Source organism: Leisingera sp. ANG59 (assembly GCF_013317235.1).
Lineage (GTDB): Bacteria > Pseudomonadota > Alphaproteobacteria > Rhodobacterales > Rhodobacteraceae > Leisingera.
The window spans coordinates 1-56,933 of sequence record NZ_WLCM01000025.1; the positions used below are offsets into that span (position 1 = coordinate 1).

At 62.0% G+C, this 56,933-nt stretch carries 49 protein-coding genes, 8 pseudogenes and 1 riboswitch (1 of these 58 running past the window's edge); of the genes and pseudogenes, 27 read left to right on the forward strand and 30 right to left on the reverse strand.

What is annotated here, in order from left to right:
* Positions 1-397: ATP-binding protein (locus tag GKC28_RS18210; protein ID WP_174148478.1), on the forward strand; the 397-nt coding region annotated here is incomplete at its 5' end.
* A 77-nt stretch (positions 398-474) separates the two neighbouring features.
* Positions 475-621: pseudogene (locus GKC28_RS18215) on the forward strand (integrase core domain-containing protein); the annotation flags it as partial.
* Positions 622-917: 296 nt separating this feature from the next.
* Here the strand turns inward: GKC28_RS18215 and GKC28_RS18220 are convergent.
* Positions 918-1,730 carry a helix-turn-helix transcriptional regulator gene (locus GKC28_RS18220; RefSeq protein ID WP_065269478.1) on the reverse strand — a complete coding sequence of 271 codons (813 nt, stop codon included), beginning with the start codon at positions 1,728-1,730 and terminating at the stop codon, positions 918-920.
* A 401-nt stretch (positions 1,731-2,131) separates the two neighbouring features.
* On the opposite strand from GKC28_RS18220, the gene GKC28_RS18225 reads away from it, so the two are divergent.
* The 5 genes from GKC28_RS18225 to GKC28_RS18245 all read left to right on the forward strand — a co-directional run bounded on the left by GKC28_RS18225 (position 2,132) and on the right by GKC28_RS18245 (position 9,145).
* Positions 2,132-3,679, forward strand: coding sequence for an ABC transporter substrate-binding protein (locus GKC28_RS18225; RefSeq protein ID WP_174148435.1), 1,548 nt, complete (start codon positions 2,132-2,134; stop codon positions 3,677-3,679).
* Between the two features lie 75 nt (positions 3,680-3,754).
* Positions 3,755-4,699 (forward strand): ABC transporter permease, encoded by a 945-nt coding sequence (locus GKC28_RS18230; RefSeq protein WP_065269476.1) that lies wholly within the window; start codon positions 3,755-3,757, stop codon positions 4,697-4,699.
* Positions 4,680-5,624 (forward strand): ABC transporter permease, encoded by a 945-nt coding sequence (locus tag GKC28_RS18235; RefSeq protein ID WP_254656760.1) that lies wholly within the window; start codon positions 4,680-4,682, stop codon positions 5,622-5,624. Before GKC28_RS18230 ends, GKC28_RS18235 begins: the two co-directional genes overlap by 20 nt.
* 1 nt (position 5,625) lies before the next feature.
* Positions 5,626-7,686 (forward strand): ABC transporter ATP-binding protein, encoded by a 2,061-nt coding sequence (locus GKC28_RS18240; RefSeq protein WP_174148436.1) that lies wholly within the window; start codon positions 5,626-5,628, stop codon positions 7,684-7,686.
* A gap of 31 nt (positions 7,687-7,717) precedes the next feature.
* On the forward strand, positions 7,718-9,145 hold the full coding sequence (locus GKC28_RS18245) for a C69 family dipeptidase (protein WP_065269474.1): 1,428 nt from the start codon (positions 7,718-7,720) through the stop codon (positions 9,143-9,145).
* 393 nt (positions 9,146-9,538) lie between these two features.
* Here GKC28_RS18245 and GKC28_RS18250 read toward each other — a convergent pair whose 3' ends face one another.
* From GKC28_RS18250 to chvE, 11 genes and pseudogenes are all read right to left on the reverse strand, one after another.
* Positions 9,539-10,393: an SMP-30/gluconolactonase/LRE family protein gene (locus GKC28_RS18250; RefSeq protein ID WP_174148437.1), complete on the reverse strand. Its 855-nt coding sequence runs from the start codon at positions 10,391-10,393 to the stop codon at positions 9,539-9,541.
* The gene (locus GKC28_RS18255) at positions 10,390-10,995 is read right to left on the reverse strand and encodes a 2-dehydro-3-deoxy-6-phosphogalactonate aldolase (protein WP_174148438.1); all 606 of its coding nucleotides are present in this window, start codon (positions 10,993-10,995) and stop codon (positions 10,390-10,392) included. The genes GKC28_RS18250 and GKC28_RS18255 overlap by 4 nt, the downstream gene beginning before the upstream one ends.
* Positions 10,992-11,891 carry a 2-dehydro-3-deoxygalactonokinase gene (locus GKC28_RS18260; RefSeq protein WP_174148439.1) on the reverse strand — a complete coding sequence of 300 codons (900 nt, stop codon included), beginning with the start codon at positions 11,889-11,891 and terminating at the stop codon, positions 10,992-10,994. The genes GKC28_RS18255 and GKC28_RS18260 overlap by 4 nt, the downstream gene beginning before the upstream one ends.
* A complete protein-coding gene (locus tag GKC28_RS18265) occupies positions 11,888-13,408 on the reverse strand; it encodes an aldehyde dehydrogenase (NADP(+)) (RefSeq protein ID WP_174148440.1) in 1,521 nt (506 codons plus the stop codon). The genes GKC28_RS18260 and GKC28_RS18265 overlap by 4 nt, the downstream gene beginning before the upstream one ends.
* Positions 13,409-13,419: 11 nt before the next feature.
* Complete coding sequence (locus GKC28_RS18270; RefSeq protein ID WP_174148441.1) at positions 13,420-14,337, reverse strand: dihydrodipicolinate synthase family protein; 918 nt, start codon at positions 14,335-14,337, stop codon at positions 13,420-13,422.
* A 9-nt stretch (positions 14,338-14,346) separates the two neighbouring features.
* Positions 14,347-15,339: an aldose epimerase family protein gene (locus GKC28_RS18275; RefSeq protein ID WP_174148442.1), complete on the reverse strand. Its 993-nt coding sequence runs from the start codon at positions 15,337-15,339 to the stop codon at positions 14,347-14,349.
* 5 nt (positions 15,340-15,344) lie between these two features.
* On the reverse strand, positions 15,345-16,268 hold the full coding sequence (locus tag GKC28_RS18280; RefSeq protein WP_174148443.1) for a Gfo/Idh/MocA family protein: 924 nt from the start codon (positions 16,266-16,268) through the stop codon (positions 15,345-15,347).
* On the reverse strand, positions 16,268-18,010 hold the full coding sequence (araD, locus tag GKC28_RS18285) for an L-arabinonate dehydratase (RefSeq protein WP_174148444.1): 1,743 nt from the start codon (positions 18,008-18,010) through the stop codon (positions 16,268-16,270). The genes GKC28_RS18280 and araD overlap by 1 nt, the downstream gene beginning before the upstream one ends.
* Positions 18,011-18,013: 3 nt before the next feature.
* On the reverse strand, positions 18,014-19,249 hold the full coding sequence (gene mmsB / locus GKC28_RS18290; protein WP_174148445.1) for a multiple monosaccharide ABC transporter permease: 1,236 nt from the start codon (positions 19,247-19,249) through the stop codon (positions 18,014-18,016).
* A gap of 17 nt (positions 19,250-19,266) precedes the next feature.
* Positions 19,267-20,784, reverse strand: a pseudogene (gene mmsA / locus GKC28_RS18295) (multiple monosaccharide ABC transporter ATP-binding protein); the annotation flags it as partial.
* Positions 20,785-20,856: 72 nt separating this feature from the next.
* Positions 20,857-21,912, reverse strand: a complete 1,056-nt coding sequence (gene chvE / locus GKC28_RS18300) for a multiple monosaccharide ABC transporter substrate-binding protein (protein WP_174148447.1) — start codon at positions 21,910-21,912, stop codon at positions 20,857-20,859.
* Between the two features lie 151 nt (positions 21,913-22,063).
* On the opposite strand from chvE, the gene GKC28_RS18305 reads away from it, so the two are divergent.
* Both GKC28_RS18305 and GKC28_RS26475 read left to right on the forward strand, forming a co-directional pair.
* Positions 22,064-22,981 carry a LysR family transcriptional regulator gene (locus GKC28_RS18305; RefSeq protein ID WP_174148448.1) on the forward strand — a complete coding sequence of 306 codons (918 nt, stop codon included), beginning with the start codon at positions 22,064-22,066 and terminating at the stop codon, positions 22,979-22,981.
* 64 nt (positions 22,982-23,045) lie between these two features.
* Positions 23,046-23,243, forward strand: a pseudogene (locus GKC28_RS26475) (IS6 family transposase); the annotation flags it as partial.
* A 139-nt stretch (positions 23,244-23,382) separates the two neighbouring features.
* Here the strand turns inward: GKC28_RS26475 and GKC28_RS26480 are convergent.
* The 13 genes and pseudogenes from GKC28_RS26480 to GKC28_RS18370 form a co-directional block, all read right to left on the reverse strand.
* A pseudogene (locus GKC28_RS26480) lies at positions 23,383-23,751 on the reverse strand (response regulator); the annotation flags it as partial.
* 479 nt (positions 23,752-24,230) lie between these two features.
* Positions 24,231-25,034, reverse strand: coding sequence for an IclR family transcriptional regulator (locus GKC28_RS18315; protein WP_174148449.1), 804 nt, complete (start codon positions 25,032-25,034; stop codon positions 24,231-24,233).
* Positions 25,035-25,101: 67 nt separating this feature from the next.
* Positions 25,102-26,441 (reverse strand): annotated as a pseudogene (locus GKC28_RS18320) (TRAP transporter large permease).
* A 41-nt stretch (positions 26,442-26,482) separates the two neighbouring features.
* The gene (locus GKC28_RS18325) at positions 26,483-26,980 is read right to left on the reverse strand and encodes a TRAP transporter small permease (RefSeq protein WP_174148450.1); all 498 of its coding nucleotides are present in this window, start codon (positions 26,978-26,980) and stop codon (positions 26,483-26,485) included.
* A 61-nt stretch (positions 26,981-27,041) separates the two neighbouring features.
* Positions 27,042-28,112 carry a C4-dicarboxylate TRAP transporter substrate-binding protein gene (locus GKC28_RS18330; protein WP_174148451.1) on the reverse strand — a complete coding sequence of 357 codons (1,071 nt, stop codon included), beginning with the start codon at positions 28,110-28,112 and terminating at the stop codon, positions 27,042-27,044.
* Between the two features lie 175 nt (positions 28,113-28,287).
* The gene (locus GKC28_RS18335; RefSeq protein WP_174148452.1) at positions 28,288-29,808 is read right to left on the reverse strand and encodes a class I adenylate-forming enzyme family protein; all 1,521 of its coding nucleotides are present in this window, start codon (positions 29,806-29,808) and stop codon (positions 28,288-28,290) included.
* A 23-nt stretch (positions 29,809-29,831) separates the two neighbouring features.
* On the reverse strand, positions 29,832-30,836 hold the full coding sequence (locus tag GKC28_RS18340; protein ID WP_174148453.1) for a nitronate monooxygenase family protein: 1,005 nt from the start codon (positions 30,834-30,836) through the stop codon (positions 29,832-29,834).
* Between the two features lie 10 nt (positions 30,837-30,846).
* The gene (locus GKC28_RS18345) at positions 30,847-31,626 is read right to left on the reverse strand and encodes an oxepin-CoA hydrolase, alternative type (RefSeq protein ID WP_174148454.1); all 780 of its coding nucleotides are present in this window, start codon (positions 31,624-31,626) and stop codon (positions 30,847-30,849) included.
* On the reverse strand, positions 31,623-32,048 hold the full coding sequence (locus tag GKC28_RS18350) for a PaaI family thioesterase (protein ID WP_174148455.1): 426 nt from the start codon (positions 32,046-32,048) through the stop codon (positions 31,623-31,625). The genes GKC28_RS18345 and GKC28_RS18350 overlap by 4 nt, the downstream gene beginning before the upstream one ends.
* Before the next feature lie 3 nt (positions 32,049-32,051).
* Positions 32,052-33,182, reverse strand: coding sequence for an acyl-CoA dehydrogenase family protein (locus GKC28_RS18355; protein WP_174148456.1), 1,131 nt, complete (start codon positions 33,180-33,182; stop codon positions 32,052-32,054).
* Positions 33,183-33,196: 14 nt separating this feature from the next.
* The gene (locus GKC28_RS18360; protein ID WP_174148457.1) at positions 33,197-34,393 is read right to left on the reverse strand and encodes an acyl-CoA dehydrogenase family protein; all 1,197 of its coding nucleotides are present in this window, start codon (positions 34,391-34,393) and stop codon (positions 33,197-33,199) included.
* A 13-nt stretch (positions 34,394-34,406) separates the two neighbouring features.
* Complete coding sequence (locus GKC28_RS18365) at positions 34,407-35,585, reverse strand: acetyl-CoA C-acyltransferase (RefSeq protein ID WP_174148458.1); 1,179 nt, start codon at positions 35,583-35,585, stop codon at positions 34,407-34,409.
* An 11-nt stretch (positions 35,586-35,596) separates the two neighbouring features.
* On the reverse strand, positions 35,597-37,690 hold the full coding sequence (locus GKC28_RS18370) for an FAD-dependent oxidoreductase (RefSeq protein WP_174148479.1): 2,094 nt from the start codon (positions 37,688-37,690) through the stop codon (positions 35,597-35,599).
* A gap of 394 nt (positions 37,691-38,084) precedes the next feature.
* Between GKC28_RS18370 and GKC28_RS26900 the strand changes: the two genes are divergently transcribed.
* The 6 genes and pseudogenes from GKC28_RS26900 to GKC28_RS18395 all read left to right on the forward strand — a co-directional run bounded on the left by GKC28_RS26900 (position 38,085) and on the right by GKC28_RS18395 (position 41,133).
* Positions 38,085-38,288, forward strand: coding sequence for a hypothetical protein (locus GKC28_RS26900; RefSeq protein ID WP_368041146.1), 204 nt, complete (start codon positions 38,085-38,087; stop codon positions 38,286-38,288).
* Positions 38,269-38,638, forward strand: a pseudogene (locus tag GKC28_RS26485) (IS21 family transposase); the annotation flags it as partial. The gene GKC28_RS26900 and the pseudogene GKC28_RS26485, both read left to right, overlap by 20 nt.
* A 252-nt stretch (positions 38,639-38,890) precedes the next feature.
* On the forward strand, positions 38,891-39,271 hold the full coding sequence (locus GKC28_RS18380; RefSeq protein WP_174148459.1) for a DUF1636 family protein: 381 nt from the start codon (positions 38,891-38,893) through the stop codon (positions 39,269-39,271).
* Between the two features lie 164 nt (positions 39,272-39,435).
* A riboswitch (cobalamin riboswitch) is annotated at positions 39,436-39,653 on the forward strand.
* 34 nt (positions 39,654-39,687) lie between these two features.
* Positions 39,688-39,858 (forward strand): CbtB domain-containing protein, encoded by a 171-nt coding sequence (locus GKC28_RS18385; RefSeq protein WP_174148460.1) that lies wholly within the window; start codon positions 39,688-39,690, stop codon positions 39,856-39,858.
* Between the two features lie 4 nt (positions 39,859-39,862).
* On the forward strand, positions 39,863-40,561 hold the full coding sequence (locus GKC28_RS18390; RefSeq protein ID WP_174148461.1) for a CbtA family protein: 699 nt from the start codon (positions 39,863-39,865) through the stop codon (positions 40,559-40,561).
* 65 nt (positions 40,562-40,626) lie between these two features.
* Positions 40,627-41,133: a hypothetical protein gene (locus GKC28_RS18395; RefSeq protein ID WP_174148462.1), complete on the forward strand. Its 507-nt coding sequence runs from the start codon at positions 40,627-40,629 to the stop codon at positions 41,131-41,133.
* Positions 41,134-41,378: 245 nt separating this feature from the next.
* Here the strand turns inward: GKC28_RS18395 and GKC28_RS18400 are convergent, their stop codons facing one another.
* Together GKC28_RS18400 and GKC28_RS18405 are read right to left on the reverse strand one after the other, a co-directional pair.
* Positions 41,379-41,525 carry a hypothetical protein gene (locus tag GKC28_RS18400; RefSeq protein WP_368041147.1) on the reverse strand — a complete coding sequence of 49 codons (147 nt, stop codon included), beginning with the start codon at positions 41,523-41,525 and terminating at the stop codon, positions 41,379-41,381.
* Between the two features lie 212 nt (positions 41,526-41,737).
* Complete coding sequence (locus GKC28_RS18405; RefSeq protein WP_174148463.1) at positions 41,738-43,135, reverse strand: short-chain fatty acyl-CoA regulator family protein; 1,398 nt, start codon at positions 43,133-43,135, stop codon at positions 41,738-41,740.
* A 153-nt stretch (positions 43,136-43,288) separates the two neighbouring features.
* On the opposite strand from GKC28_RS18405, the gene GKC28_RS18410 reads away from it, so the two are divergent.
* From GKC28_RS18410 to GKC28_RS18455, 10 genes and pseudogenes are all read left to right on the forward strand, one after another.
* Complete coding sequence (locus tag GKC28_RS18410) at positions 43,289-43,642, forward strand: acyl-CoA thioesterase (RefSeq protein WP_254604302.1); 354 nt, start codon at positions 43,289-43,291, stop codon at positions 43,640-43,642.
* On the forward strand, positions 43,639-45,153 hold the full coding sequence (locus GKC28_RS18415) for an MmgE/PrpD family protein (RefSeq protein WP_174148465.1): 1,515 nt from the start codon (positions 43,639-43,641) through the stop codon (positions 45,151-45,153). The genes GKC28_RS18410 and GKC28_RS18415 overlap by 4 nt, the downstream gene beginning before the upstream one ends.
* 11 nt (positions 45,154-45,164) lie before the next feature.
* On the forward strand, positions 45,165-46,322 hold the full coding sequence (gene prpC / locus GKC28_RS18420; RefSeq protein ID WP_174148466.1) for a 2-methylcitrate synthase: 1,158 nt from the start codon (positions 45,165-45,167) through the stop codon (positions 46,320-46,322).
* A gap of 10 nt (positions 46,323-46,332) precedes the next feature.
* The gene (gene prpB / locus GKC28_RS18425; protein WP_174148467.1) at positions 46,333-47,247 is read left to right on the forward strand and encodes a methylisocitrate lyase; all 915 of its coding nucleotides are present in this window, start codon (positions 46,333-46,335) and stop codon (positions 47,245-47,247) included.
* Between the two features lie 69 nt (positions 47,248-47,316).
* Entirely contained in the window at positions 47,317-48,189 is an 873-nt protein-coding gene (locus GKC28_RS18430) for a LysR family transcriptional regulator (RefSeq protein WP_174148468.1), read from the forward strand.
* 300 nt (positions 48,190-48,489) lie between these two features.
* Entirely contained in the window at positions 48,490-49,470 is a 981-nt protein-coding gene (locus GKC28_RS18435) for a DUF1852 domain-containing protein (RefSeq protein ID WP_174148469.1), read from the forward strand.
* Between the two features lie 41 nt (positions 49,471-49,511).
* Entirely contained in the window at positions 49,512-50,540 is a 1,029-nt protein-coding gene (locus GKC28_RS18440; RefSeq protein ID WP_174148470.1) for a methionine synthase, read from the forward strand.
* A 136-nt stretch (positions 50,541-50,676) separates the two neighbouring features.
* A complete protein-coding gene (locus tag GKC28_RS18445) occupies positions 50,677-51,180 on the forward strand; it encodes a flavin reductase family protein (RefSeq protein WP_174148471.1) in 504 nt (167 codons plus the stop codon).
* Positions 51,181-51,510: 330 nt separating this feature from the next.
* Positions 51,511-52,266 (forward strand): annotated as a pseudogene (locus tag GKC28_RS18450) (IS256 family transposase); the annotation flags it as partial.
* Positions 52,267-52,292: 26 nt separating this feature from the next.
* A pseudogene (locus GKC28_RS18455) lies at positions 52,293-52,589 on the forward strand (transposase); the annotation flags it as partial.
* A 9-nt stretch (positions 52,590-52,598) separates the two neighbouring features.
* Here the strand turns inward: GKC28_RS18455 and GKC28_RS18460 are convergent.
* The 3 genes from GKC28_RS18460 to GKC28_RS18470 are packed head-to-tail and all read right to left on the reverse strand — an operon-like array spanning position 52,599 to position 54,924.
* Entirely contained in the window at positions 52,599-53,489 is an 891-nt protein-coding gene (locus GKC28_RS18460; RefSeq protein WP_174148472.1) for an adenylate/guanylate cyclase domain-containing protein, read from the reverse strand.
* Positions 53,486-54,403 carry a CHASE2 domain-containing protein gene (locus GKC28_RS18465; RefSeq protein ID WP_174148473.1) on the reverse strand — a complete coding sequence of 306 codons (918 nt, stop codon included), beginning with the start codon at positions 54,401-54,403 and terminating at the stop codon, positions 53,486-53,488. The genes GKC28_RS18460 and GKC28_RS18465 overlap by 4 nt, the downstream gene beginning before the upstream one ends.
* Positions 54,400-54,924: a FecR domain-containing protein gene (locus GKC28_RS18470; RefSeq protein ID WP_174148474.1), complete on the reverse strand. Its 525-nt coding sequence runs from the start codon at positions 54,922-54,924 to the stop codon at positions 54,400-54,402. Before GKC28_RS18470 ends, GKC28_RS18465 begins: the two co-directional genes overlap by 4 nt.
* A gap of 132 nt (positions 54,925-55,056) precedes the next feature.
* Here GKC28_RS18470 and GKC28_RS18475 point away from each other — a divergent pair, with 132 nt between their 5' ends.
* Both GKC28_RS18475 and GKC28_RS18480 read left to right on the forward strand, forming a co-directional pair.
* Positions 55,057-55,749, forward strand: a complete 693-nt coding sequence (locus tag GKC28_RS18475) for a Crp/Fnr family transcriptional regulator (RefSeq protein ID WP_174148475.1) — start codon at positions 55,057-55,059, stop codon at positions 55,747-55,749.
* A 128-nt stretch (positions 55,750-55,877) separates the two neighbouring features.
* Positions 55,878-56,933, forward strand: the 5' portion of a protein-coding gene (locus GKC28_RS18480; protein WP_174148476.1) for a LysM domain-containing protein. It continues 291 nt past the right edge of the window; 1,056 of the gene's 1,347 nt are visible here — the first part of the coding sequence; it begins with the start codon at positions 55,878-55,880; the stop codon falls past the right edge of the window.

Below are 56,933 nucleotides of genomic sequence, written 5' to 3' on the forward strand. Positions count from 1 at the left end.
GGAGGGCCGGCTGGCCGACAAGATCCGCTTCTATGCCCGGGCGTCTCTGCTGATCGTCGACGAGATCGGTTACCTGCCGATCACCACCGGTGGCGCCAACTTGTTCTTTCAACTCGTCAACGCCCGCTATGAAAAGGGCGCCATGATCCTCACCTCAAACCGCGGCTTCGCCGAATGGGGCGAGGTCTTCGGCGACCCCGTTGTTGCCACCGCGCTTCTTGACAGGCTCCTGCACCACGCTGTGGTCATMCAGATCGAAGGTGCCAGCTACCGCCTGCGCAGCCATGCCGACCTCATACCCGAGCATGTCCGCGCCAACGCCCCGATCGCTCCCCCGCCKCCGCCSAAGCGCCGCGGRCGRCCGCCAAAGACAAGGAATGGAGCCGCTGATCACTRACGCCGGCTGATCACCGGGACCGAGCAAGTGGGGAATTTTACTTCGGCACTTTTGGGGAAAATTGAAACGGCGTTGACAACGCGCACTGGTTCATGAGCCTTGAAGATGCAGCCGAAAAGTTGGAGGCTTGGCGTAGAGACTACAATGAAGAACGCCCGCACGGGGCTATCGGGAACAAGGTCCCGGCAGACCTGATGAAATCAGTTCACGACACCAGCCCGTGAACCTGATGGAACCGCGGAAATTCTAACAACGGCCGAGGGCACGTTGGGTAGCACATCAACCCTGAACAGAGCTAACTGAAAAACGCGGACTCTAAAGGGAGCACGTCAATGCTGTAACCGCCCCCGGCTCGAAACTATGATATCCGAAAGGAGACCCGAACATTTAAGCGCGTTCTAATTTCTCAGGGCAACGGGGCGAACTACTGAACTGAGGTTGATGACTACCGGGCGGCACCCTGGCATCTCGCCGCAATATCAGTACGCCATCCAGTTTAATTCGCGTTCTCGCCCATGCATTAAGGCTCTTCCACATCCAAGACAAATGACGAAGGCCCAATATTATTCTCAATCAATGATAAAATATCAGGTCGAAACAAGCCCTCTCTGGGGTCGAACAGCCCGGTCCGTTTCAAAGCTTGACGAACATTGATTTCACGGCCCAAGTATTCCAGTGCGACCTTCGAGGCGCCGGGTTTGCGTCCGCGCCGTGTCGGGCCGCCGGTCTGGATGCCGACCAGCGTATCCAGCCTGCTGCGGTGGCTGGGATAAAGCGTCGCCTGAGTGATCGAGCCCAGCTCGATCGTCTCGTATTCCACGATGTAGATCCGGTCGGCAAGGTAGAACACCGCGCCTTTATACTTGTTCATGCCTTGCGACTGGCCGGTTTCCGGATCGCGAAGCAATTCGATGTTGCTCCAGTAGAAGCGCTCGCTTTCCTTGTGAATAGACGCCAGAGATCGAATGATTTTCCCGGGATTGCTGAACGAATAGAAGTAGCGAAAATAGTAGCCGATGTATTTTTCGAGTGCCTGGCTGCGCTTGTAAATCAGCTCGAGATGACGCAGCGGCTCGCTGAGTTTCTCCTGACCCATCGGCTTGCGCTTGAGCGATACGATGTTCTCGAACAGCTGAGGCTCCATGAGCAATTCGGATTCCGACACGCCAAAGAAGTCACAGATCCGCCGCATATTGCGGCGCGACGGGTGCGAGGTGCCCGCGAGATACTTGTTGAACTGCTGGCGGTTGAGGTCGAGCTTGCGGCAGACCTCGGCAATGGAGGGGTGATAGCTGCACAGCAGAGCGAGATTTTGGCGAAGTTCGTCAGGCATGAGGTCTTATTAGAGTGAAGCTCTTGTCGCGTCAATTCGCGAAGGGCACGAAATTGCCGCCCCGTCGCAGGCGCGAAGTCATTCCCGCATCAAACGTACCCTAGTGGTCCATGGAGTTCAGACAGGCGTAAGACGGCGCAATTTGACCGGCATCCCCACGGCGTGAGGGAAACTCACAACTCGGACATTCCGACCTCGGCGACTTCATCATCACCGCAGAGCTGCGCGCTTGGGAGGGCGCTGCGCTGGTTGTGGAAAGACAGTGGCAAGAGCGCCTGCCGCGCGATCATATATAAGCGAAATGATGCGAAAGTTGCGTCAGTAAGCGAAACCGTGCGAAATTGATCAGTTTCAAAACCATGTCATGCTCCGGTCAGAAATTGTTCAGGGAGGACACGACAATGATACAAACAACAACCCGCCGAGGTTTCCTCGGCACCACGGCGGCCTTGGGCGCATTGGGTCTGGCCCCGGGATGGACAACTGCGGCCTTCGCTCAACCCGGCAACACGCTGCGCCTGCGCATCGACCGGGACAACAACGTGCTCGACCCGGGCTTCATGACGGGTGGTACGGAAATCGAGGCGCAGAAACAATGCCTGCCCTTCCTCGCCCAATACGCCCGCGATGGCGAAACCTTCACTTGGGAACCAACCTATTTCGTCACCAAGCTGGAACAGCGCGACGCCACTCATATCGACTTTGAGCTGGCCGAGGGGCTGGTCTGGTCCGGTGGCTACGGGGCCGTCACGGCTTCGGATGTCAAGTATTCCTACGAGCGCATGAAGGACAGCGACTGGTCGGGCTATTTCGAAGCGCTGGACCATGTCGAGGTGACCGGCGAGCGCACCGGCACCATCGTGCTCAGCAAGCCCTTTGCGCCGTTCATCATGATCACCCTCTGCCACGGGCCGGGCGCGGTGCTGAGCGAAAAGGCCATGGCCGACGTGGGCGGAAAGTTCACCACGAAGTTCCCCGCTGTCTGCGGCCCCTATACCTACGACGCGACGCCGGGCCAGCGCGCTGTCTTTTCCGCAAACCCCGAATGGACCGGGCCGAAACCGGCCTTTGACCGGGTGGAATGCAATGTCATCACCGAGGTCAAGGCGGCTGAGCTGGCCTTTGAAGCGGGCGAGCTGGATTGCACCAGCGTCGGCGCCGATACGCTGGCACGCTATACCAAGGACATGCCCGAGGGCACCGGCATCGCAGTTGCGGGCGAGCTGCAATACATGTGGATGGGGATGAATACCGAACATCCCAAGTTGCAAGACATCCGCGTGCGGCAGGCGATTCAGCATGCGGTGGATGTGGATACGATCCTGCAAGGCGCCTATTCCGGCACCACGGCCAAGTCGCACGGCATCATCTGCCCCGGCCTGACCGGCCAACGCGACAGCGCGGGCTACAGCTATGACCCGGCCAAGGCGCGGGCGCTGCTGGAGGAGGCCGGCGTGTCCGGTCTTGAGCTGACCCTGCGCACGCTCAACAATCAGGAACGGATGCTGACGGCGCAGATCATCCAGGCCAACCTCGCTGCGGTCGGGATTACCCTCAATGTCCTGCCGCTCGACGGAGGCCCGTTCTGGGAGATGGGCCAGGAAAGCAAAGGCGACACCTGGAAGGAGCTGGAGCTGTGGCTGATGCGGTTCGGCACCACACCGGACCCCTATGAGGCGACACAGTGGTTCACCTCAAACCAGGTCGGTGTCTGGAATTGGGAGCGCTGGACCGATGAGGAGTTCGACCGCCTCTATGATGAGGGCGTCAATGAGACTGACCAGCAAAAACGCCACGATATTTACGTGCGGATGCAGGAGATCATGGAGAATACGGGTGCCTATGTCTGGATCAATCATGAGCCCGAAGCATTCGGGCACAGCACCGATGTAACGGTCAATGCCGCGCCGTCGGGCGAGCTGAACTACCGCAGGTTCGGCATGGGCTGATCGCGCACCTCGGTATCGGCCCGCGCCCTGCCGCGCGGGCCGGCAAAATGAACTCCGGTCGAGGGGAAATCGTCCGTGCTATATTATCTTACCAAACGCCTGGGGCTGTCGGCGGTGGTGATCGGGCTTGTTGTACTGGTGCTCTTTTCGCTGCTGCATTTCATTCCCGGCGACCCGGCGACCATCGCCCTCGGGCCGCGTGCGACCGAAGAGGCCATCGCGCGCTATGCCGAAAAGATGCATCTCAACGAACCTGTCTGGCGCCAGTTCCTGATCTATATCGGCAATGCCCTGACCGGCGATCTTGGGTTGGATGTGTTCTCCGACCGCCCAGTGACCGCCATCATCATGGAGCGGATCTGCTTTACCCTCGCGCTGGTCGGCGCGGGCATGGGCTGGGCCATGTTGCTCGGCATCCCGCTGGGCTGCCTGGCGGCGGTCAAGCCCAACAGCTGGCTTGACCGTGTGACGGGCGTGCTGTCGGTGGGCACCATCGCCGTGCCGTCGTTCCTGGTGTCGATCTGGGCGCTGCTGATCTTTGCCGTGCAGCTGCGCTGGCTTCCGGCCATCGGCGCGGGCGAGCCGGGGCAGATCGGCGACCAGTTGATGCATCTGATCCTTCCGGCCTTTGCCATCGGGCTGAGCTGGGTGGGCTATCTGGCGCGCATGGTGCGCGCCTCGATGCTGGAGGTCATGGGCGAGAACTATATCCGCTCCGCCCGCGCTTTCGGCCTGCAACCCCGGCGGGTGATCTTTGGCTATGCGCTGCGGGTCGCCATCTTGCCGACGATCACGCTGATCGGCATGGGCTTTGGTGGCATGATCTCCTCGACCGTCTTTGCCGAGATCATCTTTGCCCGCCCCGGCCTTGGCAAACTGATCTTCGATGCCGTCATGGCGCGCAACTTCCCCATCGTGCAGGGCGCGGTTCTGGTGGCCACCGGCCTCTATATCCTCGTCGTCCTGTTTTCTGACATCCTCATAGCTTGGTTTGATCCCCGTGTCCGAGAATCGCTCTGAACCCGTAACCGGCATCCCGGCCGTCGACGCATCGGGCCTTCCCGATCACGTGACCGAAACCGAGATCCGTGAATCCGCCGCCCGCGAGCGCCGCGAAAAGCTGCGCAGCTTCCTGACCAACTGGCAGGGCCTGACCGGGTTGATCCTTGTCACCGCATTTTTCGCAAGCGCGATCTTCGCGTCCTGGCTTGCACCGTATGACCCCAACGCGCTGGACGTACCGGCGCGGCTGTCGGGCCCGACGCTCGACCACCTGGCCGGCACCGACCAACTTGGTCGCGATACGCTCTCGCGCATCCTCTACGGCGGGCGCGTGGCGCTGAAGATCGCCGCCATCGGCGTATCGGTCGCGCTGACCATCGGCCTGACGCTCGGCATGATCGCCGGGTTCGGACCGCGCTGGCTGGACAGCCTGCTGCTGCTGATCTTTGACACCGTGCGTTCGTTCCCGACGATCGTGCTGGCGCTGGCCACCGTGGCGCTGACCGGGCCGAGCCTCACTGTGGTGCTGGCGATCGTGATCATCACCTCGATTCCGCAATATGCGCGGGTGGCGCGGACGGCGACGCTGACACTGAGGAACACCGATTTCATCCTGGCCGAGCGCTCGCTCGGAGCCAGCATGACGAGAACGCTGCTGCATCACGTCATGCCGAATGTGGTCGGTCCCTTGCTGATCCTGGCCGCGATGGATGTGCCGGTGGTGGTCACAGTCGAGGCCGGGCTCAGCTTTCTGGGTCTCGGCGTGACGCCGCCGACCGCCAGCTGGGGCACGATCCTGAACGAGGGCTATCTGGTGATCCGCGACGCGCCCTGGATGGTAATCGCCGGGGGCATCCCGCTGATCCTGACCACGCTTGGATTTACCTTCCTCGGCGAAGCGCTGCGCGACATTTTCGATCCACGAATGGGAAAAGGACGCTGATATGCCCAAGGACGCATTACACTCCCCCGAGACGCTCTTGGATGTGCGCAACCTGTCGGTCGATTTCCGCACCCCTCAGGGGCGGGTCAAGGCGCTGCGCGACATCTCGTTCCCGATCCGCAAGAACCGGATCGTGGGCATTGTCGGCGAAAGCGGGTCGGGCAAATCCACGGTGCTCTGGGCGCTTCTGGGGCTTCTGGCCAAGAACGCCGATGTCATGGGCGGCGAGGTCCGCTTCGGGGACCGTGACCTACTGCAAGCCAGCGAGGCGCAACTGCGCGCCACGCGAGGCGAGGAAATCTCGGTGGTCTTCCAGGACCCGATGACCAGCCAGATCCCGGTGCTGACCTACGGTCGGCAGATGCTCGACATCCTCTACCGGAGGCCCAATGTCTCTGCCGCGGAGAAACGGCGCCTGGCGGTCGAGATGCTGGGCAAGGTGGGCATTCCCGACCCGGACAAGCGGATCGACCAGTATCCCCACCACTTCTCGGGCGGGATGCGCCAGCGTGCGGGTATCGCGATGGCGCTGCTCACCGGGCCGCAGCTGCTGCTGGCCGATGAGCCGACCACGGCGCTGGATGTCACCATGGAGGCACAGATCATCCATCTGCTCCAGGACTTGCAAAAAGAGCTGGACGCAACCGTGGTCGTGGTTTCGCACAATCTGGGTCTGATTGCCGAGCTCTGCGACGATGTGGTCGTCATGTATGCCGGCGAGGTGATCGAGGCGGGCGAGGTGCGCGAGATCTTTCACAACGCGCAGCATCCCTATACCCGCGCGCTGCTGGAATGCGACCCGGCGCGGATCGACGATGTGTCGCGCAAGCTGCCGGTCATTCCCGGCGATATTCCCGATCTGACCAAACCCCGGTCGGGCTGTATCTATGCACCGCGTTGCCAGCGGGCGCTGCCGGTCTGCCACGAGACCTTGCCGCCGGATGTGGCGCGCGGTGAGACGAGCCTGGCGCGCTGTCACCTTCTGGACGGGCTGCACCATGATCCCAGCTGGCCGCCGCCGCTGGACGTGATGACCGTGGGCCAGGAGTGCAGTGCTGGGACCAAGCCCGCTCGCGCCAAACACGACGCCGCCCTCCTTGAGGTCTCGGAGCTGAACGTGCAGTTCGAGACCGTCGGTCCTCTGCGGGCACGGCTGAAAGGGCTGAGTCAACGCCATGTGGACGCGGTGCTGGATGTCGGCCTGTCGGTCGCCCCCGGCGAAACTGTCGGGCTGGTGGGCGAAAGCGGTTCTGGCAAAACGACGCTGGGGCGCTGCGTGCTCAACCTCGTGCCGTCGCAGGCGGGCAGTGTGCGCTTTGAAGGCAAGGAAATCCGTAACATGCCCGAAGCCCGGTTCAAGCCTCTGCGCCGGGACATGGCGATGATGTTCCAGGACCCGGTCGGCTCGCTTTCCCCGCGCAAATCCGTTCGGGCCCTGATTACCGAGCCGTTCCAGATCCACGGCATCACCGGCGTCGATCTGGACGCCGAGGCCGAGCGGCTGGCCGAGATGGTGCGGCTGCCCAAACATTTCCTGTCGCGCTATCCGCATGAGCTTTCGGGCGGGCAGGCACGGCGCGTCGGCGTCGCCCGTGCGCTGGCTCTGAACCCCAAGCTGATCATCGCCGACGAGCCCACCGCCGGGCTGGACGTGTCGGTGCAGGGCGAGATCCTCAACCTGATGGCGGATCTTCAGGCCGAGCACGGGCTGGGCTATCTGATCATCACCCACAACCTGCCCGTGGTGCGCCATATCGCCGATCGGCTGGCGATCATGTATCTGGGTCGCATCGTTGAGGAGGGCCGCACCGACGAAGTTTTTGCCCGTCCGGTGCATCCCTACACGCGGGCTCTTGTCGAGGGCGTACCGCAGCCCGACCCGGACCGGCGCCGCGTGCATGTGTCGATCTCGGGCGAGGTTCCAAGCCTGCTCAACCGGCCGAAGGGCTGCGATTTCGCGGGGCGCTGTCCCTTTGCTCAGGATCGTTGCAGGGCCGAGAAACCGCCACATGTCACCATGGCGGACGGGCGTCGGCACGCCTGCCATTTCCCGCTAGGCTAAATACAAAACATAACAATCAACGGAAAAAACAATGAGTTACGGTATCTATATCGGGCGAAACCTCACCGCTGACGGGGTCGCCTATCTGGCCGGCTATGGCGATGAGCCGAGCAGCCACTGGCTGGAGATCTGTCCCCGCGCGAAATATCCCAAGGGGGCAACCCTGCCGGTTGGCGTGACCCCGGAGGCCGATATGCCCGGGCATATGAGCGAGATCCCTCAAGCCCCCGAGACGCTGCGCAACATGCGGGTGAGCTACAGCTACTATCTCGGCGTGCCGGCGCCGCTGACCAATGGCGGGGTGAACGAATGCGGGGTCGCGGTGCGCGACATCTGGTCCACCTCGAGGGCCGAGCTGATCGCCATGACCCCCAAGGATCAGACCGGACCGAACTACTCGGATCTGGCCCGGATCGTCGTGGAACGCGCCCGCAGTGCCCGTGAGGGTGTGGAGCTGATCGCGGATCTCATCGCAAAACATGGGTATTCCTCCTATGGCGGCAATTCCCACATCATCGCCGACCCCGAGGAAGCCTGGGTGGTGATCGAATTCGCCGGCGGGCGCGGTCTGTGGTGCGCCGAGCGGCTTGGCCCGGACGACATCCGCGCCTCGCGCCCCGGCTATATCGGCGAAATCCCGGCGGCCCCGACCAAAGATTTCCTGTTCCCGGCACATTTCTTTGAAACCGCCCGGGACATGGGCTGGTGGTCGGAGGGCGAAGGCCCGTTTCATGTCAACCATATCTATGGTGACGGCAAGCACCGCTGGGACGGCGTCGCCTGGATCGAGGACGAGATGCGCACCCGCGCGGCCCAGCCCGGGAAGATCACGCTTGATGATGTATTCTGGTCGATCAGCAGCGAGCGCCTGACCGGCGATACCGCCGGCTATGGCCAGGTCGTGCCGCTCACTCATCCGAAGCACGACGCGCTGCGCATGATGTGGCATGCGCCCGTCGGGCCGGTCACCGCGCCTCTGCTGCCGGTCTTTCTGGGCCAGGCCTCGGTGCCTCCCGCATGGCAACAGCACCGCTATCTGACGACCGGCGAAAGTCACCGTTTTCTGGATTGCCGCAAGGCAGACAAAAACCCGGATTCGGTTTCGCACATTCCACAGGGGATCGAGACTGGACCTTCGGCCTTCAGCATCTTCAAGCGGTTGATGCATCTCGCCTTCCAAAAGCAGGACCCGATCCTGCGCGAAATCTGGACCCATTGGCGGGCGATCGAAGCGCACACGAATGAGGAACTACCCGAGTTGTTGCGGGCGGCTTCGCTGCTGATGGATGCGGGCGAAGAGACTCTGGCATCACGGGTTTTGACAGAGTTTAGCCATGCGCGTTTCGACCGCGCCTTGGCCGATTGCGGTGCGCTCGCGGATGCGGCCTATGCCAGATTGCGCGCGCTGGGGGCGTTGAACATAACCGGGACGCCGCTGTCACCGGATCAGATCTGGTAGCTCCAAACCTCTATCGATCTGAAGCGTCCGGAATCCGAAGGAAGGTTCGGCTATTGGTTGTGTCTCTCTGAATAGCCGAAACCTTCCGACTTGCTTCAATTCTACTTAACCCTCGCTGCACACCAAGCCATATGTGACCTAGTCTTTGAAGGCTGGTCATCGCATTCCGCCGGAAGTCGGGCCGACACCGGCTTCTGGACGTCTGCTTTCGATCCAACACGGACATGAGCGAACGACGCACCCGATTTCTACGACCGGGAGCGAACGCCAAAATGTCTGGCAAGCATGGTGGATTCGAACGTCCAACCAGAGATGCAGGGGTCGATTGAGGTCCGGATTTCAAAAGGATTAAACAGGCCGCGGCTCTGGCGTCCGAAAGAAACAGCGAACGTATCAACATCGCACGGCGTGTTCGGCGACCCCCGGTAGCTTCGCTTCGGCATGGAAAAGGCAGCCCTGTAAGCGGTCGGGGCTCACGATGCCTTCGAAAGCAGTTGTGACAAAGAGGGTCTGCATCTCGGTCCCTCCGAACGCCGGGCAGGAGGTCTGCGTCGCTTCGAATGTGACGACACAATCAACTGTTCCGTCCGCTAGGTATCGAACGACCCGGCCCGCGCCCCACTGGGCGTTCCAAAGGGCGCCTTCCGCATCGACGACGGAGCCGTCAGGATGAAAACCGTAGGCCCCCGGGTCCGCGAACACGACCGGAGCGCCGGCTGGCCAACCTTCTTGGCCCAGCGGTTGCCGCATGATCCGGCCATCGCGCGTATCCGCGTAATACGCCGATTTGCCGTCAGGTGCGAAGCAGATGCTGTTCGGAATCGTGATGCCGGAGTAGAGACGGCGCAGTTCTCCTTGGTAGAGGCGATAGATCGCGCCACGCCTGGCCTCGGCTTTCTTGCCCATCGTTCCGATCCAGAATCCGCCAAACGGGTCCGCTCGCCCGTCGTTTGATCGCGTCCCTGGATCGTCGGCTTCAAGGGCGACGACCAGTTCACGCTGGCCAGTCTCGATGCTGAACCGCCAGAGCCCAGTTTCAGACGCGATCAACAGGGTATCGTGGTCGATCCATCCGGCTGCGGAATGGAATTCATCGAAGCGCCACTCCAACGCCCGGTCGTCCACCCGCGACAAGAGCCGCCGCCCCAGAATGTCGAACCAGAAGAGCTGCTTGCGTTCGGGATGCCAAAGCGGACCTTCCCCCAGTTCGCAACGGCGGTCGTCGTAGAGCCTGGCTACCGGGTTCATGCGACCGCCTCGTCATATTGCTTCACAAAGGCCCGTGCTTTCGCCGCCACGACCTCGACCGTATCGCCCGGTTTGAACAGCGCACTTCCAGATCCGACGCCCTGCGCACCGGCTGCGAACCAGTCGGACAACACCGCGTCGAACACGCCGCCAACAGCCCAGATCGGCACATCTGAAGGCAGGACTGCCCGGATCGCTTTCAGCCCCGCCGGGCCAACGACTTCGCCGGGAAAGAGTTTCAGCGCATCGGCTCCGGCAGCCAGTGCCGAAAAGCAGTCGCTTGGCGTCATGACGCCCGGGTAGGAAGTCAGTCCAAGCCGCTTTGTCGCGCGGATCACTTCCGGCTCCGTATTGGGCGAGACGACAAACGTGCCGCCCGCTGCAGCAACGTGAGACACCTGATCGGGCGTCAGCACGGTACCGGCCCCGATCCGGGCCTGCACACCGTACGCCTCAGCCATCCGGCGGATGGAGACGAACGGATCGGGCGAGTTGAGAGGCACTTCGATGATCGTGATCCCGGCGTCAATCAGGGCACCCGCGATGCTGACGGCCTGATCCGGTTCGACACCGCGAAGGATCGACATGATGTTTCGGGTCATTCAGAGCCTCCTGTGAGTTCGGTATGGGCGCTGATGAGGCCTCTCAAGGTCATCTCCCGCGCCCCGACAAAGCGGACCTCGGCCGCAAGGTCGGTCAGTTTGACATAGAGGTCCAGCACCCGCGTGTCGCCGACCACGATTACCTTGGCCCTGTCCCAAAAGGGTCGCGCCCCGGCAAGCTCCAGCCCGAGGAGAAGCCCCGACAGGCGCGCCCTCGTCTCTCCGGCGTGCGGAGCCTGCAGCAACCCGCGAGCGCGCAAGCCGAAGAGCGCCGCACTCAGACCGGCGGGATCCGCCAGACCATCCGTGACACCGCCCGCAAAGGCCTCGGCGCTCCAATCGTCGTCCATCCCTTGCCGGAGAATCGAATGGCGGGACAGCAGGGCGAAGAGTTCGCCCGTCATGAAGGTCCGGAACGTCCGCACGCGTCCGTCCGCCACGCGTACCCACTTGGTGTGCGTACCGGGCAGACAGATCACCCCGTCGATCTCCGGAAACTGGGCGAGAACTCCGGCGATCTGTGTTTCCTCCCCGCGCATGACATCTGGCGGATCCGCCTGTGACAGCCCCGGCAGGATTGTCACGTCAAGCCGGGGATCGTGGGTGACGACGCGCGTCGCGGCCCCCCGTCCCGGAACCGCCGGAACCGCGACATACCCCGCTTCGCACCAGCCACCGCGCGCCCCGGCCATGCCGCAGACGACGACCGTCATCCGGCCGGTTCCCAGCAGATCGCCCGCCAGATCTACAAACGCCGCTTCGAACTGGTCCGGCTCCAGCGTTCCCATCCCCTTGTCCGACGACTGTTCGATCAGGACCTCGCCGCCCGAGGTCATCGCCCAGACCCGCACGTTGGACGTGCCCCAGTCGACCGCGATCCAGTCCGGCAAGGTCATTTGTCGCGCAGGTCGCCGGGAAGCAGCGCGTCGGGCATGTTCTGATAGCAGACTGGCCGCAGGAACCGCCGGATCGCCAAAGTACCCACACTGGTGGCCCCGAAATTGGTCGAGGCCGGGTAAGGCCCGCCGTGAACCATGCTGTCGCAGACCTCGACACCCGTCGGATAGCCGTTGGTTAGGATTCGTCCCGCCTTTCGTTCAAGGATGGGCATCAGACTCCGTGCCAACTCGGTATCACCGTCGTCCATCATCAGCGTGCAGGTCAGCTGACCCTGCAGGGACCGGGCGACGGCCCGCATCTGGTCAGCATCGCCGACGCGAACGATCACGCCAAGCGGACCGAACACCTCATGCCCGAGCGCCTCATTCGCCAGCCATTCATCGCCGGTCGTGGTAAATAGGTACGGCGTCGCGTTCCGCAGGTCACAGACGGAGGTCAGCACCTCCTGCACGCCCCTCGTGTCCGCGACCCGATCACGGCCTGCGCGGTAGGCTTTGGCGACCCCTTCGGTCAGCATGGTCTGCGCCCCGATAACCGACAAGGCCGATGTCGCCGCTTGGGTGAAGGTGTCGGCAGCGGGCCCGTCGATCAGGACGATTACGCCGGGGTTGGTACAGAACTGCCCCGCCCCCATGGTCAGCGATCCGGCCCAGCCCTTGGCCAGATCTTCCCCGCGTGCCGATAGTGCCTTGGGCAGCAGGAACATCGGGTTTACGCTGCCAAGCTCGCCATAGAACGGGATCGGCACCGGCCGCGCCGCGCAAAGATCAAAGAGCGCACGACCCGCGCCAAGCGATCCAGTGAAGCCGACGGCGGTGATCAGCGGATGCTGCACCAACGCGGCCCCCAGATCGTTCGTATTGCCCTGCACGAGGTTGAAGGTTCCGCCGGGCATCCCGCACTTGGCGATCGCGGCATGGATAGCTTCGGCCACGATCTCTCCGGTCCCGGGATGCGCCGGATGGCCCTTGACCACGACGGGACAGCCTGCGGCCAGCGCCGATGAAGTGTCTCCCCCGGCGGTTGAGAACGCCAGCGGGAAGTTGGATGCACCGAAGACGGCAACCGGCCCGAAGGGGCGCTGTACCATCTTCAGATCGGGACGCGGCAGGGGCTGCCAGTCCGGCAGTGCCTTGTCATGACGACGGTCCAGGTAGTCCCCGGCCTCGATATGATCCGCGAAGAGGCGCAGTTGGCCGGTCGTCCGGCCCCGTTCGCCCTGCAGACGGGCTGCGGGCAGGCCGGATTCCCGGGTACCGATCTCGGTAATCTGGTCGGCTCGCGCCTCGATCTCGTCGGCAATGGTGCGCAGGAAGGCTGCACGCTCGGCCCGGGTGGTGTAACCATAGGTCCAGAAGGCTTCTTCGGCGGCCTGAACCGCGCGATCAACCTCGTCTGCACCGCCATTGGCCGTGTCATGCGACATGCCGTCGACCGGCTGAGACGCAAACATGGAAGAAGACCGGACCCATTCGCCGGCGATCAGGTGTTTCCCGTGCGGTTGGTATGTCATGCGATCTCTCCTTACTTGCCCCAGCTCAGCGCGATCAGGTCCAGTTCGCGCGCGAGCGACATGAGCCGGTCCTTGGTCCGTGGCGACAGGGGCTTCAGCGGATGGCGGACGTAATCCGATCCGATCACGCCTCCCTCCATCATCACGGTCTTGGCGGCCCGCAGGCCACACTGGCGGTTTTCGTGGTTGATGAGCGGCAGGCAGAGCTTCCATTGCTCAAGCGCCGCATCGGTGTTGCCTGCCCGGTATTGGGTGACGATCAGGCGGATCTTCTCGGGTTGCAGCGCGGAGGTCATCGTACCGGTACAGCCCGCGTCGAGATCGGCCAGCAGCGTCACGGCCTCCTCACCGTCGAAGGGGCCGACGATGTGGTCTCCGCCCATCTCGATCAAAGCGGCAAGCTTATCGGCGGCAAAGGGCGTCTCCATCTTGAAATAGGAGACATTCTCGATCTCTTTCGCCATCCGCACCAGCAGCGGCACAGACAGGGTCACGCCCGACAACGGCGCATCCTGCACCATGATCGGGATCGACACGGCATCGGACGCGGCCGCGAAATGTTCGAAGACGCCCTGTTTTGCAGGGGCCAAGCCGACGCCATGATAGGGCGGCATCATCATCAGCATCGAGGCCCCGAACGCCTGCGCCTCTTTCGCACGATAAACGACGATGTCGGTGGCGAAATGGCTGATCGTGACGATCACCGGCACGCGGCCCGCGACGTGGTCCAGGCTGACCTTGGTGAGGATTGCACGTTCCTCGTCCGACAGCAGGAACTGTTCCGAATAGTTGGCCAAGATGCAGATTGCGTCGACGCCCTGATCGATCATGCAGTCGAGAACGCGGCGCATGCCGTCCGGGTCGATGGAGCCATCTGCGTGAAACGGGGTCGGGGCGACCGGGAGGATACCTGTAAGTGGGTTTTGCATCTTGGCCTCTTAGGTTCGGGTCACGGCAAAGCGCGACACTTGTCTGTACCTGTCTCCCGCTCGTAGGACCGGAGACGGAAAATCGGGATGGTTCGGACTGTCGGGCCAGAACTGCGGCTCGAAGGCGATGCCGGCGTTCAAGCCGTAAGGCCGACCATTCAGTTCTTTCGCCGGAGCGCTCGCCAGACTGCCGCCGGCGTAGACCTGCAGCCCGACTTCAGTCGTGTCGACGGTCAGCCGCAGGCCGCCTGCAGCGATCGTCGCGGCCCGGCGCATCTGGCCATGCGTCCGTGCAAGGCAGAAGTTGTGATCCAGCCCGGGATCGGGCGCGCGCGGCGAGCGATAGTCGAACGCAGTTCCCGCCACCGGCGCAGGCCCATTGGATGGGATCATCGCATCGGTCACCGGAAGGTAATGCTCTGCATCGACGGTCAGCCTGTGGCCGGACACGTCCGCCCCGCCATCGAGCGTCCAATAGCCGTGAAAGGCCGGGCCGAACATGGCAGGGCGGTCGGTGCTGCCTTCGATCTCGATCGCCAGAGCGCCCTGTGAATCAAGCGAATAGCGGGCTTTGACGTCGATCTCACCAGGGAAGCCGCCAGTTCCGTGAGTGTGGTGAAGTCCAAGGGTAACCGACGATGCGTCGGCTGCTTCGAGAGTCCAGTTGCGACCGGAGAACTGCGCCGCCCCGCCATGGAGCGTGGTCTGTCCCGCCTCGTTCCGGTCAAGCTGGTAGTCGCGCCCATCAACTGTCATCCGCCCTCCGGCAATGCGGTTCGCCACGGGACCGACGATGGCACCGAAATATTGCATCGGTCCGAGATAGGCGGTGTAGTCCACCGACCCGAGAACAAGTGAATGTTCCACGCCCGCCAACCGCAGGTCGACAAGGCTCGCCCCCCAGGTCATCACCCGCGCCATGACCGGTCCGCCGCCTATCCACAAGGCGTGCACCTCGGTCTCATCCGAGGCGATGCCTATCAGGTCGGTGTCGTCAAGCATGTCCATTACCAGTCGAACGGGGAGACGATGACACGGCGGCCAAGGGTGAAGGCATCGGACACATGGCGCATCGGCGACAGATCCATGTCGATCCCGCCCTTCGCGACCAGACCGGCCATCTGCGCGTAGAGCCGCGGATATTCCCCCGTGAGGCCCGGAACGCTGTCATCGACCTTCCCGTCAATGGCGAGCTTGCCGCCGCCATTCTCAAGCACCATGACGCTTTGATCCGTCTCGGCGCGGATAGTCCAGGTCGGCTCTCCAGGTTCAAGAAAATCGAGCACCATCGACACCTCGGCCCCTGCCGGATGGTGGAACTGGCACTCCGCTGCGATTGGAGTGTCGCGGTTTTCAGGAAAGCTCAGCACCGCGCTGGTCAGATGGATGGGGTCAGGCAGTATTTCCGTCAGGATCGAGAGCGCGTTGATGCCCGGATCGAAGACGCCCAGCCCGCCGGCCTCCAAGATCCAGTCCTGTCCGGGATGCCATTGCCGAACGTTCTCGCGCCAGATGACCGTCAGCTTACGCAGTGTCTTCCCGGCAAGCCAGGCCTTGGCTGCGGGGACCTTGTCTGCCTGTCGCGAATGCCATGTCGCATAGAGAGACACCCGATGCGCCCGCGCCATCGCCTCGAGCGCGTGACACTCCGACAGGGTCGCCCCCGGAGGCTTTTCCATCATGACATGCCGACCCGCCCTGATCGCTGTCTCGGCATAGTCGAAACGCGGAACCGGAGGCAGGCAGAGCGACACCACACGAATGTCCGACCGTTCAGCCAGCATTTGCGCGAAATCATCATAAGATGGAACGCCGTCGACGCTGCCATGGCGCGACACGGTCGCCGACAGGCGCCATTCGGGACTTTCACTGATCGCCGGCACATGCTGGTCGAGTGCGATCTTTCCTATGCCGACAAGCGCGATTTCCATCAATGCGAATCCTTCCCGACCGGCGACCCGCGGCAGCCTTTGAGGAACCCCAGATCGGCCCCGGTATCGGCCCCCTCCACGTGCTGCTGGTGCAGCCAGAGATAGCCGCTCTCGACCTGCACGTGGTTCGGTACCCAGTCTTTCAGCCGGGCGGCCAGGTCCTCGTCCGGGATATCCAGGTGCAGGCGCCGCGCCTCGACATCCAGTTCGATCATGTCCCCGGTCTTCACGACGGCCAGCGGTCCGCCCGCCGACGCTTCGGGGGAGGTATGCAGGACCACGGTGCCATAGGCCGTGCCGGACATGCGCGCGTCCGAGATGCGGACCATGTCAGTGATGCCCTTCTTCAGGACCTTCGGCGGAAGGCCCATGTTGCCGACCTCCGCCATGCCGGGATAGCCCTTTGGCCCGCAGTTCTTCAGGACCATCACGCAGGTCTCGTCGATGTCCAGCGTGTCGTCGTTGATCCGGGCTTTGTAGTCGTCGATATCCTCAAACACGACGGCCCGACCCCGATGCTTGAGCAGATGGGGTGATGCGGCAGAAGGTTTCAGAACGGCCCCCTGCGGTGCGAGGTTGCCCTTCACCACCGCGATCCCGCCCTGCTGTGTCAAAGCCTTCTCAAGCGGCAGGATCACGTCCTCGTTCCAGTTGCGGACGTCTTTCACCTCGTCCCAGATCGTTTCGCCCGACACCGTCAGCGCGTCCTTGTGCAACTGGCCGCCCTCGCCCAGCCTTTTCAGCACGACAGGCAGGCCGCCGGCATAGAAGAACTCCTCCATGAGGTACTTGCCCGAGGGCATGACGTTCACGATGGTCGCCACGTCGCGCCCGCAGCGGTCCCAGTCGTCCAGCGTCAGGTCGACGCCGACCCGGCCCGCGATGGCCAGCATGTGGATCACCGCATTGGTCGATCCGCCGATGGCGCCGTTGGCGCGGATCGCGTTCTCGAACGCCTGTTTGGTCATGATGTCCGAGGGCTTCAAGTCGTCCTTGACCATCTGCACGATCCGCCGCCCCGACATCTGCGCCATCACCCGGCGACGGCTGTCGACCGCCGGGATCGCGGCATTGCCCGACAGCGCCATGCCAAGCGCCTCGGCCATGCTTGCCATGGTCGACGCGGTGCCCATGGTATTGCAGGTGCCGGACGACCGGCTCATCGATTCCTCGGCCTCCAGGAATTCCTCCTGCGTCATCTCGCCTGCCTTCACGGCCTCCGAGAACTTCCACAGATGCGTGCCGGATCCGACGCGTTCGCCCCGGAAGTAGCCGTTCAGCATCGGCCCGCCGGTCACGACAATGGAGGGCAAGTCGGTGGACGCAGCCGCCATCAGAAGCGACGGCGTGGTCTTGTCGCAACCTACCAGCAGCACCGCACCGTCGATAGGCTGGCCGCGCATCTGCTCCTCGATCGACATGGCGGCGAGGTTGCGGAACATCATCGCGGTCGGGCGGAAAGTGTTCTCGGATGCCGAGAAGACGGGAACCTCGACCGCGAAGCCGCCGGCCTCCCAGATACCGGCCTTCACCTTCTCGGCCAGCTCACGCAGGTGGCCGTTGCAGGGGGTCAGATCGGACCAGGTGTTGAGGATGCCGATGATCGGGCGACCGTCGAATAGATCATGCGGATAGCCCTGGTTCTTCATCCAGCCGCGATGGTAGATCGTGTCGCGGCCATTCCCGGCGTACCACTCCTGCGAGCGGAGTCTGCGGGGCCAGGGCGCGGGTTTGAAAGTCATGGCTCACCCCTGCTTGGATTTGTTGTAGACGTCGAAGATGACGGCGGCGAGCAGCACCAGACCCTTGATCATCTGCTGGTAGTCGATGCCGATCCCCATGATCGACATGCCGTTGTTCAACACGCCCATCAGGAAGGCGCCGACCACGGCACCGACGATCGTCCCCACCCCGCCGGACATGGACGCCCCGCCGATGAAGACCGCCGCGATCACGTCAAGCTCAAGCGCGAAGCCCGCCTTGGGCGTCGCTGTGTTCAGGCGGGCGGCGAAGACGAGGCCGGCCACCGCCGCCAGAACACCCATGTTGACGAATGCCAGGAAGGTAAGCCGTTCGGTCTTGATGCCCGACAGCTTCGCCGCCTTCTGGTTTCCGCCAAGCGCGTAGATTCGGCGGCCCAGCACGGTGCGTTCGGTGAGGAAGGCATAGATCAGGGTCAGCACGCCCATGGTGATCAGCACGTTCGGCAGACCCCGGAAGGTCGACAGCTTGAACATGATGAACACGATGGCCCCGACGACGATCACGTTGCGGCCAATGAAGAAGGCGCGCGGTTCGTCCACCACGCCGTAGGCATGGTTGCGGGACCTGGCACGCATCCCGCTGTAGACGATGGCGAAAGCCGCGATGATGCCGACGCCCAGGGCGAGCACGTTCACCTGACGTGCGCTGAAGACCGCAGCCAGGGTCTGCCCGATCCCGGCCGGGAAAATGTCCGTGACGAACCCGTTGGCCAGCGCCTGGAATTCACGCGGGAACGGACCGACGGACTGGCCTTCCAGAAGCAGAAGCGACAGGCCACGGAAGACGAGCATCCCCGCGAGCGTCACGATGAAGGACGGGATCTTCCAGTAGGCGACCCAATAACCCTGCGCCGCCCCGATCAGCCCCCCGGCGACCAAGCAGATAACGATGGCCAACAGGTATGGCACATCCATGTTCACGATCATCACAGCCGCCAGCGCGCCGATGAACCCCATGACGGACCCGACCGAAAGGTCGATATTGCCCGACACGATGACGACCAGCATTCCGAGCGCCATGATGATGATATAACTGTTCTGCAACAACAGGTTGGTGATGTTCACCGGGCGCAACAGCGTACCGGACGTGGTGATCTGGAAGAACACCATGATCGCGATCAACGCGAACAGCAGCCCATAGGTGCGCAGGTGGCCCAGAAGGTATTCACCAATCCCCATTGGCTGGGCCTCGGTCGTTGTGGTTTCTGCAAGCGACATGTCCTGCCCCCCTCTTAATCGGTCACGATGAGCGACATGATCCGCTCCTGGCTGGCCTCTTCGGCGGTCAGTTCGCCGACCAGAGCGCCCTCGTTCATGACGTAGATGCGATCACACATGCCCAGCAGTTCGGGCATCTCGGACGAGATCATCAGAACGCCCTTCCCCATGGCGGAGAGCTCGTTGATGATCCCGTAGATTTCGAATTTCGCGCCGACGTCGATCCCGCGTGTCGGCTCGTCGAGGATCAGAACCTCGGGTTCGGCAAAGAGCCACTTCGACAGCACGACTTTCTGCTGATTGCCGCCGGACAGGTTCATTACCTTCTGGAAGACTGAGGGCGTGCGGATGTTCATCGCGCGGCGATAGCGTTCCGACACCTCGGTCTCGAGGTTGTCGTTCAGGATGCCGTTCCTGGACACGCCCTGAAGATGGGCGAGCGACACATTGCGGTTGATCGGTTCTTCCAGGATCAGGCCAAGGCTCTTGCGGTCCTCGGTGACATAGGCCAGCCCGGCGGCGATCGCGCGGTCCACGCGGCTGACGTCGACCTCCTGCCCCTTGATCCTGACCTGACCCGAGATGTTCTGACCATAGGACCGGCCGAAGATGCTCATCACCAGTTCAGTCCGACCCGAGCCCATGAGCCCCGCGATGCCCACGACCTCGCCCGCGCGGACCTCGAAATTGGCAGATTTGATCACCTGCCGGTCGGTGTGTTCGGGATGCCAGACGTTCCAGTCCTTCACTTCGAACAGCACATCCCCCGCCCGGCGTTCGCGCGCCGGATAGCGATGCGCCATGTCGCGGCCCACCATGTCGCGCACGATGGCGTCCTCGGTAATCTCCTGCGTGCGCGCATCCATTGTCGACACGGTCGAACCGTCGCGAATGACGGTGACGGAGTCGGCCACGCGGCGCACTTCGTTCAGTTTGTGGCTGATGATGATGCTGGTGACGCCCTGCGCCTTCAGCTCCAGCAGCAGGTCCAGCAGCGCCTGGCTGTCACTTTCCGACAGGGCCGCCGTCGGCTCGTCAAGGATCAGCAGGCGGACCTCTTTCGACAGGGCCTTGGCGATCTCGACCAGCTGCTGCTTGCCGACGCCCAGCTTGTCGACCTGTGTCGTGGGCGCCTCGCGCAGGCCGACCTTACGCAGTAACTCATCGGTCCGCCGGAAAGTCCCCCGCCAGTCGATCACCCCGCGCGCCGCCTGTTCGTTGCCCAGGAACAGGTTCTCGGCAATCGACAGAAGCGGCACGAGGGCCAGTTCCTGATGAATGATGATTATGCCGCGCTTTTCGCTGTCGGCGATGTCGCGGAATTCGGCCAGACCACCGGCGTAGTGTATTTCGCCGTCGTAGCTTCCCGCTGGATAGACCCCTGAAAGGACTTTCATCAGCGTGGATTTCCCGGCCCCGTTTTCCCCGACCAGCGCGTGGATTTCACCCTCGCGGACCGTCAGGTTGACCTGGTCCAGCGCCTTCACGCCCGGAAAGGTCTTGGTGATCGAGCGCATTTCAAGAAGTGCGGACATGACACCCTCTCGTCCTTCGTGTCGACCTGCCCGGACCGAAGTCCGGACAGACCAGGGAGGATCTCTTCGATCTTACTTGATCTGGTCCATGGTGTAGTAACCCGAGCCGATAAGCAGCTCTTCCCAGTTCGCTTCCGTGACAGGCAGCGGTTCGAGAAGATAGGAGGGCACGACGTTCACGCCGTTGTTGTAGGTCGTGGTGTCGTTGATTTCCGGCTCGCTGCCCTTCAGCAGCGCATCGACCATGCCCACGGTCACGCCGGCCAGCGCGCGGGTGTCCTTGAAGATAGTGGAATACTGCTCGCCCGCGAGGATGGACTTCACCGACGGCACTTCGGCGTCCTGGCCGGTGACGACCGGCATCTTCATGTCGCCCGAGCCATATCCGACGCCCTTGAGCGAGGACAGGATGCCGATGGAAAGGCCATCGTAGGGCGACAGCACGCCGTGAACTTCCTTGTCGGTATAGTTCGCGGACAGCAGGTTATCCATGCGCGCCTGTGCGACAGCACCGTCCCAACGCAGGGTGCCGACGGTGTCCATGCCCTTCTGGCCGGAGACGACCTCGATCGAGCCGTCGTCGATCAGCGGCTGCAGCACGCTCATGCCGCCGTTGTAGAAGAAATATGCGTTGTTGTCGTCGGGCGAGCCGCCGAAGAGCTCAACGTTCCAGGGCTTCACGTCCGGGAAGCGCTCCTTCAGCCCGTCAACCAGCGTGGTGGCCTGCTGCACGCCGACCTTGAAGTTGTCGAAGGTCGCGTAATAGTCGACGTTGCCGCTGTCGCGGATCAGGCGGTCATATGCGATGACCTTGATGCCCGAAGCTGCGGCGTTTTCCAGCGCGTTCGACAGGGTTGTCCCGTCGATGGCCGCAATCACCAAAACGTCGACGCCCTTGGTGATCATGTTCTCGATCTGGGCCAGCTGGTTCGGAATATCATCCTCAGCATACTGCAGATCGGTTTCGTAGCCCGCAGCGTTGAACTGTTCGACCATCGAATTGCCGTCCGAGATCCAGCGCGCCGAGGACTTGGTCGGCATGGCGATCCCTACGGTGCCGTCTGCCAAGGCGGCTGTCGCAAGCATGGCAACAGCACTGGCTGAGGCCAGAAATTTCGTGAACTTCATGGTGTTCCTCCAACTTGAAGCGGGCGTTTCCTGCCTGCGCTTCATCTCCCTGTCAGGTCCTCCCGAACCTTGATGTTAGGTAGCAGGTGCCGCTCATAACTCTCAATTCGATTTTTCGACAATCTGCTTACCAAAAATGGTATGTTGCTTCATGGACATTGCGACACGACTCAAACCAGCCCACCTCAACCTTCTGGTAAAGGTTGCAGAATCCGGACAGCTCCAGCGGGCCGCCCAGATGGTCGGGATGTCGCAACCGGCCGCCTCCAGGATTCTTGCGGATATCGAAGAGAGGATGGGCGGGCCCCTCTTTGAACGACATCCCAAAGGAATGAAGGGCACGGCCCTCGGAGACCTCTGCATCCGGCACGCAAAGGTTATCCTCGAAGAATACGGCGCTCTCGACGAAGATGCCCGCCGGATCACATCAGGACAGTCCGGCCGAGTCAGGGTCGGTGCCGTGACCGGACCTGCGGTCGGCCTGCTGATGCCTGCGATACTTGCTGTGAAGGCGTCAGCGCCGGATATCGAGATGACGATCGGCGTCGGCCCGTCGACCGAACTGGTGCGTGGACTTGTCGAAGGCCGCTTCGACTTTGTGATCGCCCGCATTCCACCCGAATATGACTCTCGCGATTTCAGACTTCAGCCGGCCCGCAGCGAAATCGTATCGCTGCTCGTCCGACCGGATCACCCCCTGGCCAAACAAAAGCTGATCGACCTGAGCGATCTAAACCGGTTCGAATGGGTGATTCAGGAGATCGGCTCTCCGATCCGTCAGGCCGTCGAAGCCGCGTTTCACGAAAAGAAGATCGCCACGCCGACGCGGATCACCAATTCGTCGTCCCTGCTGGTGGTCCTTTCGCTTCTCGAGTCCACGGATACGATCGCGCCGCAGTCCGAAGAAGTCGCCAAAATGCTGGCTGACGGGCCGCTTGGCACCAACATCGTCACACTCGAACTGGCCGACCCGATCATGGTGCCGCCCTGTTTTATTATCAGGAACAGGTTCGGGCAGCTCCCACAGGCCGCGATTCAACTCATCAACGCCGTGTTCGAAAACCTCTGAAGGGTCCGTTGCATTAACCATCGGGATGTCGGAAACATCGTTGCCCCAGGCTGAGGAGTGAGCGATGTCCCGGCGCAATCCGTTCAAGAGGCACCGGTTTCCGCGCGAGGTCATCCTGCTGGCGGTGCGCTGGTACTGCCGCTACCCGCTTTCGTGCCGGGACGTGCGGGATATGCTTGCCGAGCGGGGTGTTGCTTTTGATGCCTCAACGGTTCACCGATGGGTGCGAAAGTTTGGCCCCGAAATCCGGAAACGGGCCCAAGCCTGTCAACGGCAGGCGACGCCCCGACCAGCTCGCGGCGGCGGCAGCGGCCAGGGCCAGCGGTTTCCAGCTCCCGCCGCAGCAGCATGTTCTCGCGCTTCAGCCGCGCCGTCTCGATGCAGCGGCGCAGGGCATTTAAGATCTGGTTGGAGCAGAAAGGCTTCAGAATGAAATCCGACGCCCCGGCCCGCAGCGCGTCGATTGCCGTCTGCAGATCGGCATAGGCGGTAATCAGGATGGTATCGGTGAAGCCGCCTTCACGCCGCTGCTCCTCCAGCCAGTCCAGGCCTTTCTGGCCAGGCATGATGTTGTCGAGGATCATCACATCATATTGCCGGGTATTGAGCAGGGCGGTTGCGGCTCCGGTGTCTTCGGCTTCATCCACCAACTGGCATAGAGGGCGCAGTGTTTTCGCGAGGAAATTACGCATTCCTGGCTCATCGTCCACGATGAGAATACTTGCTTGCCCGAGCGGGTCGGCCAGCCTTGCCATATCTGTATTTGTCATATCTGCCGCTCTTCTGTGTGGGCGGTATTGGACTATTGTCGCTTTCCGGCGCTTTGTCGAGAGAACAGGGCCTTGCTCACTGCAGGGCGCTGCGTTCTGAAAGCTGTAGCTTGAGTGAACCGGCAATATCCCGGTTATCGTTCAGCAGCGGGCGGCATACTGTGACCCGCCGCGGGATTGAGCCGGTTAGGAGATCAGTAAACGATCTATCCGTCTTCAGGTGCGCTGGGGCGGTTACAGCATCAACGCCGAACCGCGGTCAGGGTACCGGCGGGCGAAAGAAATACCGTGCTTTGAAGGCGACTTGCCAGGCTTGTCCATCCAAGGAAATCTGCGAGCCCAACCAGGCGAATGCTGCAAAACGCACAATTGTCTTAAACGACCTGAGAAGCTGCCACCAAACGATGGCTCCTGACGCGCCGCGAGGGATGACAGAACACCGAAACTCCGCCGGCAGAGTCGGTTACACCCGAGACGCCCTATTCATTCATCACAAGAGCGGACTGTTGGCCGGTCATCCTGCGGACCTCAGACACAGCCTCGGCAAGTGCCGGGCCGACCTCGTCAGAGATGCGCTGATCAGTAAGCTGCTTTGAGGTCGAGCTTGCCAGAAAAGCCACCGGCTCACCTAAGTCAGAAGGACGGTATGGCACAGCGACGGCGTTGATGGTCTCGGAAAACCGGTTTTCCCCCCGCACTTGAGTGTAGCCGTCAGCCAGGATCTCGTCGTGCGCGGCAAGTCTGATTGCCGCGAATTCCGCCAGCAACTCTTCTGGCTCATCGTCTTGGCTTTCAAGAAAACGGGCAAATTCCTCATCGTTGAGCGCCCCCAGATACGCTTTGCCGCTGGAAGACGTATGCAGCGGCATCCGGTAGCCGACATCCAGCCAGATCGCAGATGAATTCACCGGCCGCCAGGCCCTGGTCAGCAGCATCCGCTGGTCATCTTTTATGCTGATCGCTGTCAAAGTGCCGGTTGCATCTGCCAGCCGCTGCATCACCGGTGAAGCAATCTCGACAAAGGCAAAGGAAGCGGCCGCGATGTTCCCCAGTGCAAGCGCCGCCGGGCCGAGGCGGTATTTGTCGTGCCGCCGCCCATGGGTCAGGTATCCAAGCGCGCACAAGGTGAAGGTCAGCCTGGACACCGTCGGCCGCGGAATGCCGGTGCGCTCTGAGATTTCGAGATTGCCCAGGCCGTCATCCGTCGGGCGGAATGCCCGCAGAATTGTAAGACCCCGCGCCAGTGTGTTTGCAAATCTCTTGTCCGAGGAATCGGCTGGCATGGTGTTTCCTGTATCTATGCGGGCGTCAGGCCTGCACGGGGCATTCACTGTTCGCTCATCCTCAATACTACTGAACCGCATTTGACAGCACCAGAGAGATTGACGGGAAAGCCACCAGCAAAAGCAGCACAATCACGTCGATGCTGAGGAACCGCCAGATGCCGGAAAAAACCATGCCGACAGGAGCCTCTCTCCCGACGACATTGAAAGGACAAAGACGTTCAGCCCCACCGGCGGCGTAATCAGGCCGATCTCCAGCAATTTCACTACGACGACACCGAACCAGATCAAGTTCAGCCCGTAGGATTCCACCAGCGGCACCACCAGCGGCAAGGTCAGAACCATGATCCCGATCGGATCCAGAAACATGCCCAGCACCAGATAGACCACGCAGATGGCAAACAGCAGCGTCGCGGTCGAGAATTCAGCCTGCGAAACCCAATCCACCAGCGCCGGGGCCATGCCCGTCAGCGCGATGGCCGCAACGAATATCTTGGCCCCCGCCGCTACAAAGAAGATCGCGGCAGTTTGCACACAGGTTTCCCGGACCGCCTGCCAGATGCCTGCAAGATCAAGCTGCCGCTGCACCAGGCCGATCAGCACAGTCAGCACAACGCTCACCGCCGCCGCCGCGGTGGCGGTAAAGTACCCGCCGTAAATCCCGATCACGATCACCGCAAAGATCACGGCTGCGGGCCATGCTCTTCGGAACGCTGTCAGCTTGTCGGCAAAGCTGGCAGCTTCGCCGCGGGCTGGTACCGCCGCCGGGTCCGCCCTGATCCACATCGCAATGACCAAGACAAAACCCGCCAGCGTCAGCAGCCCCGGCAGAATGCCGGCAATGAACAACTTGTTCACCGAGGTCTCGGTGAAGATCGCATAGATGATGAACAGAATGCTCGGGGGGATCAGAGAGCCGAGTGTACCCCCGGCAGCGACGCTGGCGGTTGCCAGCCTTGGGTCATAGCCAAGGCGCAGCATTTCAGGTGTGCAGATTTTGCCCATGGTCGACGCACAGGCCAGGCTGGAGCCGGTAATGGCGGAAAACCCGCCGCAGCCCATCACCGATGCCACCGCAATGCCGCCGCGCAGGCGAAGCAGCCAGACCTTGGCCGCGTCATAGACCGCTGTGGTGATCCCGGCGCGATAGGCAATGTTTCCCAGCGCAATGAACAGCGGGATCATCGACAGGTCGAAGGAATGCAGCAGATCGAACGAGTTGTTGAAGACCAGCGACGAGGTTGCCCGGAAGGCACGTTCCGGCATGAAGGTGCCAGTGCGGAATGCAAAGATTGTGAAGGCCGCCAGCGTCGCCACGCCGATCAGGGCAAAGGCAATCGGCACACGAATGGCCAGAAGCACAAGCATAACGGCAAAGGCCACAAGGCCGATCAGGGCAGGATCCACGGACAGTCTCCTTGGAAGGTCTATTGAATGTCAGATGGGTGTCAGGTCTTGTGCAGCGCGATCTCGCCGCCGCGCAGCAGGGTCAGTGCGTCGCCAGCAGCCATCACCGCAAGCCGCAGCCATCCCAGCGTAATCCCGATGACAAAGGCCAGCCGCCCCGGCCATTGCGGCAGGTTCAGATCGCCATAAAACACGCTGCCGGTCTGCCACTGATGCAGGAATTCCCGGCCGCCGGAATACAGGATCGGCGTCAGCGCCAAAAGGCCGAACAAGGTGCCGAACACCGTCAGCCATCCCGACACGCGCGGCGGCAGCAGATTGGTCAGAAACTCCACCGCGATATGCGCCCGCTGCGCGGTTGCGGCGGCTAAGGGCATCACAATCGCCAGAACCATCAGATCGCGCACGATGACAATGGTGTCCGGCACTGAGCTGTTGAACAGATTCAGCGCTACGACATCAGCAAAAATCAGCAGCGCCAGCAGGATGATGGCCGCAGCCGATACATCAACAAATACCCGCTCAAGCCTGTGCAGCATCACGTCCTCCCTCGGAATTGCCAGGCGGCGCAGCCGCCGCCCGGCCTCTGCTTCGCCCTGATCAGTTGCTTCGCGTCCAGGGGTACCCTTCGGCTTCGAACTCGGCGGTGAATTCAGCCACCGCGGCGGTGTAGGTTGCCATCAGCTGGTCGGCATCCAAACCGACGCTGCGGGCATTTTCCATCCAGTCGGCAATAAAGGGTTCCGCGGCAGCATTCAGCACAGCCTTGTCAGCCTCGCTCAGCTCGATGACCTCAATCTTGCGGGTGGTCTCGCCTGCGGTCATCGCCTTCATCGCCTTGCTGTTGGCACCGTTCACGATCTTAGCAAACTGGTCCGCCAGTTCCTCGCCCGCCTGCATCAGAACTTCTTGCTGGCCAGCCTCCAGGTTGTCAAAGACCTGCTTGTTCATGAACATGCCATAGCCGCCGATCTGCCCCCAATTCAGGACAGTATAACTGTCGATCACCTCGTCCCATTTCAGCGAGGGAACGATGTAGTCATAGCCCTGGCTGCAGTCGATCAGCCCGGTATCCAAACCCTGGTAGGCCTCATAGACCGACAGGTTCACACGGGTTGCGCCCATTTCGCCGAAAACCTTGCCGTAGACGCCCGCGCCGCGGACCTTCTTGCCCTTGATGTCCTCAACCGAACGGATCGGCTCTCCGGCGCAGGCAACATTGACAGCCGAGGCCGTGAACGTGCCGATATAGACCAGGTTCTGGCGGGCCAGATACTCGGTGATCTGGGGTTCTGAGCGCATCAGATGGTCGGCTGCACGCATGGCGACCCAGGCATTCGGCCCGCCGATGGGGAAGTCAGCCAGCGAGTAGGCCGCCATTTCCTTCTGGAAATAGGCCGCAATGATCGAACCGGCATCCGCCACCCCGTCACTGATCCCCTGTACCGCAGCGCTTGCCTTGAACAGCGCGCCGCCCCATTGGACGTCCAGCCGCAGATCGCCTTCCGACAGCTCGCCAATACGGCTGTTATACCATTTCAGTGCGGCAGGAACCGTGCCCCGGTCGGGGCCGCTGTGGCCGTAGTAAATCACGGTCTCCGCAGATACTGCCGTTGCACCAAGACCGGCCGCAATGGTCAGCCCTCCCAGAATATTCTTGATCATTCCCATGACTGGCATCTCCTCCTCGAAAGCCATTCGTTAGTTTTACTATGTGGAATTTTAAGGCGCTGTCCAGAATTTTATTTCACATACTGGAATTTCTTGATGCGGTCTGCACTTGGCTCGCAGCAGAACAAGAAAACCTCTTCTGCCCTTGTGCAGGCCAAGCAGTTGACGCAACAGATCACACGCTTTCAGCCAACTCGCTTGCAAAGGTTTCGATCAGTTTCGCTTTCAGGATTTTGCCTGTCGGCGCGGCAGGCAGGGCCGCGGCCACGATAATGCGTGCCGGCCGTTTGTAGGGCGCAAGCCGATCATGCAGAAAGGATTTCAGCTCAGCTTCTTTCACGCTGCTGCCGGTGGCGGCGCTGACAAAGGCCAGAACCTCCTCGTTGCCTTCAACGGCACGGCCCACCACGCTTGCCACCACCACATCGGGATGCTCGGTCAGCGCCGCCTCGATCTCCACCGGATAGACATTGAAGCCGGACCTGATGATCAGCTCCTTGGTGCGCCCGGCAATATGCAGCCGCCCTTCATCATCAAAACGGCCAAGGTCGCCAGTGCGGAAAAACCCGTCCTCTGTCAGCGCTACAGCTGTTTGCACCGGATCACGGAAATAGCCCTTCATGATCTGCGGACCACCAACAAGGATCTCGCCGATACCTGCTTCCCGGGTGGCGCCCGGCGCGTCCAGATCCAGCTCAAGGATGCTATCGCCCATCGGCAGTCCGACGCTGATGTCAGGGTCGCCGAATGCGTTGCGGGTTGCACAAACACCGGCTGTGCCTTCAGTTAGCCCGTAGCCGTTTTGCAGCGGCAAGCCATAGAAGGCCTCCGCCTCGCGTTTCCAGGCCGGATCCAGGGGCGCACCGCCCGAGGAGACAAACCGCAGTTTTCCCGCATCATAGCGCGGCTTGCCGTGGGAGCGGGCATAGTTGAACAGATGCGCATGCATCTGCGGCACCGCGGGCAGCAGGGTCACATCCTCCTGCAGTGCCTGGTACAGGCGCTCTGCCGAGAATTGCGCCTCCATCCGTATCGCCGATTGCGCTAGGGTGACAGACAGCATGGTGACCAGTCCGAAAATATGGCTGAGCGGCAGCGCCAGATAGGTCACATCCGACTTTTGAATGCCCCGCACCTCGGCTGCGGCGGCCGCCCCTGCAATCAGGTTGGCATGGGTCAGCATCGCGGCCTTGGGGGTGCCGGTTGTGCCTGAGGTGTAAAGCAGAAGGGAGACCTGTTCGCGCCCGTCCCCTGACACCGGTTCCGGCGAAGCACCCGCGCGCTGCATCAGGGCTGCCGCGCCAAAGGCGCCCTGTACGTCCTGGGCGCCGTAGTGATCTGCATGGGTTCGGGCCGCCGCGGATGAGGCCGTTGTGAACACGACGGCACTGGGGTCGGAGTGGGCAAATATCCGGCCCAGCTCAGCCGTGGTCAGCCGCGCATTGATGGCAACCGCGGATGCATCCAGCATGCTTGCACCAAAGAAGAATGCGATCACCTCGGTGCAGTTTTCAAACACCAGAACCACCCGGTCGCCGGGCTGGACAGCCGCGGCCTTCAACTGCTGCGCCGCGGCGGATGCCGCTTGGGACATTTCCATCCAGGTCAGCCGGCGGCCATCCTGATCTACCAGCGCCAAAGCATCGGGGCGGGCGTCAGCGGCTGCCTGCAAAAGCCTATGTACGCGATTTTGCATGTCTATCCTCCTCCCTTGCGCCCTCACGCCGCCAGGCCCAGCCGCCCGAAGACCGCCAGCGCCTCAGCCTCGAGCCGCGCGGTGATTTCGGCAAAGGGCTCCACCTTGTCCACAAACCCCAGCGCATGGCCCGCCGACAGCAGCCCCTGGGAGACGTCGCCAGTGGCATAGGCTTGGCGCCCGATCTTGCCGGACACATGCTTCAGCAGTTCCTGAATGCCGATCTCCGGATTGTCGCGCTCCAGCTTGGCAACTGTTTCTGTGGTTTGGTTGCGAAGGCTGCGCACGGTGTTGCGCACCGAGCGCATGGTCAGCTGCGTATCCAGTTCGCTCGCATTCACCATCGCCTGCTTATAACCCGGATGCGCGGTCAGCTCGCTGGCAACAAGGAACCTTGTGCCCATCACCACGCCCGCCGCGCCCATGACCAGTGCCGCCATAATCTGCTTGCCGTGCCCGATGCCGCCGCCGATGAGCCAGGGGATGGTCAGCCGGTCCCCGGCCAGGCCTGCGTTGACCATGCTGCCAATCATGTCCATGCCGGGATGGCCGCCGCATTCGGCGCCGACAATCGATACCATATCGACCCCCACATGCTCAGCCTTCACCGCAAAGCGCAGGCTGGGCACCTTATGCAGCACGGTGATCCCGGCATCCTTGAGGATGGGCATGAACGCCTCGGGGCTGCGGCCGGATGTTTCGACGAACTGCACGCCTTCGTCCGCGATCAGACGGAACACCTCTTCGGTCTTCTCACCCGGCACCAGCTTGGGAATCATCGAGACGTTGACCCCGAAGGCCTTCCCTTCGCACATCTCACGGCAGCGGCGGATCTCGGCGCGCAGATCGTCCATCTCGGGAAAACTTGCGGCAGTGATGAACGAGATAATCCCGGCCCGGGCCGCAGCCGATACATATTCGGCATTGGCAAGCCATTGCAGGCCGCCCGCCACAACCGGCAGCCGTGTGCCGTAGGTCCGGGTCACGGCTGTATCGAAAATCGCCGGAAGCGCAGAAGTATGCAACATATCGGTCTCCTTACCGGAATACTGGGGAGGTCTTGCTGAGAAAGGCGCCGATGCCCGCCTGGGCCTCGTCACCGCCAAGGGCCTTGGCCATGGCATCGCGTTCATAGTCAAGTTGGTCCTCGAAACTGGCGGTTTCGGCCTGGTTGAGCAGCTCCTTGGTGTCGGCAATCGCCGTTTCAGGGCCGCGGGCCACCGCATCGGCCAAAGCTTCGGCCTGCGCCAGGGTGCGGCCCTTGGGTGCCAGTTCCGTCACCGCCCCCAGTTGATGCATCCGCTCAGCGCTGAGCGGTTCGGCCAGCATCGCCATCCGTGCCACGGTCGCCCGCGGCAGGGCCTGGGTCAGCGCATAGGTGGCGCCGCCATCCGGCACCAGGCCCGCCTTGACGTAGGCCAGGGTGAACATCGCCCCCTCTTCAGCGACGATCATGTCCGCCGCCATCGCCAAGGACAGCCCTGCTCCTGCCGCGCCGCCTTCGACAGCTGCAATCACAGGCTTGGAGCAGGCCCGGACCGCACAGATAAGGGCGTTCAGCTTGCCGATCTGCATTTGCCGCTCCTCATAGGGCATCTCGCGGCGTTCCTTCAGCATGTTCAGATTGCCCCCGGAACAGAAGAACCCGCCCGCGCCCGCCAGGATCACCGCTGCAATCGCAGGGTCCCGCGCCGCCCGCGCCAGACCGTCCTGCAAGCCGTGATAATACTCATACGACAGCGCATTGCGCATCGCCGTGTTGCAGTTCCAAATAACCAGGGTCCTGCCGCGGGCCTCATGCCGGAAAAGCGCGCTCATGCCGCATCCTCTGCTGCTGTCCCGCGCACCCGTTTAAAGACGCCGGTGGAGGCTGCAATCAGCCGCCCTGCCCCGTCCCGCAGGTCGCAAGAGACAAATTTGGTTGTGCTGCCGCCGCCGGTGATCCGTCCGGATGCCCGCACGCGGCCGTGCCGGGCCACCGCAAGGTAGTTGACGTTCAGCGACAGGGTGACAAAGGGGGTGATGCCCTGCGGATCGCAGGACAGGCTGGCAGTTATCCCGCTGGCCGTGTCCAGCAGCGTAGCCGCAACCCCGCCATGCAAGCCGCCCTGGCGGTTCAGGTGCAGGCTGGAAATCTCCAGCACGCAATGCGCCTCAACCGCCTCCCGGTCTAGCTCGATGTCATAGCCCATCGCTTCAAACAGCGGGATCAGGGGCCTGTCAGGGCGGACCAGCGGCATCTCTTACCCTGCCTTCAGCGCGATGAAGCGCTCCAGATGGTAGTCCGTGTCGCCGAACAGATGGTCGATCATCGTCAGGCGGCGGGCAAAATGGGACAGCGCGTATTCATCGGTCATGCCGATGCCGCCGTGCATCTGGATGCATTCCTCAGCCACCTGCGCCCCGGCCCGACCAATCAGGTTCTTGGCCGCGCTGGCGTGGCTTTCGCGCAAAGCCCGCGGCTGATCCAGATTGCCTGCCAGGTTGATCACCGAAGAACGCGCCTGCTCCACTTCGATAAGCATGTCCGCCATCCGGTGCTGCAGCGCCTGAAACTTGCCGATCGGCATGCCGAACTGCTTGCGCTCCTTCAGATAGCTGATGGTCAGATCCTTGGCGGCCTCCATCGCCCCCAGCGCCTCGGCGCAGATGGCTGTCAGACCGCGGGCAACAGAGGCTTCCAGCGCCTCCAGCCCTTCTCCGGCAGCGCCCAGCCGCGCCGTGTCCGCCAGCCGCACATCATCCAGCGCAACCGTTGCAGACGGTATGCCGTCCATATTGCGGTGGCCGCTGACGGTCACGCCCGGCATGTTCACCGGCACCAGAAACAACGAAATGCCTGCCGCATCCGCCGCCACGCCAGCCTCCCGCGCCGAAACCACCAGGGTCTGCGCCTCAGCTCCATATAGCACATGGGTCTTGATGCCGTTCAGCTCGATGGCATCGCCTTCGGCTGCCGCCGTGGTTTCCACGTGGTTCAGGTCATAACGCGATCCAGCTTCGCCCTGGGCTAGCGCCGCCACATGGGTTCCGGCAATGATCTCATCCGCCAGTCCGCGCTGGCGGCCATTGCCAATAGCGGCTATCAGCCCGCCTGCCAGCACTGCTGGCAGCACCGGTTCGATCACTCCAGCGCGGCCCAGCTCTTCGAATACCACCATCAGGTCAAAACCCCGGCCGCCGAAACCGCCCTGATCCTCGCGGAACATGGCCCCCAGCACGCCCAGTTCTGCCAGCCCGGCATAGATCCCGGTATCAAACGGCTCACCCGCCGCAATCAGCGCCCGCCGGTTCTCATGCGCGTATTTGTCCGCTAGAAACCGCCGCAGAGTGTCGCGCAGCATCGTCCGTTCTTCGGTCAGATTGAAATCCATGTCGCCTGCCCCCGTTACAGCCCCAGAATGGCCTTGGTGATGATGGTGCGCTGCACCTCGTTCGAACCGCCAAAGATCGACAGCTTGCGCATGTTGAAATATGAGGGCGCCGCCGCTGCCGCATGATCCGGACCCAGCGCCGCTGCATTGCTGCCGCCATCCAGAAAGTCAGGTTGGAACGGCAGCGCGTCCGGCCCCATCGTCCGGCGCAGCAGCGACGTCAGCTCCTGCCGGATCACCGTGCCCTTGACCTTCAGCATCGAGCTTTCGGCGCCGGGCGCCTGCCCCTTGGCCGCTGCCGAGACAACCCGCAGGTTGGTGGTCGCCATCGCCATCAGGTCGATCTCTGCCTGCGCCATGCGGGCCGCGAAATGCGGGTTCTCCGCCAGTGGCCGGCCGCCGGACTTCACCCGCCCGGCAACATGTTTCAACGTGGTCAAAAGCGCCGTGGAAAAACCCACGCCTGCAATATTGGTGCGCTCATGGGTCAGCAGGTACTTGGCGTAGGTCCAGCCCTTGTTCTCCTCGCCCACCAGGTTCTCCGCAGGCACCCGGACGTTGTCAAAGAACACCTCGTTCACCTCCGGCTCGCCATCAATCAGCACGATAGGGCGGACCGTGACTCCGGGTGTGTCCAAGTCGACCAGCAGAAAGGAGATGCCTTCCTGTTTCTTGGCATCCGGATCCGTCCGCACCAGGCAGAAAATCCAGTTCGCGTGCTGGCCCAGCGTGGTCCAGGTCTTCTGGCCGTTGACCACATAGTGTTCGCCGTCGCGCACCGCGCGGGTTTTGACCGCCGCCAGATCGGACCCGGCACTTGGTTCCGAGTAGCCCTGGCACCACCAGTGCTGGCCGTTCAGGATGCGCGGCAGGAAACGCTGGCGCTGGCCTTCAGATCCAAACGCCAGCAGGACCGGCGCCAGCATCGACAAGCCAAAAGGCAGGCTGCGCGGGGCATGGGCGAGACAGGCTTCCTCCTCAAAGATATGGCGCTGCACCGCATTCCACTCGCAACCGCCATAGGCCCGGGGCCAGTTCGGCGCCAGCCAGCCGCGCGCATTCAGCAGGCTGTGCCACAGTTCCATGTCCGCCTTGCCCAGCCGCTTGCCCAGCCGCACTTTTTCGCGCAGCTCATTCGGCAGGGTTTCCTTGAGCCACTGGCGGACCTCTGTCCGGAACGCCTGTTCTTCCTTGGTGTAATTCAGATCCATCGCGTGGTGCCCCTCAGAAGATTTCAAACAGGCCGGCCGCACCCATTCCGCCGCCGATGCACATGGTGACAACGCCCAGCCTGGCGCCGCGCCGCCGCCCTTCCAGCAGCAGATGCCCGGTCATCCGCGCACCGGTCATGCCGAACGGGTGGCCGATCGAGATCGAACCGCCGTTGACGTTGCAAATCTCCGGGTCGATCTCCAGCCGATCGCGGCAGTAAAGCGCCTGCGAGGCGAAGGCCTCATTCAGCTCCCACAGATCAATGTCGCTGACCGTCAGCCCGTGCCGCTGCAGCAGGCGCGGCACCGCGTAGACCGGGCCGATGCCCATCTCATCCGGCTCGCAGCCTGCCACGGCAAAGCCTTTGAACGCGCCCAGTGGCTCGGCGCCTTCCCGTTCAGCCACCGCGCTGTCCATCAGCACCAGCGCCGCCGCCCCGTCGCTCAGTTGCGAGGCATTGCCGGCGGTGACGAATTGCCCCTCACCCTGCACCGGGGCCAGTCCGGCCAGCCCCTCCAGCGTGGTGTTCGGCCGGTTGCAATCATCCATGGCAAAGGTCACCTCCTTGCGGGTGATTTCGCCGCTTTCCTTGTCCTTGAAGGCCTGGGTCACGGTGATAGGCACAATTTCATCATCCAGACGGCCCGCTGCCTGCGCCGCAGCCGTGCGCTGCTGGCTAGACAGCGCCAATTCGTCCTGCGCTTCGCGGCTGATGCCATAGCGTTCGGCGACGATGTCAGCGGTCTGGATCATCGGGAGATACAGTTCCGGCTTGTTTTCCAGGATCCAGCTTTCCCGCGCCTGCGGCGGGCGTGCGGGCGGCATCTGGCTTATGCTTTCCACCCCTCCCCCGATCGCGGCCGGCGCGCCCTCCATCACAATCGAATGCGCCGCCATGGCGACCGCCTGCAGCCCGGAAGAGCAGAAGCGGTTCACGGTGGCTGCGGAAACGGACACCGGCAGCCCTGCGCGGATCACCGACTGGCGGGCAATGTTGGACCCGGTCCAGCCTTCGGGGTAGCCGCAGCCGACCAGCGCGTCCTCGATCAGGTCCGGCGCAATGCCGGCACGCTGCACCGCATGGCTGATGGCATGGCCCGCCATAGTGGCTCCATGGGTTTCATTGAATGCCCCGCGGTAGGATTTGGCCAGACCGGTGCGCGCGGTGGAGACGATGACCGCCTGTTTCATTGAAAACTCCTTCAGGTGTTGAGGCTGGCAAAGGTCCGGCCTTCGGCGGCCAGACGTTCCAGCAGCGGCGCAGGCTGCCAGAGCAGGGGATCTCCCTCGTGGAAGCGGCAGATATCCTGCAGGATCCTGTCCAGCCCGATGGCATCGGCATAGTGCATCGGCCCGCCGCGCCAGCGCGGAAACCCGTAACCGTTCAGCAGGGTCACATCCACATCCAGCGGTCTCAGAGCGATGCCATCCCCGACCACGCGCGCAGCCTCGTTCACCATTGCAGCCATGTAGCGGCTGATGATTTCCGCTTCGCCGATGCTGCGGGGCGTGATGCCCTTGGCAGCCCGTTCCGCCGCGATGATCTCTTCCACCTCAGGGTCAGGACGAGGGCTGCTGGCGCCCTCCTCGTAGATATAGAAACCGCGCCCGGTCTTTCGCCCGAACCGGCCCAATTCGCAAAGCCGGTCGGCAAATTCGGGATAGGTCTCCCCCGGGTCACGCGCCGGAGCCAAACGTTTGCGGTTCGCCCAGCCGATATCCAGCCCGGCCAGATCGCCCACTGCAAACGGCCCCATCGCCAGGCCGAAGCCCGTCAGCGCCCTGTCGACCGCATAGGGGCTCGCCCCTGCCAGCGCCATGCCGTAGGCCGCCTTGCTGTAGTGCGACAGGATCCGGTTGCCGATAAAGCCGTCGCAGACCCCCGCGCGCACCGCCACTTTTTTCAGCCGCTTGGCCAGTGCAAAGCCCGTCGCCACTGCGTCCGGGGCAGTTTCAGCCCCCACCACAACTTCCAGCAGCCGCATAACATGCGCCGGCGAAAAGAAATGCAGACCAATCACATCCTGCGGGCGGCTGGTCATTGCCGCAATCCAGTTCAGGTCCAGGTACGAGGTGTTCGACGCCAGAATGGCTCCTGGCTTGCAGACCTTGTCAAGCCGGCTGAACACGTCCTTCTTGACGTCCATGCTTTCAAACACGGCTTCGATCACCAGATCCGCCTGTGCGAAGTCCTCGTACGCAGTGGTGCAGCGGAAGGCTCCGGCAAGCATGGCATCGCGCTGCGGCCCGGACAGCTTGCCGCGTTTCACTGCACTGTCCAGCATCTTTCCGACACTGGCCGCTGCCTTTGACGCTGCCGCCTCATCGCGCTCAACCAGGGTCACGTCAAGGCCGCTAAGCAAAGCGCTGACGGCTATCCCGGTCCCCATTGTGCCGCCGCCGACTACACCCATCCGGTAGATTTCACGCGGTTCAACTCTTTCGGCATCCGGCAGCTTTCCAGCCTGCCGCTCGGCAAAGAAGGCATGGATCAGAGCCTTACTCTGATCGGAAGCCATCAGGTCCTGAAACAGTGCGCGCTCTTTCTTCAGCCCCTCGGCGAACGGCAACGACATTGCCGCCTCCACCGCATCCAGGCAGGCCATTGGCGCAACAGCCCCGCGCGCGGCCTGGGCTGTTTTGGCCCGGAAGGCCGCCATATCCGCCGGCTCTAGTGTACTGCACGGCAGGCTGCCGGACGGGCGTGGCCCCTTGCCAGCCGCGATCAGGCCCCGTGCGAAGGCAACGCCTTCGGCGCAGGCATCGCTGCTGTCCGCAATCCGGTCAATCAATCCCATCGAGAGCGCCGCATCGGCATCAACCGGTTTGCCGCCGGTGATCATCCGGGCTGCATCTGCCGCCGGGATCAAGCGCGGCAGGCGCTGAGTGCCGCCTGCGCCGGGCAGCAGCCCCAACGACACCTCCGGCAGGCCGAACCGGGTATCCTTCACTGCAACGCGGTAGTGCGCCCCCAGGGCAATCTCCAGCCCGCCGCCAAGCGCGTTTCCGTGCATCGCGGCAATGACCGGCACAGGCGCCGCTTCGATTTCATTAATGAGATCCGGCAGAACCGGCGCCTGGGGCGGCTTGCCGAATTCCCGTATATCCGCTCCGGAAAAGAAGCTGCGGCCCGCGCAACAGATAACCACCGCCTTGGTCTGCGCGCTGTTCAGCGCCCTCCGCAAACAGTCCTGCAAGCCAGCACGCACCGCGTGCGAAAGAGCATTCACCGGCGGGTTCTCCACCGTCACAACAGCAATGCCGTCATCCATTGCCAGATTGACCAGGTTCACCATTTCCCCCCGCACGTTGCTCTCAGAATCTCTTGCTTTAGTTTTGCTAACTAATCCGATCTCTATTTTCAATATGTAAAATTTCATTCCTTTATGCAGAATTTCACGTCCAGCGAAACAGCTGCTCATCTACAAGGTCGCACAGGACGCGGCAAATAACGCGAACACGCACGCACTCACTGTCAACCGTGTGGAGTGTCGGCCAGTCAGGTTCCGGACTGAGGCTCATGATAAAGGGCCGCTTCTGCAGTCGCTCACCCGCGACGACTGGTTCCGCACCTGAAAGCGCGGATAGAGTGTTTGCCGCCGGTGGTCTCGGCAACGCATCCGAAGCCGGCGGGACGCCCTTGAGTATTCGTCGACCTGTCCCTGTTCTGCCGCTCTGTCCCGGCAGGTAATCGAGCAGGAGTTCCGCGACGCATTCGCGGCAAAGGCAGAGTTGACGTTTGGTGAGGTTTCCGACTGGTTTTGGAACAATGCTTCGGCAGCCACGCCACAAAGCCAACGCAGCGAGGCACAGGTCCCGGTAGAGGCTGCCACCGCTTCCGCGGACCTCGGTCTGCTGTCTCTGATCGACCACATTGATCCGAGATTGGTATGACCGCCCTGGCAAGGGCAACGACAAAGGATCCGTCGAAGGTCTGGTCGGCTAAGCCCGGAGCAATCTCATGGTACCGGTTCTGAACTTCCAAACCTAGGATGCCTTCAATCTATGGCTGGAAGATAAAATCCGCAGGTGCCAAGGCGATAAGCTGCGCGGTTATTGCGGGACGATTGGCGAGCGGCTTCAGCATGATCTGGTTGCGATGGCCGCGTTGCCAGCCACGCCCTTCAAGGCCTGCGATCAGCCGACTGGCCGTGTCGCTCTCTTGCACTCGTGCGCTAGAAAGAACAACGGATTACTCCGAACCGGTCGCCTACGGGCATAGAGACTTCTGGATCCGCGGCCACTTCGACCTCTTCGAGACGACTCTGAGACGCCTGGGACGCAAACTAAGGGCCGTTGTTCAGTCTGACTGCATTAAAGGCGCGAAAACAGTGCTGTCAGGACATGGTGTACACCTCTGGGGATAGATTCGGGTCATATTGGATGCTCTAAAAAAACTAAACCAGGCACATGTGGCTCTAACTCGCTATGGACTCTGATTAAGACATTGCGTCAGAACTGTATTTTGAAGCCAAGCTGACAAGCGACTAGCAGATATGGAATCCCAAAGAGGATGGCTCGATCAAGGACATGCTCGGTGCCCGGGCCTGCCCACGCTCACTCTGTGCCGCAGCTGCCGCGACGCCGACCCTGCCCTGCCCGGGCAGGTGGACGCGGCGCTGGCGGCGGCGGGGGTGGAGGCGCGGCTGCAGCAGGTGGATTGCATGTCCGGCTGCGAGCGGCCGCAGACCCTGGCGGTGCGCCAGAGCGGCAAGACCGCCTATCTGTTCGGGGAGATCAGCGCGGGCGATCTGCCGGACCTGCTGATCTTCCTGCGGATGTATCAAGACAGCCCGGACGGCAATTTCACCGATGCCCGGCCGCTCGGCGATCTGCGGTTCAAGGCGATAGCCCGCATCCCTGCCGATTTGGCCTGATCCGCCTGCGGCGCACAGAGAAAAATTCTGCCGCGGAAATTTGGCCGGAATACTCACCTTTTCCGGCCTTCCCGGGGCATCCTCCGGGCGGCATTTTCTGCCTTGCATGCCGCTCAATGGCGCAAGAATGGCGGCTAAAACCTTGACCGGACACCGCCCCGGGGCGCATGATCGCCTGATACGGTGTCCGATGGTGCCCAAACACCGGGACTGAAACGGGAATGAGGACGGTGGACCAAATCACGGCACCGAAGCCTCAACCGCCCCCGCGACTGTGAGCGGAGAGCGGTCTTTTGTTACCCACTGGCGTGAGGACGCCGGGAAGGAAGAAGACCGCAGAGAACCGCGAGTCAGGAGACCGGCCGTATATTGGACGCAGCTTGTGCCGTCGGGTGTGACGGCAAGGAGGACAAGAAATGACGACCAAGACGCAAAAAGCTTCTGCCGCTGGCACCAGTGTTATCCCGGCGCTGTTTGCCGTGGTTCTGGGACTGGGGATTATCACGCTGACCGGCCATGTTCAGGCATCCGCCCTGCACGACGCCGCGCATGACGTGCGCCACGCAACCGGCTTCCCCTGCCACTAGGGCCATGTTCAGCCGTATTCTGACCAGCGGCCTGTTCGCTGGCGCTGCAGCAGGGCTGATTACCGCCTTCCTGCAGCTGTATTTCGTGCAGCCCGTGCTGCTCCACGCCGAACTCTACGAGGGCGGCGACCTGGTGCATTTCGGCGCTGACCCGGTAACTGCCCATCCCGACCTGCCCGGCATGTTCGCCGAGCCGGTGCGCGATGGCCTGAGCATTATCTTCACCATGCTGACCTACACCGGCTATGCGCTGGTGATGGCGGCGCTGATGTCGGTGGCGGAGCGCCAGGGCCATGAGATCAACGCGCGCACCGGCATCCTGTGGGGCCTGGCGGGGTTCATCACTTTCCACTTCGCACCCGGCCTGTCGCTGGCGCCGGAAGTGCCGGGTGTCGCCGCCGCGGACGTGGGGGCGCGCCAGATCTGGTGGGCCATCACTGTGGGGGCTTCCGGTGTGGCCATGTGGCTGATCGCCTTTGGCGGCAACCTGGTGAGCTACCTGGTTGCAGCATTCTTGCTGATGGCGCCGCATATTGTCGGTGCGCCTGAGCCGGAGAGCTTCTCAGGACCGGTGCCGACCGAGATCGGGGCGCTGTTTGCCTCCCGTGTCTTAGGTATCGGCATGGCGGCTTGGGTGCTTCTGGTCAGCTTTGCCGGATACTTCTGGCAGGCCGAAGGCAAGCGCGCGGAAGCCGCAGCCTGATCCGGCTCCCAGACCCTCCCCGCCGGTGCCGTCCGGCGGGGAGGTTAATTTCCAAGGAAACCGAAATGTCCCGCTCTCTCGCTCTGTTTGCCATTGGCCTGATCTTTGGCGGCGGCGCCGGGTTTGTGATCGCAGCCGGCAACGGCGTTACCTTTGACGGCCATGACCACGGCGACCCGGCCCATCACGGCGGCGGCAACACCCAAATGGCGGCGCACAACCACTCCCGGGCCGTCAGCCTCCCCGCAGGCCCGGATGCGCCCAGCGTTGCAATCCAGCTGCACAAGGACCCGATGGCCGGCTGGAACCTGCGGGTGACACCGCAGAACTTCCGCTTTGCTCCGGAAAACGCCTCCACTGCCGACGTGCCCGGCGAAGGTCATGCGCATGTCTATATAAACGGCCAAAAGATGGCTCGCCTTTATGCCGATTGGATACACCTCCCATCGCTGCCTGAAGGAGACGTTGAAGTAAAAGTTTCGCTTAATGGCAACAGTCACAACCCGCTGATGGTCGAAGGCGTGCCGGTCGAGGCCAAACTGACAGTTCAGACAGACGGCGAAGATTCTTGAGCGCCATTTCTGGACATGTAAAACCACCAGCGAAGCGCTAATGCGACAACGGTGTTGATGAAGTGAGCAGCAAAGAACTCTGCGCGAGCAACTCGGCTTTAATGTCGGTGGAGCGAGGCAACTCTTTCCCGGAACGAACGTCAAATGCGGAGGTCTCAGGAAGCCCCATTGCTTCTCGCTCGCAGGCTACATCAGAACGCAATTTTATCTTCGAGAGCGCTGCATACTGCGAAATGGCCATTTCATTAGACACTTCGCATTGGCTCGCCTTTTCCCCAAAAAAAAGCCTTCAAAACGTGAAGGTAATCTTCGCTCACATGATGCTCAATACTCTCCGCATCGCGCTCGGCCACATCTTTGGAAATGCCCAGGGTGATATGGAATTCTGCCACAATCCGGTAGCGCTTGCGGCATGCCTCGGCCAATTGGCGCCCGGTATCCGTCAGGCGGTTTGAGCGGTAGGTCTAGGTGTGCGGCTACTCGAGGCGCAGCAACTGTTGAAAGCACCTAGGCATGACAGCCAGCGCCAAGTTCGAAAGGGCTGAGCGTTTTCAGTTCGGTCGAGGCGCAGGTTGCCGATTTTACCGATGAGGCGGGATCACCCCTACGTGCGGGCTGCAAATTTATATGGCGTAAAGCTGCGTTGTGTGGTCGTTGAATCAAGCGGCCGTCCGATCATTGGGAAAGCGCGCTGGCGGCAGCCCTCACGCTCGCAGAGCTTGCAGCCCGGGCCGATAAGGGTCACGGCATCGGAGGTTTTCGTGTCCAAGCCGCGCCCATAAATCAGTCGCTCGGAATGAGACAGGTCGCATCCAAGGGCCACGGAAAATTGCTTGCGTGCGGCACCGAATCCACCCGGGCCTTGCTCGACCGTGCGTGCGATCCACAGATAGCGGCGTCCGTCGGGCATTTCCGCCACTTGGGTCACAACTTCTCCGGGGCGTGAGAAGGCTTCATAGACTTTCCACAACGGGCAGGAGCCACCAAAGCGAGAGAAATGGAAGTCCGTGGCCGATTGCCGTTTCGAGATATTGCCCGCGCGATCCACGCGGATAAAGAAAAAAGGCACCCCCTTGGCTCCCTGACGCTGCAGCGTAGACAACCGGTGGCAGGCAGTTTCAAAACCTACGCCGAAATGGCGCCCAACGAGTTCAATGTCGTACTCGCGTGCCTCGGCGGTCTCGAGAAAGGCGCCATAGGGCAGGATGACCGCACCTGCGAAATAACTTGCCAACCCGATGCGCAATTGCGCGGATGCTTCGGAATCAAGGCCGGAGTCTGCGACCAGTCGCCCTATCGCGGTCTCCTGTTCAAGAAAAGCCAGTTGCACGGCCATTTGAAAGGCCCGCTGCCCCGGTGACAGATGCGCGGCTAAGTGCAGGACGCGGGAAGCCTCCTCATAACGGCGCAGTATGGCGCCGTCTTCTGCGATCCTGGTCTTCACGCCGTGACGCCCGGCCAGCCGCGCGGCCAATCCTTCAGCCATGGCTCCGGGCGGCAAGCCGTCGCCGATGGCCTCGCCTGCTTCGTCCAGCAGACCCACGTAATTCCGCCGCTCGTAGAACCAGTCGCGGACGGCCTCGAAGGCGGTCGGCGGCAGCGGAGTGCCTGCTCCGCCCGAAACGCGTTCGGCCAGAAGATCGGCCCGTTCGGTGACTTCACGCAGGCGGCGCTGCAGCTCGACAATGGATCGCGCGATGCCCGGCATATTTGAGGCCAGTTCACGCAGTTCCGCAGTGCCCGGCGCGCTGCCCTGTTCGCCAAGCGCAACGCGCAGGTCTGTGACCAGCCGCGCTTCGTCCCCTTCTGCAAAGAGCTGCACATCCAATCCCAGCACTTCGTTGAGACGCAACAGAACCGGCACGGTCAGCGGGCGCTGATTGCGCTCGATCTGATTGAGATAGCTGGGCGAGATATCCAGCATCTTCGCCAGCCCGCTCTGGGTCAGGCCGCGCTCTTCGCGCAGCACACGCAGACGCACGCCCATAAAGGCTTTCTTCATATCTTCGCCTTTTGCAAAATTCGCAAATCTACAAGATTCCGTTCGCAATACCGCACTTTTTCAGTAGTTTATCGGGGCTCTCAATGTGTGAGAAGTCTGTTTTGCTAATTTTGTGAAGCAGTAGAAATGCCAGACCCAACCATCCTTACGGAAATGATCCTGCCGGATCAGTCAAACCATTACGGGACGCTGTTCGGCGGCCGGGGCCTGTCGCTGATGACGCGCGCGGCGTTTATCGCGGCCAGTCGGCATGCGCGCCAAAAGGTCGTGCTTGCAGCTTGCTCGGATGCGCGGTTCACAGCGCCGGTACCGATGGGCACCCTGTTTGTGCTGAGCGCAACAGTAACAGGTGTCGGGCGTACATCAATGCAGGTCCGCGTGACAGGCCTGTGTGAACTCCCTGAGGCAGGCAGCTGCACCCCTGTTTCACAAGCAAGTTTCACCATGGTTGCCGTCGATGACGATGGCCGCCCCTTCCCCGTTCCCGCATTGGAGGAAACCGCATGAAAATTCATGATGTCCGTATGTACAAATCGGCTGAAGATCTGCCGCGCGAAGACCAGCTGGCCTGGAAAATCGCGCAGGTCGCGGCCGATCCTGTTGCGGTCGAGGAAGACGTCACCGGGATGATCATCAACCGCATCATTGACAATGCCGCCGTCGCCGCCGCCTCTCTGGCGCGCCGCCCGGTGGCTTCAGCCAGGGCGCAGGCGCTGTGCCATCCCTACGGGCCAGGGGCGGCGGTCTTCGGCGTGGGATCGCAGACGCGGGTCAGCCCAGAATGGGCGGCCTATGCAAATGGTGTTGCTGTGCGCGAGTTGGACTTTCACGACACCTTCCTTGCTGCCGATTATTCGCATCCCGGCGACAACATCCCGCCAATCCTGGCTGTGGCGCAACATACTGGGAAATCCGGTGCTGAACTGATCCGGGGGCTGGCATCCGGCTATGAAATTCAGGTGAATCTGGTCCGCGGCATCTGCCTGCATGAACATAAGATCGACCATATCGCCCATCTCGGACCCTCCGCCGCCGCTGGGATCGGCACGCTCCTGGGCCTCGGAACCGAGACGATTTACCAGGCGGTTCAGCAGGCCCTGCATGTGACCACGACCACGCGGCAAAGCCGCAAGGGAGAGATTTCCTCGTGGAAAGCCTATGCCCCGGCATTCGCGGGCAAGATGGCAATCGAAGCCGTGGACCGTGTGATGCGCGGCGAAGGCGCGCCATCTCCTGCCTGGGAAGGAGAGGACGGTTTCATTGCCTATTTGCTGTCTGGCCCAAGCGCGCTGTATCATGTGCCTCTGCCTGAACCGGGTGAAGCCAAGCGGGCAATCCTCGACACCTACACCAAGGAGCACTCCGCCGAATACCAGAGCCAGGCCCTGATTGACCTCGCGCGCCGCATGGGGCCAATGATCGGCGATCTGGGAGCTGTGGACAGCATCGTGATCCACACCAGCCACCACACCCATTACGTCATCGGCACCGGTGCGGGCGATCCTCAGAAGATGGACCCGAATGCCAGCCGCGAGACGCTGGACCATTCAATCATGTACATTTTCGCGGTCGCGCTGGAGGATGGCGGCTGGCACCATGTGGCAAGCTATTCCCCCGAACGCGCCAGCCGCCCGGATACAGTGTCACTGTGGCATAAGATCTCGACCGTCGAAGACCCGGAATGGACGCGCCGCTACCACGCGCGCGATCCGAAGGAAAAAGCGTTTGGCGGGCGTGTTGTCGTGACACTCAAGGACGGCCGCGTGATCAAGGACGAACTGGCGCTGGCCGATGCCCACCCGGAGGGCGCGCACCCCTTTGCTCGCGAAAACTATGTCCGCAAGTTCCTGACCCTGTCCGAAGGCATCGTTTCGTCCGAGGAGCAGAAGCGCTTCCTGGGCGCGGCTGAGGCACTGAGCGACTTGAAAGCGGGAGATCTGGGTACGCTGAACTTCGCGGTTGATCCTGAACAGATGGGGGCTGAGCGGCCCGCAGGTATCTTCGACTTCAAGGCTTGAGGGAGGTTCAAATGACACCGAAGCCTAAGAAATCCGTGGCCCTGTCTGGGGTCGAGGCTGGAAACACCGCGCTTTGCACCGTTGGGCGCAGCGGTAATGACCTGCATTACCGCGGCTATGACATCCTGGATATTGCCGAGACCTGCACCTTCGAGGAAATCGCCCATCTGCTGGTGCATGGCGACCTGCCCGATGCGGCGCAGCTTGCCGCTTACCAGGCGAAGCTTGCCCGCTTGCGGGGCTTGCCCGCCACGGTGCGGCAGGCGTTGGAGCTTCTGCCCGCCGCAACGCACCCGATGGATGTGATGCGCACCGGCGTCTCGGCGCTTGGCTGCACCTTGCCCGAGGCGCATGACCACAACCCTGCCGGGGCGCGAGACAACGTAGACCGGTTGATGGCCTCGCTCGGCTCGATGCTGCTGTACTGGCACCACTTCGCCCAAAACGGCCGGCGCATTGACGTGGAAGGCGACGAGACCTCGATCGCTGAACATTTCCTGCGCTTGCTGCATGGGCGTGCGCCCTCCGCGGCACATGCGCGGGCGATGCAAACCTCGCTGATCCTCTATGCCGAGCACGAGTTCAATGCCTCGACTTTCGTGGCTCGCTCCATCGCTTCAACAGGCGCGGACATGCACTCCTCGATTACCGGAGCGATTGGCGCTTTGCGCGGGCCTAAACACGGCGGTGCGAACGAAGCCGCCTTTGACATCCAATCCCGCTATACCGGACCGGAAGACGCGGGCGAGGATATCCGCAAACGGGTGCAGGAGAAAGAGATCGTGATCGGCTTCGGCCACCCGGTATATACCGTTGCTGATCCACGCAACGTGGTTATCAAGCGGGTGGCACAGCAGCTGGCGCAAGACGCGGGCGACACGCGCTTGTTTGATATTGCCGCCCGGATCGAAACCGTCATGGCCGAAGAACGCCGGATGTTCCCCAATCTCGACTGGTTCAGCGCCGTGTCCTATCATCTGATGGGGGTGCCGACAGCCATGTTCACGCCGCTCTTCGTTATCTCGCGGACCTCGGGCTGGGGCGCGCATGTGATCGAACAGCGGACGGATGGCAAGATCGTCCGCCCCTCGGCGCAATATACCGGGCCTGAAAACCGCAGCTTTGTGCCGCTGACGGAACGCGGCCGCAGGTCCATCCGTGTCGCCTGAGGAGACGCCAATGCCCTATCTTATTGCTGCCGATCACCCTTCGGCCCCCGCCGGTGCGCGGCTTCGCGCTCAGCTCGACAGCCCCGGCATCCTGCGCCTGCCCGGTGCCCATAATGGTATGGCCGCCCTGCAGGCTAAGGCGGCGGGGTTCGAGGCGCTATACCTCTCGGGCGCGGCCATGACCGCCTCAATGGGTCTGCCGGACCTTGGGATCATTACCGTTGATGAAGTTGCCTTTTTTATTCGCCAGATTGCCCGGGCCTCGGGCCTGCCACTGCTGGTCGATGGTGACACGGGGTATGGCGAGGCGCTGAACGTCATGCATATGGTCCGCACGTTTGAAGAGACCGGGGCGGCGGCTGTGCATCTGGAAGACCAGCTGCTACCCAAGAAATGCGGACATCTGAACGACAAGAAGCTGGCCAGCCCCGCCGACATGGCCGCCAAGGTCGCGGCGGCGGCCAAGGCGCGGCGCGACCTGGTCATCATAGCCCGCACTGATGCAGCGGCCTCAGAAGGGGTCGAGGGCACAGTTGCACGGGCAAAGCTCTATGCCGAGGCGGGTGCGGACGCGATCTTTCCCGAAGCACTGAGCAGTATAGAGATGTTCCGCGAGGTCCGTGCGGCGCTACCGGGCGTGAAGCTGCTGGCGAACATGACAGAGTTTGGCCAAACGCCTTCTCTCACTGCACAAGAATTCGAGGACTTGGGCTATGACATGGTGATCTGGCCTGTCTCCTCGTTGCGCGTTGCCAACCGTGCGCAAGAAGAGCTTTACACAGCGCTTGCACGCGACGGTGCGACCAAGTCGATGCTGAACCGCATGCAAACCCGCAAAGAGCTGTACGGCACAATCGGCCTTGGGGAGTTCGAGGCTTTGGACCAGAGCATCGCCGCGTCGGTGGCGCCGGATTGGAGGATGTAGCTGCCGCGCTGGTTGATCAAGACATGAAACCTGCGTACCTCAACGCTACTTGACGAGGAGGCACGCTTAATGATCGATATCCAGCCTTTGGCCATCCTGCGCGAAATTGAGCGGACCGGAAGCCTGACACTAGCCGCGGACAAATTGTGCCTTAGTCAATCGGCGGTCAGCCATGCGATCCGCCGTTTCGAAGAGCGCTACGAGGTGAAACTCTGGGAGCGCGAGGGCCGTAAACTGCGTCTGACCCCTGCGGGCGACTACCTTTTGGGGCTGGCGATGCGGGTGTTGCCGCAGCTTGAACATGGCGCCGGGGTGCTTGAAGATTATGCGCGCGGGCGGCGAGGCGTGATCCGGGTGGGGATGGAATGCCACCCCTGTCAGGACTGGCTGATGCGGGTAGTGGACCCGTTTCTGGCAGAATGGCCCGATGTCGAACTGGATGTGACCTCAGCCTTCCAGTTCGGCGGGCTGGCTGCGCTTCTGGGGCACGAGATCGACATTCTGGTTACCCCCGATCCGGTCGACCGTCCCGGGCTCGAATACAAGCCTGTTTTCGATTACGAACTGGTTCTGGCCGTCGCCGAGACCCATCCCCTGGCGCAAAAGCAACGCATCGAGCCTGGGGATCTTACAGGTGAGACCCTGATCACTTACCCCGTCGCCAACGAGCGGCTGGACATCTACACTCGCTTCCTCGTCCCCGCCCATGCCCTGCCGCGCCGCCACCGAAAGGTGGAGACGACGGATCTGATGCTGCGTCTGGTTGCCTCGGGACGTGCGGTCAGCGCCACTCCCGACTGGCTGCTTCGCGAGGCCAAAGGCGTGGCAGGTGTGCGCTTGGGAAACGGGATCGCCAAGTCCATTCACCTCGGTCAACGCACAGGGCCGGCGGCCAGTTACATAGACGGCTTCATGCGTTTGGCTGAAACCGTTCAGGTCTGAACGGCCCACCTCACATTGTAGGTGCCCCTCTGATAGCGCGTATGCGGCAGAGATGCGGTGCAAGACGCCTGTTTTATGGTGCCCGCACAGGTGGCATGACACTCTGTCATGAACTCCTTGAAAAATGTCATTTTTCTTCATGCCTGAGCTTCGGCATACAGCGCTCATGCCTCTCAGGGAGCGAGTGACTACAGCAGTTGCCTGAGAAATTGAAACCCGCAATCAGGGCGTCTGATCGGAGTGCCCGGCCGCTATCACTGTTTGAAGTTCCATTTCAGATTTTCAGGATCCCCGAACACGATGACCGAAGACTTCAGCTTCACGATCAAATGCCTTCGTTTCGACGAAAACTATAAGCCCACAGACGGCACGCGGCTGACCACCAATTTCGCCAATCTGGCTCGCGGAGAAAGCCGTCAAAAGAACCTGCGAAACGCATTGCGGATGATCGACAATCGCTGCAATGATTTGGCGCAATGGGACAATCCCAAGCGAGATCGCTACTCTGTCGAGCTCGATATCATTTCCGTCGAGATGGATGTAGAAGGCCGAGGCGAGACCTTCCCTGCGATCGAAGTTCTGAAGACGGCGATCCTTGATCGAAAAACCGGCAAGCGGATCGATGGCATCGTTGGGAACAACTTTTCCTCGTATATACGCGACTATGATTTCAGCGTTGTTCTTCCAGGGCACAACAAAGATCGTGCTAGTTTCAGCATTCCTGGCGACTTCGGCGACCTGCATGGAAAGCTTTTCAAATGCTTCGTGAATTCGGAGGCTTACAAGGGTCATTTCCAGAAACTGCCAGTGATCTGCCTCAGCGTTGCGGATAACAAGACCTATCACCGGACCGCCAACGCGCATCCCGTACTGGGCACGGAATATGAGCCGAATGAAAGCTCCTTGACCGAGCAGTACTTCCGGAAAATGGGGATGGACGTCCGCTATTTCATGCCGCCAGAGTGTGCAGCCCCTCTGGCATTCTACTTTTTCGGTGATCTGCTCAACGATTACACGAATCTCGAACTGATCGGGACAATCAGCACGATGGAGACCTTCCAGCGGATTTACCGGCCTGAGATTTACAACGCGAACTCCGCTGCCGGCCAGTGTTTCAAACCGAGTTTGAAGCATCAGGACCACTCGCTCACCCGGATTGTCTATGACCGCCATGAACGCAGCCAGCTTGCTTTCGTGCAGGGCAAATTTGCCGAGGAGCACTTCATCGAACCCTATCGCGCCATTCTTGACGAATGGTCCGCCCAATACGCCGCTCAATGAGCTCTCTCAGCGACCAGAAAGTCCCACGAGGTTCTTTTAATATGACGAAACTTCTCCCCACCTCGACTGCCGGCAGTCTTCCGAAACCCTTCTGGCTGTCAGAGCCGGAAAGACTATGGTCCCCCTGGAAACTGGAGGGGGAGGCGCGTGTCGAGGGCAAACAGGATGCGCTGCGCGTCACGCTCGCCGAGCAACAGCTCGCAGGCATCGATATTGTCAGCGACGGCGAGCAGACCCGCCAGCATTTTGTCACCACCTTTATCGAGCATTTGACCGGTGTCGACTTCGAGAAACGTGAAACCGTCAAGATTCGCGATCGCTATGATGCCAGCGTGCCGACCGTGGTTGGCGCCGTGTCCCGCGAAAAGCCGGTGTTTGTCGATGACGCAAAATTCTTGCGCCAGCAAACCAAAGCGCCGATCAAATGGGCCCTTCCGGGACCAATGACGATGATCGACACGCTCTATGATAGCCATTACAGGAGCCGCGAAAAACTTGCCTGGGAATTCGCCACCATCCTCAATCAGGAAGCCAGGGAACTGGAGGCGGCCGGTATCGATATCATCCAATTTGACGAGCCTGCGTTCAATGTGTTCTTCGACGAGGTGAACGACTGGGGCATCGCCACCTTGGAAAGGGCAATCGAAGGGCTCAAATGCGAAACGGCTGTCCATATCTGCTACGGCTATGGCATCAAGGCTAATACAGACTGGAAAAAAACGCTGGGCTCCGAATGGCGGCAGTACGAAGAGACTTTCCCGAAACTTCAGTCGTCCAGTATCGACCTGGTTTCGCTGGAGTGCCACAACTCCAACGTTCCGATTGACCTCATCGAACTCATTCGCGGCAAGAAGGTGATGGTCGGGGCCATTGATGTGGCAAATAATGCCATTGAAAAGCCTGAAGACGTCGCTGAAACCCTGCGCAAAGCGCTTCAGTTCGTAGACGCAGACAAGCTCTACCCCTGCACCAATTGCGGCATGGCACCGCTGTCGCGCACCGTCGCCAGAGGTAAGCTCAACGCTTTGAGCGCAGGTGCAGATATCATCCGCAAAGAACTAGCGGCTTAAAAAACTGCTCCTGACCACTTTCCGGTTTGCGGGGATGTGATCCCGGCAAGCCGGCCCATTGGCCTTTCGCGCCAGTTTACTGAAACGGAAATGGCTGGCAGGCGCCTGCATCATGCAATGACGGGAGAAGGTCACCGTGTCTGACACGACCACTGTGAACATCATTGACCCGCGCGAGCTTCGCGATTGCTGCGGCAGTTTCGCCTCTGGCGTGACGGTCATCACCACCCGCACTCCGGAAGGCGATCACGGCATGACAGTCAGTGCTTTCATGTCGGTCTCGCTGGATCCACCGTTAATCACCGTCGCACTTGACCGCCGATCAAAGATGCTGGCCAAGGTCCGGAAATCATGCCGTTTTGCAGTGAATGTACTGTCGCAAAAGATGCGCCCGCATGCGATGCATTTTGCAGGGCACCCGGACGAGACACTGACGGATCTGTTTCTGGAGCGTCACGGCCTGCCTGTCTTGCTCGGCGCCGCGGCCGTCATGGTGGCCGATGTTGTGCAACAGGTCGAGGCGGGGGATCATGTCCTTTTCCTGGGCCGTGTCCGTCATCTTGGCCGAGATCCGGCAGCCGCTCCACTTCTGTTCCACGCAGGACAATTCGGCAGCCTTGCCACCGATCCGGCCGGTTGAGCCTTGCTGAACGTGATAGATCCATACCTGCTTGGGCACAAACTGCGGCTCTTTCGAAGTGCCGCTTTCGGGCACGAGACAGGCTTCAAACCATCCATCCCAATCATCTTTTGACGCTCTCGGCGACCTGACTGAAAGGCAGTTTCACCGCAGTTTCGAACATTTGCACGGGTCATGTCCCACGGAGAGGTGTAACTCCGGGTAGCGCCCTTGATGGCGTCCGCGCCCACCACGAGGCGCTGTAGGACGGCATCAAGGGTGCGGTGGTCATCGGTGAATTTTCGGTAGGGTCGGGTTGCGAAAGCCAACCTGAACCGAAGGAAGACCCCGATGACCAAACCTATGATGGACCTGAGAGAGCTTGTCGAGAAGAGCGCAGATGCCGATCTTCTTCGAGATATGATCGGTTTCGCCGCCGAAAGGCTGATGGAACTGGAGGTCGGCGCAAAAACCGGCGCCGGCTATCACCAGAAGACCCCGGAGCGAAAGGCGCAGAGAAACGGCTACCGCGAACGCGACTGGCAAACGCGGGCCGGGAACGTGGAGCTGCGGATTCCGAAGCTGCGCACCGGCAGCTATTTTCCTTCTTTCCTGGAGCCGCGGCGGGCGGCTGAGAAGGCGCTGAGCGCGGTTATTCAAGAAGCTTATGTCCACGGCGTCTCAACCCGTTCCATGGACGATCTCGTGCAGGCGATGGGCGGTACCGGCATCTCGAAAAGCCAGGTTAGCCGCCTGTGCGAGGAGATCGACGAGCGGGTCGACGCCTTCCTCACCCGTCCGATCGACGGTGAATGGCCCTACCTGTGGATTGATGCGACCTATCTCAAGGTTCGCCAGGGCGGTCGTATCGTCTCCGTTGCCGTCACCATCGCCGTCGGTGTCAATACGGACGGTCGCCGAGAGGTGCTGGGCATGTCCATCGGCCCGTCCGAGGCCGAAACCTTCTGGACGGAATTCCTGCGCGATCTGGTGCGGCGCGGGCTGTGTGGTGTGAAGCTGGTCATCAGCGATGCGCATGAAGGCATCAAGGCCTCAGTCGCACGCGTGCTGAACACGACCTGGCAGCGTTGTCGGGTGCATTACCTCCACGCCAGGACCGATGCTTTCGACCTCTGGAATACCTATGCGACTGAAATAGCCGCCTGATTGACAAGGGTCCCACAACTTTTCAATCATCCGAAAATAAGTTGGCAATCCCAGACAAAGGGTTACGCGCTTGCATCCCCGGCCGAAAGCAGCACAAGATCCCGGTCAAATATGACAAGCACCTGTACAAGAAGCGGAATCGCATCGAGATCATGTTCGGCAGGCTCAAGAACTGGAGGCGCGTGGCAACCCGCTATGACCGCTGTCCGAAAGTCTTCCTCTCAGCCATCGCCCTCGCAGCAACCGTCATCTACTGGTTATGATTCCTGATCCTAGGCCGGCATCCACATTACAACTTCGATGTCTCCGCGGCGCCCCCGGATCTTGACCGGCTTCGTCACATCCGGCCGGGGCAGGTCTGACGCCGTCCGGCCTGCACGCGACAGCAGGCGGGACGACGCGGTGATCGCCGCCCCATGCGCTTTTCCGACCTCCATGAGGCGGCTGGCCACATTCACGCAATCGCCGGAGGCCGAAATCTGCTGCTGCCGTTCATGACCCAGCCGCGACAGGATGATTGGGCCGCAATGCACCCCCACCCGCATTCCCTTCAGGCTTGCGCATTCCGGCGAATCCGCAATCCAGGACCGGATACGGCTTGCCAGACCGAAGCTTGCCCGCAGCGCCTGCTCCGCATCCTCCGCCCCCGGGTCCGGAATGCCAAAGCCGATCATGGCGCCGTCGCCCATGAAATCCAGCACAACGCCGCCCAGCCGGTCGGCTTCCTCCACGACAAGCTGGTGAAATGCCTTCAGCAAGTCGCGGGTCGCGGCCGGCCCGAGGCGCTCGGACGTGCCGGTAAACCCGCCCAGATCGACGAACAGGATCGCGGCGTCCTGCGCGCGCGGCGATTTGAGAAAACCCGGATCATCCGCAATCCGGCGGGACAGAGCCGGAGCGTGAAACAGGCCCAGGGCCTGCCGGGCCATCACCTGCAGCTTGGCCTGCCTCCGGTCGAACATCTGGCGCACCAGCATCAGGCACAAAACCGGCGGCACCGCACCGGCGAGCGGCAGCGCCAGGCTGAACCAGTAGCCATTACCGAAGAGGAGCGCGGCCGCAGCAGCCCACCCCGCCAGCAGGCTCAGGAAAACCGTGCTCCCCACCGCCAGCGGCAGCAGTGATACCGCCAGAACGCCGCAGGCCGCAAGAGCCAGCGTCACCGTCGCATCCAGCCGCCGCGCACCAGTTGAGAGCCGTGCAGCAAATTGGCAATGCCGGTCGCCAGAATCTCGACGCCCGGCATGACTTGGTCAAAGGGCACGCTGAAACGGTCGCCGACCGCCGTTGCCGTCGCCCCCAGCAGCACCAGCTGCCCGTCCAGGCCGGCCTCCGCCCCGTCCAGCAGCGACTGCGCGCTGATTGTCCTGACGGTGCCGCGCGCCCCGTAGTAGCGCAGCGGCAAGTGCCAGGCGATGTCCATCGGCCGCACCTCGCCCGCCACCCGCGCGCCTCCCGGCACCAGCGGCACGGCATCGCCGAGGTACAGCGAAACCGCCTGCAGGACAAAGGACGGGGCAAGGCCTTCACTTGTTTCGAACACCAATGGCAGGTGCCGCGGTGTGCCGCCTGCATCGGCCGCGATATTGGCAAGCCCCACCGAGGCGGCGGCGGCAAACTCCGGCCGCGGCCTGATTTCACCGGAGGTCTTCGGCACCGCCGGCCGGCCGGCTTCGTCCGGGCCGAACAGCCCGGCTGACGCGATCACCGCCGGAAGGCTCTCCAATGCCCGCGCCAGCTCGCCGTCAGCTTCGGTCCCGTCGGCCAGCAGCAGGTCCAGCGCCACCACCCTGGCGCCGCCCGCTGCAATCGCGCGGACCAGCTCCGCCAGCGCCCTGCGGCTGACCGGGTATCCGCCGGCCGCCGCCACGGTGGCATCATCCAGCGCAACAACCATCACGTCCCGGGGCGCGGGACGCGGCCCGGCGATCAGCAGCCGCCAGTCGGCGAACACCGCCTCGGCCCGGTCCAGGGCGCTGGCGCGCCCCGCGATATGGTGAACCCCCAGCAGCCCGGCCCAGGCCCAGGCCGCGATCACCGCCGCCGCTGCAGCCCAAAGCGGCAGCCGCGACTTCATCGCCCAAAGCGCATCAGGAGTGCCGAAACCTTCTCAGCGGGCCATTGCTTCACCTCCATCGGCGTTCCCGCCGACACCGTGACCCCGTCGCCCCCGCCCAGCTCCACCGGATCGCTGCCATTCAGGCGGCGCACTTCGACCAGCCCTTCAACGACGAAAACCGCCGTGCCGGCTGCAGTGACGTCCACAACGAACAGGGTGCCGCGCGCTGAAACGATGGCGTGCGGGGTCATGATCTGAAACGGCCCCTTGCCGGGCGGCAGCGTGACCAGCACCCCCCGGCTGGTCACATCGACCGACACGGGCGGCGGCTGCAAAGCCGGCGGCCGGAACCCGGATGCGCCTGCATCCGGGGCTTCCGCCTCAATGACCAGCCCGTTCGCGCAGCTCAGAATGACCCGCGGCGGATCGCTCGCTTCGGTTGTTTGGCAGGACCCGCCCTGCTGGCCCACAGCTGCGCTGCTCACCGCAACGGCGGCAGCCAGAGCACTGGCAAAAATCAGAAACGCTTTCCTCAACATGCACCCCCCGCGTTTTCGCCAAGACCGCTTCAGCATGATGATCAGATGCCCATAATGGCCTAGTTTTAGGGGATGACCAAATGAAATGCGGAATCGCCGGATTTCCGGCGCCAAACGCGGATTGTGACGACCATGACGGAGGAAAGCCTCGCCGCCAAAGCTGCGCTGCTGGCACAAAGCGCCCTGTTTTCCGGGCTCGACAGGACGGTGCTGCACGGCCTGGCCGCCCGCGCGCATCTGCGCCGGCATGAGGCCGGCGCGCAGATCTTCCGCTGCGGCTCGCCAGGCGACAGCATGATGGCGATCGCCCGCGGCACCGTACGGATCAGCGCGATGGCGCCCACCGCGCGCGATGTCGTCCTGACCGATCTCAACCAGGGCGACGTCTTCGGCGAAATCGCCCTGCTGGACGGCGGCGGGCGCAGCGCAGACGCGCATGCCCTGACCAATTGCACGCTGCTCATTCTCGAACGGCACGCCTTTCTGCAAGTCCTGCAGACCGCTCCGGACCTGGCCGTCAGGCTGATCGAACTGCTGTGCGCGCGGATGCGCCGCTCGGACGAACGGATGATGGAAATCGCCTTTCTCCAGCTGCCGCCCCGGCTGGCCCGGACCCTGCTGCGCCTAGCGTCCGGCGGCGGCGCCAGGCCGGCAAAACGGCTGGCCCAGTCGCAATCCGAGATCGCAGACATGATCGGCGGATCGCGGGAGAACGTGAACCGCTGCCTGCGCAAATGGCAGAAGGCGGGATTGATCGGCCTGGCTGACGGCTGGATCATCCTTTTGGACCCGGCCGGGCTGGCAAGAATTGCCGCGGCGGGCTGACGCACTTCTCCGCATATGCCCGCGCTGTGACGCGCGTCACAGGCCCGCGGCCGCCAAGGGGCTAGACTGCGGACCCGGCGGCCTCCTGTACCGCAGAGCGGTCAGCCGCCGGCGGAAGGAGCCCGGTCATGTGGATTCAGCACAAAGTCAAGGAAGGCGAAACGCTCGAGGATATTGCAAAGAAGTACAAGGTCAAGGACCTGAAAGTCCTCCTCCAGCACCCCAAGAACAAACCCGCGGCGGCGGCATACCGGAAAAAGCAGCCGCTCAAGAAAGGCATGGTCGTGCATACGCCGGACCCAAAGGCGAAATGCTACATCATCAAGGTTGGCAACAAGCAGTACCCGCTGTCCGAAAAGGAATGGAAGCAGTCCATGGCGGCGCTGAACAGGGCCATGGACCTGAGCCTGAAGCGGATGAAACGGGAGCTGGACAGCGCCAAATACCGGCACAAAATGCAAAATGATCTGGACGACGATCATTTTATCATCTCGTTACTGATCCGGTCCGGCGACGGCCCGGTGGCATTGCGGGCCTTGGCGGAGGGCGCTGTCGCCAGTCTGGAAAAGACCGTCAAAAGGCGTGATTACAAGAACTTCGAGTTCAGCATGAAGTTCGCTGAGAAACAGATCAATATGTACCGCAAGGGACTCGGCAACTGGCTCAATGATGTGGTCGGATCAGCGGAAGGCTGGGCCACAGCTCTCACCATCGTACGCGAAGGCAGTTTCTTTGTTTTTGGCGTTGTGGCTATGACTATCGCCGCTCCCGCTTCAGGTGTTGCCGCGGTTGCCTGGGGCACTGGCATCGGTGCCGGAACAGCCGTCATCGCAGAGAGCGCAAACCAGATCGGCAAGGTCGCCGCCGGCGACAAGGTGACCAACAAGAGCTCAGCTAAGGCCACCGCCAAGGCCATGCTCCGGGGCGGGATCTCTGGCGGGGCTGGGGCCGCTGTGGCGAGCTTTATAGGCAAATATGTCGCTCCGAAACTGTCGGAATACATTCTCCGAAATCCAGCCGCATCAAGATTGGCGCAAAGGCTGGTTTCGAAACCCATCTTTTTCAAAGAATGGGGCAACGAAATCTACAAACACATCATAGAGCAGGAGATCAAGGCGCTTGGCGGAAATGCCGTGAGGCTATTCTCCAGGAAGACTTTTCAAGAGATGGCCAGTAGAGTCCTA

What these genes read in the sequence shown, in the direction of transcription:
- GKC28_RS18220 (WP_065269478.1), bottom strand. Translation starts at nt 1,730, where the DNA reads ATGCCTGACGAACTTCGCCAAAATCTCGCTCTGCTGTGCAGCTATCAC.
- GKC28_RS18225 (WP_174148435.1), top strand. Translation starts at nt 2,132, where the DNA reads ATGATACAAACAACAACCCGCCGAGGTTTCCTCGGCACCACGGCGGCC.
- GKC28_RS18240 (WP_174148436.1), top strand. Translation starts at nt 5,626, where the DNA reads ATGCCCAAGGACGCATTACACTCCCCCGAGACGCTCTTGGATGTGCGC.
- GKC28_RS18245 (WP_065269474.1), top strand. Translation starts at nt 7,718, where the DNA reads ATGAGTTACGGTATCTATATCGGGCGAAACCTCACCGCTGACGGGGTC.
- GKC28_RS18250 (WP_174148437.1), bottom strand. Translation starts at nt 10,393, where the DNA reads ATGAACCCGGTAGCCAGGCTCTACGACGACCGCCGTTGCGAACTGGGG.
- GKC28_RS18255 (WP_174148438.1), bottom strand. Translation starts at nt 10,995, where the DNA reads ATGACCCGAAACATCATGTCGATCCTTCGCGGTGTCGAACCGGATCAG.
- GKC28_RS18260 (WP_174148439.1), bottom strand. Translation starts at nt 11,891, where the DNA reads ATGACCTTGCCGGACTGGATCGCGGTCGACTGGGGCACGTCCAACGTG.
- GKC28_RS18265 (WP_174148440.1), bottom strand. Translation starts at nt 13,408, where the DNA reads ATGACATACCAACCGCACGGGAAACACCTGATCGCCGGCGAATGGGTC.
- GKC28_RS18270 (WP_174148441.1), bottom strand. Translation starts at nt 14,337, where the DNA reads ATGCAAAACCCACTTACAGGTATCCTCCCGGTCGCCCCGACCCCGTTT.
- GKC28_RS18275 (WP_174148442.1), bottom strand. Translation starts at nt 15,339, where the DNA reads ATGCTTGACGACACCGACCTGATAGGCATCGCCTCGGATGAGACCGAG.
- GKC28_RS18280 (WP_174148443.1), bottom strand. Translation starts at nt 16,268, where the DNA reads ATGGAAATCGCGCTTGTCGGCATAGGAAAGATCGCACTCGACCAGCAT.
- araD (WP_174148444.1), bottom strand. Translation starts at nt 18,010, where the DNA reads ATGACTTTCAAACCCGCGCCCTGGCCCCGCAGACTCCGCTCGCAGGAG.
- mmsB (WP_174148445.1), bottom strand. Translation starts at nt 19,249, where the DNA reads ATGTCGCTTGCAGAAACCACAACGACCGAGGCCCAGCCAATGGGGATT.
- chvE (WP_174148447.1), bottom strand. Translation starts at nt 21,912, where the DNA reads ATGAAGTTCACGAAATTTCTGGCCTCAGCCAGTGCTGTTGCCATGCTT.
- GKC28_RS18305 (WP_174148448.1), top strand. Translation starts at nt 22,064, where the DNA reads ATGGACATTGCGACACGACTCAAACCAGCCCACCTCAACCTTCTGGTA.
- GKC28_RS18315 (WP_174148449.1), bottom strand. Translation starts at nt 25,034, where the DNA reads ATGCCAGCCGATTCCTCGGACAAGAGATTTGCAAACACACTGGCGCGG.
- GKC28_RS18325 (WP_174148450.1), bottom strand. Translation starts at nt 26,980, where the DNA reads ATGCTGCACAGGCTTGAGCGGGTATTTGTTGATGTATCGGCTGCGGCC.
- GKC28_RS18330 (WP_174148451.1), bottom strand. Translation starts at nt 28,112, where the DNA reads ATGGGAATGATCAAGAATATTCTGGGAGGGCTGACCATTGCGGCCGGT.
- GKC28_RS18335 (WP_174148452.1), bottom strand. Translation starts at nt 29,808, where the DNA reads ATGCAAAATCGCGTACATAGGCTTTTGCAGGCAGCCGCTGACGCCCGC.
- GKC28_RS18340 (WP_174148453.1), bottom strand. Translation starts at nt 30,836, where the DNA reads ATGTTGCATACTTCTGCGCTTCCGGCGATTTTCGATACAGCCGTGACC.
- GKC28_RS18345 (WP_174148454.1), bottom strand. Translation starts at nt 31,626, where the DNA reads ATGAGCGCGCTTTTCCGGCATGAGGCCCGCGGCAGGACCCTGGTTATT.
- GKC28_RS18350 (WP_174148455.1), bottom strand. Translation starts at nt 32,048, where the DNA reads ATGCCGCTGGTCCGCCCTGACAGGCCCCTGATCCCGCTGTTTGAAGCG.
- GKC28_RS18355 (WP_174148456.1), bottom strand. Translation starts at nt 33,182, where the DNA reads ATGGATTTCAATCTGACCGAAGAACGGACGATGCTGCGCGACACTCTG.
- GKC28_RS18360 (WP_174148457.1), bottom strand. Translation starts at nt 34,393, where the DNA reads ATGGATCTGAATTACACCAAGGAAGAACAGGCGTTCCGGACAGAGGTC.
- GKC28_RS18365 (WP_174148458.1), bottom strand. Translation starts at nt 35,585, where the DNA reads ATGAAACAGGCGGTCATCGTCTCCACCGCGCGCACCGGTCTGGCCAAA.
- GKC28_RS18370 (WP_174148479.1), bottom strand. Translation starts at nt 37,690, where the DNA reads ATGGTGAACCTGGTCAATCTGGCAATGGATGACGGCATTGCTGTTGTG.
- GKC28_RS18380 (WP_174148459.1), top strand. Translation starts at nt 38,891, where the DNA reads ATGGAATCCCAAAGAGGATGGCTCGATCAAGGACATGCTCGGTGCCCG.
- GKC28_RS18385 (WP_174148460.1), top strand. Translation starts at nt 39,688, where the DNA reads ATGACGACCAAGACGCAAAAAGCTTCTGCCGCTGGCACCAGTGTTATC.
- GKC28_RS18390 (WP_174148461.1), top strand. Translation starts at nt 39,863, where the DNA reads ATGTTCAGCCGTATTCTGACCAGCGGCCTGTTCGCTGGCGCTGCAGCA.
- GKC28_RS18395 (WP_174148462.1), top strand. Translation starts at nt 40,627, where the DNA reads ATGTCCCGCTCTCTCGCTCTGTTTGCCATTGGCCTGATCTTTGGCGGC.
- GKC28_RS18405 (WP_174148463.1), bottom strand. Translation starts at nt 43,135, where the DNA reads ATGAAGAAAGCCTTTATGGGCGTGCGTCTGCGTGTGCTGCGCGAAGAG.
- GKC28_RS18410 (WP_254604302.1), top strand. Translation starts at nt 43,289, where the DNA reads ATGATCCTGCCGGATCAGTCAAACCATTACGGGACGCTGTTCGGCGGC.
- GKC28_RS18415 (WP_174148465.1), top strand. Translation starts at nt 43,639, where the DNA reads ATGAAAATTCATGATGTCCGTATGTACAAATCGGCTGAAGATCTGCCG.
- prpC (WP_174148466.1), top strand. Translation starts at nt 45,165, where the DNA reads ATGACACCGAAGCCTAAGAAATCCGTGGCCCTGTCTGGGGTCGAGGCT.
- prpB (WP_174148467.1), top strand. Translation starts at nt 46,333, where the DNA reads ATGCCCTATCTTATTGCTGCCGATCACCCTTCGGCCCCCGCCGGTGCG.
- GKC28_RS18430 (WP_174148468.1), top strand. Translation starts at nt 47,317, where the DNA reads ATGATCGATATCCAGCCTTTGGCCATCCTGCGCGAAATTGAGCGGACC.
- GKC28_RS18435 (WP_174148469.1), top strand. Translation starts at nt 48,490, where the DNA reads ATGACCGAAGACTTCAGCTTCACGATCAAATGCCTTCGTTTCGACGAA.
- GKC28_RS18440 (WP_174148470.1), top strand. Translation starts at nt 49,512, where the DNA reads ATGACGAAACTTCTCCCCACCTCGACTGCCGGCAGTCTTCCGAAACCC.
- GKC28_RS18465 (WP_174148473.1), bottom strand. Translation starts at nt 54,403, where the DNA reads ATGAAGTCGCGGCTGCCGCTTTGGGCTGCAGCGGCGGCGGTGATCGCG.
- GKC28_RS18470 (WP_174148474.1), bottom strand. Translation starts at nt 54,924, where the DNA reads ATGTTGAGGAAAGCGTTTCTGATTTTTGCCAGTGCTCTGGCTGCCGCC.
- GKC28_RS18475 (WP_174148475.1), top strand. Translation starts at nt 55,057, where the DNA reads ATGACGGAGGAAAGCCTCGCCGCCAAAGCTGCGCTGCTGGCACAAAGC.